Origin of the sequence: Pseudoalteromonas distincta (assembly GCF_000814675.1) — a bacterium.
Classification (GTDB): Bacteria; Pseudomonadota; Gammaproteobacteria; order Enterobacterales; family Alteromonadaceae; genus Pseudoalteromonas; species Pseudoalteromonas distincta.
The window spans coordinates 1-57,671 of the sequence record NZ_JWIG01000029.1 but is presented as its reverse complement, the minus strand read 5'-3'; the positions used below and the strand labels follow the sequence as shown (position 1 = coordinate 57,671).

General features: G+C 39.4%; 51 protein-coding genes and 6 pseudogenes (1 of these 57 running past the window's edge). 37 read left to right on the top strand and 20 right to left on the bottom strand.

All coding sequences use genetic code 11. The annotated features are described in order from the left end of the window. From gyrA to QT16_RS17735, 10 genes are all read left to right on the top strand, one after another. Positions 1 to 1,959: the 3' portion of a DNA topoisomerase (ATP-hydrolyzing) subunit A gene (gene gyrA / locus QT16_RS17780; RefSeq protein WP_002961163.1), read on the top strand. It extends 741 nt beyond the left edge of the window; only the last 1,959 of its 2,700 coding nucleotides appear in the window; the start codon falls outside the window, past its left edge; its stop codon occupies positions 1,957 to 1,959. A 158-nt stretch (positions 1,960 to 2,117) separates the two neighbouring features. Beyond that, positions 2,118 to 3,200, top strand: a complete 1,083-nt coding sequence (gene serC, locus QT16_RS17775) for a 3-phosphoserine/phosphohydroxythreonine transaminase (RefSeq protein ID WP_033021486.1) — start codon at positions 2,118 to 2,120, stop codon at positions 3,198 to 3,200. Next, positions 3,200 to 4,477, top strand: coding sequence for a 3-phosphoshikimate 1-carboxyvinyltransferase (gene aroA, locus QT16_RS17770; RefSeq protein WP_039489784.1), 1,278 nt, complete (start codon positions 3,200 to 3,202; stop codon positions 4,475 to 4,477). Before serC ends, aroA begins: the two co-directional genes overlap by 1 nt. A 106-nt stretch (positions 4,478 to 4,583) precedes the next feature. Then, positions 4,584 to 5,294 carry a (d)CMP kinase gene (gene cmk / locus QT16_RS17765; RefSeq protein WP_039489782.1) on the top strand — a complete coding sequence of 237 codons (711 nt, stop codon included), beginning with the start codon at positions 4,584 to 4,586 and terminating at the stop codon, positions 5,292 to 5,294. A 95-nt stretch (positions 5,295 to 5,389) separates the two neighbouring features. After that, on the top strand, positions 5,390 to 7,057 hold the full coding sequence (rpsA, locus tag QT16_RS17760; RefSeq protein WP_002961176.1) for a 30S ribosomal protein S1: 1,668 nt from the start codon (positions 5,390 to 5,392) through the stop codon (positions 7,055 to 7,057). Positions 7,058 to 7,124: 67 nt separating this feature from the next. Beyond that, entirely contained in the window at positions 7,125 to 7,412 is a 288-nt protein-coding gene (gene ihfB / locus QT16_RS17755) for an integration host factor subunit beta (protein WP_002961178.1), read from the top strand. 21 nt (positions 7,413 to 7,433) lie between these two features. Continuing rightward, complete coding sequence (locus tag QT16_RS17750) at positions 7,434 to 7,715, top strand: lipopolysaccharide assembly protein LapA domain-containing protein (RefSeq protein WP_039489780.1); 282 nt, start codon at positions 7,434 to 7,436, stop codon at positions 7,713 to 7,715. Positions 7,716 to 7,717: 2 nt separating this feature from the next. After that, positions 7,718 to 8,854, top strand: coding sequence for a lipopolysaccharide assembly protein LapB (gene lapB / locus QT16_RS17745; RefSeq protein ID WP_039489778.1), 1,137 nt, complete (start codon positions 7,718 to 7,720; stop codon positions 8,852 to 8,854). A gap of 44 nt (positions 8,855 to 8,898) precedes the next feature. After that, positions 8,899 to 9,603, top strand: a complete 705-nt coding sequence (gene pyrF / locus QT16_RS17740) for an orotidine-5'-phosphate decarboxylase (protein WP_002961184.1) — start codon at positions 8,899 to 8,901, stop codon at positions 9,601 to 9,603. A 93-nt stretch (positions 9,604 to 9,696) separates the two neighbouring features. Beyond that, complete coding sequence (locus QT16_RS17735) at positions 9,697 to 10,071, top strand: hypothetical protein (RefSeq protein WP_039489775.1); 375 nt, start codon at positions 9,697 to 9,699, stop codon at positions 10,069 to 10,071. Positions 10,072 to 10,110: 39 nt separating this feature from the next. Here the strand turns inward: QT16_RS17735 and QT16_RS17730 are convergent, their stop codons facing one another. Both QT16_RS17730 and QT16_RS17725 read right to left on the bottom strand, forming a co-directional pair. Continuing rightward, entirely contained in the window at positions 10,111 to 10,944 is an 834-nt protein-coding gene (locus QT16_RS17730; RefSeq protein ID WP_002961188.1) for a CvfB family protein, read from the bottom strand. Positions 10,945 to 10,946: 2 nt separating this feature from the next. Beyond that, positions 10,947 to 12,275, bottom strand: a complete 1,329-nt coding sequence (locus QT16_RS17725; protein ID WP_039489773.1) for a DEAD/DEAH box helicase — start codon at positions 12,273 to 12,275, stop codon at positions 10,947 to 10,949. A 208-nt stretch (positions 12,276 to 12,483) separates the two neighbouring features. On the opposite strand from QT16_RS17725, the gene trhO reads away from it, so the two are divergent. The 3 genes from trhO (at position 12,484) to QT16_RS17710 (ending at position 16,249) form a co-directional block, all read left to right on the top strand. Then, entirely contained in the window at positions 12,484 to 13,491 is a 1,008-nt protein-coding gene (gene trhO, locus QT16_RS17720) for an oxygen-dependent tRNA uridine(34) hydroxylase TrhO (RefSeq protein ID WP_002961191.1), read from the top strand. A gap of 148 nt (positions 13,492 to 13,639) precedes the next feature. Continuing rightward, positions 13,640 to 15,535: a DUF294 nucleotidyltransferase-like domain-containing protein gene (locus QT16_RS17715; RefSeq protein ID WP_039489770.1), complete on the top strand. Its 1,896-nt coding sequence runs from the start codon at positions 13,640 to 13,642 to the stop codon at positions 15,533 to 15,535. Positions 15,536 to 15,538: 3 nt separating this feature from the next. After that, positions 15,539 to 16,249: a 3'-5' exonuclease gene (locus tag QT16_RS17710; protein WP_024595068.1), complete on the top strand. Its 711-nt coding sequence runs from the start codon at positions 15,539 to 15,541 to the stop codon at positions 16,247 to 16,249. Positions 16,250 to 16,329: 80 nt separating this feature from the next. Here the strand turns inward: QT16_RS17710 and QT16_RS17705 are convergent, their stop codons facing one another. Continuing rightward, on the bottom strand, positions 16,330 to 17,910 hold the full coding sequence (locus QT16_RS17705; protein WP_007376589.1) for a BCCT family transporter: 1,581 nt from the start codon (positions 17,908 to 17,910) through the stop codon (positions 16,330 to 16,332). A gap of 628 nt (positions 17,911 to 18,538) precedes the next feature. Here QT16_RS17705 and egtB point away from each other — a divergent pair. Continuing rightward, on the top strand, positions 18,539 to 19,810 hold the full coding sequence (gene egtB / locus QT16_RS17700; protein WP_039489769.1) for an ergothioneine biosynthesis protein EgtB: 1,272 nt from the start codon (positions 18,539 to 18,541) through the stop codon (positions 19,808 to 19,810). Beyond that, positions 19,807 to 20,781, top strand: a complete 975-nt coding sequence (gene egtD / locus QT16_RS17695) for an L-histidine N(alpha)-methyltransferase (RefSeq protein ID WP_039489766.1) — start codon at positions 19,807 to 19,809, stop codon at positions 20,779 to 20,781. The genes egtB and egtD overlap by 4 nt, the downstream gene beginning before the upstream one ends. Positions 20,782 to 21,064: 283 nt before the next feature. Here the strand turns inward: egtD and QT16_RS17690 are convergent, their stop codons facing one another. From QT16_RS17690 to pxpB, 6 genes and pseudogenes are all read right to left on the bottom strand, one after another. After that, a complete protein-coding gene (locus QT16_RS17690; RefSeq protein WP_039489764.1) occupies positions 21,065 to 21,952 on the bottom strand; it encodes a PhzF family phenazine biosynthesis protein in 888 nt (295 codons plus the stop codon). Beyond that, on the bottom strand, positions 21,936 to 23,609 hold the full coding sequence (gene asnB / locus QT16_RS17685) for an asparagine synthase B (protein WP_039489762.1): 1,674 nt from the start codon (positions 23,607 to 23,609) through the stop codon (positions 21,936 to 21,938). Before asnB ends, QT16_RS17690 begins: the two co-directional genes overlap by 17 nt. A 153-nt stretch (positions 23,610 to 23,762) precedes the next feature. Continuing rightward, complete coding sequence (gene pcp, locus QT16_RS17680) at positions 23,763 to 24,431, bottom strand: pyroglutamyl-peptidase I (RefSeq protein ID WP_082007364.1); 669 nt, start codon at positions 24,429 to 24,431, stop codon at positions 23,763 to 23,765. Beyond that, positions 24,424 to 24,708: pseudogene (locus QT16_RS21105) on the bottom strand (5-oxoproline transporter, DUF979 family subunit); the annotation flags it as partial. The gene pcp and the pseudogene QT16_RS21105, both read right to left, overlap by 8 nt. A gap of 44 nt (positions 24,709 to 24,752) precedes the next feature. After that, positions 24,753 to 25,679, bottom strand: coding sequence for a 5-oxoprolinase subunit C family protein (locus QT16_RS17675; RefSeq protein WP_039489760.1), 927 nt, complete (start codon positions 25,677 to 25,679; stop codon positions 24,753 to 24,755). Continuing rightward, positions 25,672 to 26,337, bottom strand: a complete 666-nt coding sequence (pxpB, locus tag QT16_RS17670) for a 5-oxoprolinase subunit PxpB (protein ID WP_039489757.1) — start codon at positions 26,335 to 26,337, stop codon at positions 25,672 to 25,674. The genes QT16_RS17675 and pxpB overlap by 8 nt, the downstream gene beginning before the upstream one ends. 248 nt (positions 26,338 to 26,585) lie before the next feature. Here pxpB and msrA point away from each other — a divergent pair, with 248 nt between their 5' ends. Both msrA and QT16_RS17660 read left to right on the top strand, forming a co-directional pair. Further along, complete coding sequence (gene msrA / locus QT16_RS17665; protein WP_039489755.1) at positions 26,586 to 27,875, top strand: peptide-methionine (S)-S-oxide reductase MsrA; 1,290 nt, start codon at positions 26,586 to 26,588, stop codon at positions 27,873 to 27,875. Between the two features lie 133 nt (positions 27,876 to 28,008). After that, positions 28,009 to 28,785: a transporter substrate-binding domain-containing protein gene (locus QT16_RS17660; protein ID WP_039489753.1), complete on the top strand. Its 777-nt coding sequence runs from the start codon at positions 28,009 to 28,011 to the stop codon at positions 28,783 to 28,785. Between the two features lie 952 nt (positions 28,786 to 29,737). On the opposite strand, the gene QT16_RS17655 is transcribed toward QT16_RS17660, so the two are convergent. From QT16_RS17655 to QT16_RS17615, 9 genes are all read right to left on the bottom strand, one after another. Next, positions 29,738 to 30,619, bottom strand: coding sequence for a LysR family transcriptional regulator (locus QT16_RS17655; protein WP_039489751.1), 882 nt, complete (start codon positions 30,617 to 30,619; stop codon positions 29,738 to 29,740). 333 nt (positions 30,620 to 30,952) lie between these two features. Then, a complete protein-coding gene (locus QT16_RS17650) occupies positions 30,953 to 31,609 on the bottom strand; it encodes a CoA transferase subunit B (RefSeq protein ID WP_039489749.1) in 657 nt (218 codons plus the stop codon). A gap of 14 nt (positions 31,610 to 31,623) precedes the next feature. Further along, positions 31,624 to 32,322, bottom strand: coding sequence for a CoA transferase subunit A (locus QT16_RS17645; RefSeq protein WP_008135270.1), 699 nt, complete (start codon positions 32,320 to 32,322; stop codon positions 31,624 to 31,626). Positions 32,323 to 32,583: 261 nt separating this feature from the next. Then, positions 32,584 to 33,480, bottom strand: a complete 897-nt coding sequence (locus QT16_RS17640; protein WP_039489747.1) for a hydroxymethylglutaryl-CoA lyase — start codon at positions 33,478 to 33,480, stop codon at positions 32,584 to 32,586. Beyond that, the gene (locus QT16_RS17635; RefSeq protein WP_039489745.1) at positions 33,480 to 35,498 is read right to left on the bottom strand and encodes an acetyl/propionyl/methylcrotonyl-CoA carboxylase subunit alpha; all 2,019 of its coding nucleotides are present in this window, start codon (positions 35,496 to 35,498) and stop codon (positions 33,480 to 33,482) included. The genes QT16_RS17640 and QT16_RS17635 overlap by 1 nt, the downstream gene beginning before the upstream one ends. Before the next feature lie 8 nt (positions 35,499 to 35,506). Continuing rightward, a complete protein-coding gene (locus tag QT16_RS17630; RefSeq protein WP_039489743.1) occupies positions 35,507 to 36,277 on the bottom strand; it encodes an enoyl-CoA hydratase/isomerase family protein in 771 nt (256 codons plus the stop codon). Positions 36,278 to 36,289: 12 nt separating this feature from the next. Further along, a complete protein-coding gene (locus QT16_RS17625) occupies positions 36,290 to 37,897 on the bottom strand; it encodes a carboxyl transferase domain-containing protein (RefSeq protein ID WP_039489741.1) in 1,608 nt (535 codons plus the stop codon). Positions 37,898 to 37,907: 10 nt separating this feature from the next. Further along, positions 37,908 to 39,083: an isovaleryl-CoA dehydrogenase gene (locus tag QT16_RS17620; RefSeq protein WP_002961873.1), complete on the bottom strand. Its 1,176-nt coding sequence runs from the start codon at positions 39,081 to 39,083 to the stop codon at positions 37,908 to 37,910. 56 nt (positions 39,084 to 39,139) lie between these two features. Continuing rightward, a complete protein-coding gene (locus QT16_RS17615) occupies positions 39,140 to 39,574 on the bottom strand; it encodes a MerR family transcriptional regulator (RefSeq protein ID WP_008135264.1) in 435 nt (144 codons plus the stop codon). A gap of 330 nt (positions 39,575 to 39,904) precedes the next feature. On the opposite strand from QT16_RS17615, the gene QT16_RS17610 reads away from it, so the two are divergent. The 7 genes from QT16_RS17610 (at position 39,905) to QT16_RS17580 (ending at position 47,669) form a co-directional block, all read left to right on the top strand. Further along, a complete protein-coding gene (locus QT16_RS17610) occupies positions 39,905 to 41,086 on the top strand; it encodes a thiolase family protein (protein WP_039489738.1) in 1,182 nt (393 codons plus the stop codon). A 129-nt stretch (positions 41,087 to 41,215) separates the two neighbouring features. Further along, positions 41,216 to 42,706, top strand: coding sequence for a CoA-acylating methylmalonate-semialdehyde dehydrogenase (locus QT16_RS17605; RefSeq protein WP_039489736.1), 1,491 nt, complete (start codon positions 41,216 to 41,218; stop codon positions 42,704 to 42,706). Between the two features lie 162 nt (positions 42,707 to 42,868). Beyond that, positions 42,869 to 44,026: an acyl-CoA dehydrogenase family protein gene (locus tag QT16_RS17600; protein ID WP_010552837.1), complete on the top strand. Its 1,158-nt coding sequence runs from the start codon at positions 42,869 to 42,871 to the stop codon at positions 44,024 to 44,026. A gap of 10 nt (positions 44,027 to 44,036) precedes the next feature. Then, on the top strand, positions 44,037 to 44,828 hold the full coding sequence (locus tag QT16_RS17595) for an enoyl-CoA hydratase (protein WP_039489733.1): 792 nt from the start codon (positions 44,037 to 44,039) through the stop codon (positions 44,826 to 44,828). Next, positions 44,828 to 45,979: an enoyl-CoA hydratase/isomerase family protein gene (locus QT16_RS17590; RefSeq protein WP_039489731.1), complete on the top strand. Its 1,152-nt coding sequence runs from the start codon at positions 44,828 to 44,830 to the stop codon at positions 45,977 to 45,979. Before QT16_RS17595 ends, QT16_RS17590 begins: the two co-directional genes overlap by 1 nt. Positions 45,980 to 45,989: 10 nt before the next feature. After that, entirely contained in the window at positions 45,990 to 46,889 is a 900-nt protein-coding gene (mmsB, locus tag QT16_RS17585) for a 3-hydroxyisobutyrate dehydrogenase (RefSeq protein WP_039489728.1), read from the top strand. A gap of 9 nt (positions 46,890 to 46,898) precedes the next feature. Beyond that, entirely contained in the window at positions 46,899 to 47,669 is a 771-nt protein-coding gene (locus QT16_RS17580; RefSeq protein WP_039489725.1) for an SDR family oxidoreductase, read from the top strand. A gap of 90 nt (positions 47,670 to 47,759) precedes the next feature. Here the strand turns inward: QT16_RS17580 and QT16_RS20690 are convergent. Continuing rightward, a pseudogene (locus tag QT16_RS20690) lies at positions 47,760 to 48,083 on the bottom strand (phage integrase N-terminal SAM-like domain-containing protein). Positions 48,084 to 48,349: 266 nt separating this feature from the next. Here QT16_RS20690 and QT16_RS17575 point away from each other — a divergent pair. The 11 genes and pseudogenes from QT16_RS17575 to QT16_RS17540 all read left to right on the top strand — a co-directional run bounded on the left by QT16_RS17575 (position 48,350) and on the right by QT16_RS17540 (position 54,810). Further along, positions 48,350 to 48,571, top strand: a complete 222-nt coding sequence (locus QT16_RS17575) for a hypothetical protein (protein WP_002961860.1) — start codon at positions 48,350 to 48,352, stop codon at positions 48,569 to 48,571. Positions 48,572 to 48,719: 148 nt separating this feature from the next. Further along, positions 48,720 to 49,000, top strand: a pseudogene (locus QT16_RS21150) (transposase); the annotation flags it as partial. A gap of 225 nt (positions 49,001 to 49,225) precedes the next feature. Then, positions 49,226 to 49,573, top strand: a complete 348-nt coding sequence (locus QT16_RS20825; RefSeq protein WP_152609349.1) for a hypothetical protein — start codon at positions 49,226 to 49,228, stop codon at positions 49,571 to 49,573. 219 nt (positions 49,574 to 49,792) lie between these two features. After that, entirely contained in the window at positions 49,793 to 50,956 is a 1,164-nt protein-coding gene (locus QT16_RS17570; protein WP_152609348.1) for a hypothetical protein, read from the top strand. Positions 50,957 to 51,040: 84 nt separating this feature from the next. Then, positions 51,041 to 51,292, top strand: a complete 252-nt coding sequence (locus QT16_RS17565) for a hypothetical protein (protein ID WP_039489720.1) — start codon at positions 51,041 to 51,043, stop codon at positions 51,290 to 51,292. A gap of 44 nt (positions 51,293 to 51,336) precedes the next feature. After that, positions 51,337 to 51,564, top strand: a complete 228-nt coding sequence (locus tag QT16_RS17560) for a hypothetical protein (RefSeq protein ID WP_039489718.1) — start codon at positions 51,337 to 51,339, stop codon at positions 51,562 to 51,564. A 35-nt stretch (positions 51,565 to 51,599) separates the two neighbouring features. After that, a pseudogene (locus QT16_RS21145) lies at positions 51,600 to 51,879 on the top strand (hypothetical protein); the annotation flags it as partial. 227 nt (positions 51,880 to 52,106) lie between these two features. Next, complete coding sequence (locus QT16_RS17555; RefSeq protein WP_039489715.1) at positions 52,107 to 52,343, top strand: hypothetical protein; 237 nt, start codon at positions 52,107 to 52,109, stop codon at positions 52,341 to 52,343. Positions 52,344 to 52,499: 156 nt separating this feature from the next. Further along, positions 52,500 to 52,814 (top strand): annotated as a pseudogene (locus QT16_RS17550) (aspartyl protease family protein); the annotation flags it as partial. A gap of 157 nt (positions 52,815 to 52,971) precedes the next feature. After that, positions 52,972 to 53,946 (top strand): hypothetical protein, encoded by a 975-nt coding sequence (locus QT16_RS17545; protein WP_039489713.1) that lies wholly within the window; start codon positions 52,972 to 52,974, stop codon positions 53,944 to 53,946. Positions 53,947 to 54,525: 579 nt separating this feature from the next. Then, on the top strand, positions 54,526 to 54,810 hold the full coding sequence (locus QT16_RS17540; protein ID WP_238719456.1) for a hypothetical protein: 285 nt from the start codon (positions 54,526 to 54,528) through the stop codon (positions 54,808 to 54,810). A gap of 15 nt (positions 54,811 to 54,825) precedes the next feature. On the opposite strand, the pseudogene QT16_RS17535 reads toward QT16_RS17540, so the two are convergent. Then, positions 54,826 to 55,458, bottom strand: a pseudogene (locus QT16_RS17535) (IS110 family transposase); the annotation flags it as partial. A 93-nt stretch (positions 55,459 to 55,551) separates the two neighbouring features. Here QT16_RS17535 and QT16_RS17530 point away from each other — a divergent pair. Together QT16_RS17530 and QT16_RS17525 are read left to right on the top strand one after the other, a co-directional pair. After that, positions 55,552 to 56,526 (top strand): transposase, encoded by a 975-nt coding sequence (locus QT16_RS17530; protein WP_039489709.1) that lies wholly within the window; start codon positions 55,552 to 55,554, stop codon positions 56,524 to 56,526. A gap of 217 nt (positions 56,527 to 56,743) precedes the next feature. Further along, on the top strand, positions 56,744 to 57,671 hold a 928-nt coding region (locus tag QT16_RS17525; protein ID WP_039489707.1), incomplete at its 3' end, for an IS30 family transposase.

Sequence of the window (57,671 nt, the reverse complement as noted above, 5' to 3'; positions counted from 1 at the left end):
ATCGAAACCGATGAAAAAACGGGCCGTGAAACAATCATCGTTCACGAAATTCCTTATCAAGTTAATAAAGCTCGTTTAATTGAAAAAATTGCTGAGCTGGTTAAAGATAAGAAAATTGAAGGTATTAGTGCGCTACGTGATGAATCAGATAAAGACGGTATGCGTATCGTTATTGAAATTAAACGTGGTGACGTAGGCGAAGTTATTTTAAACAACTTGTATTCACAAACTCAGTTACAAACTGTGTTTGGTATGAATATGGTTGCGCTAATTAATAACCAACCTAAATGTTTCAATTTAAAAGAAATGTTAGAAGAGTTTATTATTCACCGTCGTGAAGTAGTAACTCGTCGTACAGTATTTGATTTACGTAAAGCCCGTGACCGTGCACACACGCTTGAAGGCTTAGCGATTGCGCTTGCGAACATTGACCCAATTATCGAACTTATTCGTAAATCCCCTACACCTGCTGAAGCTAAAATTGCTTTAACAGCGCGTCCGTGGGAATTAGGTAATGTACAAGGTATGCTTGAAAAAGCAGGTGAAGACAATGTTGCTCGTCCAGATTGGTTAGCAAGCGAACTTGGTATTCGCGATGGTCAATATTATATCTCTGAGCAACAAGCTCAAGCAATTCTTGATTTGCGTTTACATAAGCTAACAGGTCTTGAACACGAAAAAATCTTAACCGAATACCAAGCGTTATTAGAACTAATTGCTGAACTACTTTATATTTTGGCAACTCCTGAGCGTTTAATGGAAGTTATACGTGACGAGCTAGTTGAAATTAAAGAGCAATATGGTGATGAGCGTCGCACTGAAATTAATGCCGCTGCTCACGATATCAGCCTTGAAGACTTAATTACTGAAGAAAACGTAGTAGTAACGCTTTCTCACGAAGGGTATGTGAAGTATCAAGCATTGTCTGATTACGAAGCACAGCGTCGTGGTGGTAAAGGTAAGTCAGCAACGAAGATGAAAGACGAAGATTTCATTGAGCGTCTATTAGTTGCAAATACACACGATACTATATTGTGTTTCTCTACGGCCGGTCGTTTATATTGGCTTAAAGTGTATCAGTTACCACTAGCGAGTCGTGCAGCGCGCGGTAAGCCAATTGTTAACTTGTTACCACTTGAAGCTGATGAACGTATTACTGCTATATTGCCAGTACGCGAGTACGCAGAAGATAAATACATCTTTATGGCAACAGCGTTTGGTACAGTTAAGAAAACACCATTAACGGCTTACAGCCGTCAACGTGCAAGCGGTATTATTGCTGTTAACTTGAATGATGGCGATAGCCTGATTGGGGTTGATATTACCGATGGTAGCAACGAAATTATGTTGTTCACTGATGCAGGTAAAGTTGTACGCTTTAAAGAAGCTGAAGAAACAACAGTTGTTGATGAAAACGGTAACCCAGTATTAGACGAAGAAGGTAACCCTGAGATTCGTTTCAAAGGTGTTCGCCCAATGGGTCGTACTGCTACAGGTGTTCGTGGTATTAAAATGGCCGATGATCAACGCGTAGTATCGTTAATTGTACCAAAAACTGACGGTGCTATTTTAACGGTAACTGAAAATGGTTACGGTAAGCGTACACAACTAGAAGATTACCCATCTAAGAGCCGTGCAACACAGGGTGTTGTATCTATCAAGGTGAGTGAGCGTAACGGTGCTGTTGTTGGTGCTGTACAAGTTGATGATAACGACGAAATCATGATTATTTCAAATCGTGGTACCTTAGTACGTACTCGCGTTAATGAAGTTTCTACGGTTGGACGTAACACCCAAGGTGTTATTTTGATCAGAACTATTGACGAAGAGCAAGTAGTTGGTTTACAACGTATAGAAGAGATTGAAGTTACAGAAAGTGACTTGATTGATATTGAAGACGTTGAAACTGTAGATACGGTTATTGATGAAGTAGCGGATGATAATCCTCCTTCAGAATAATTGATATTGAAAAAGCGGCCTTGGCCGCTTTTTTTAATGTTGTTGAAAAAAATTAATAGGGTGTGAAGTTATATTCACTCACTAAAACTCAAAGGTTTAGTGGGTGGGTATTGAGCGTTCATGCTTAGTAGTTAAATTACTGGAATGAGGCAAAGGTAATGAGTAAATATAATTTTTGTGCGGGGCCAGCTATGCTTCCGCAAGCGGTTATGAAAAAAGCACAAAAAGAGTTTCTAGATTGGCAAGATTTAGGTGTGTCTGTGATGGAAATAAGCCATCGTAGCAAAGAGTTTTTAGCCCTTACAGCTAAATGTGAAGCCAGCCTTCGTCGTCTAATGAATATCAGTGATGAATTTGAAGTGCTGTTTATGCATGGCGGTGGTCGTGGTCAGTTTAGTGCTGTGCCATTAAATTTACACCAAGAAGGCAAAGTTGCGGTTTATTGCGAAAACGGCGTGTGGTCAAAAAGTGCAACAGACGAGGCCAACAAGTTTACTCAAGCAACCTCTATTGATGTGCGTAATGATGACAATGGCGAGTTTTCTATTAAACAGGTTGCTGATTGGGTGTTACCAGAAGATGCATCTTACATTCACTATTGCCCTAACGAAACGGTTGACGGCTTAGAAATTTTTGATGTACCAAGCCACCCAACTGCACCGATCGTTGCTGATATGTCGTCAACTATTTTATCACGCGAAATAGACGTTAATAAATTTGATTTAATTTACGCTGGTGCGCAAAAAAATATCGGCCCGTCGGGCATATCAATCGTTATTGTTCGTAAAACATTACTTGAGCGTGAAGGCTTACCTAAGCCAGGCATTTTAGATTACGCATTAGAAGCAAAACAAGGCAGCATGTTTAACACGCCTCCTACATTTGCTTGGTATTTAGCTGCTGAAGTATTTCAATGGCTTGAAAGTAATGGTGGCGTAAAAGCGATGGAAGTTCAAAATATTGCTAAAGCGCAGCTACTTTATGACTTTATTGATGAATCGAGCTTTTATACCAATAAAGTAGCTAAACATTGCCGTTCACGTATGAATGTTCCGTTTTGGCTTAATGATGAAAGCTTAAATGATAAGTTTGTTGCTCAGTCTAAAGATGCAGGGTTACTTGCTCTTGAAGGCCACAGAATTGTGGGCGGTATGCGCGCAAGTATTTATAACGCAATGCCTATTGAAGGTGTTCAAGCACTTGTAGACTTTATGGCTGCTTTTGCAAAGGAGCACAGCTAATGGAGCAGCTTCGTTTAGAACCTATTTCTAGAGTAAATGGCACAGTAACCCTACCAGGTTCAAAGAGTCTATCGAACAGAATTTTATTATTAGCTGCACTTGCAAGCGGTACTACCGTTGTAGAAAACTTACTTGATAGTGACGATATACGCCATATGCTGGGCGCCTTAAAGTTATTAGGTGTAAATGTAACTTTAAATGATGAACGCACTGTAGCCACCGTAGAGGGGGTTAGTGGTGTGTTTAATACACCGACTGAGCCATTGTTTTTAGGTAATGCGGGTACTGCTTATAGACCTTTAACGGCAGTACTTGCTGCCGTTGCTGGTGAGTACGAGCTAATAGGCGAGCCACGTATGGAAGAGCGCCCGATAGGGCACTTGGTTGACGCGCTGCAAGCATTGGGTGGTGATGTTACTTATACAAAGCACAAAGACTACCCACCACTTAAAATTGTCGGTGGCCAAATAAAAGGCGGTGAGGTTGAAATTGACGGCAGTATTTCAAGTCAATTTTTAACCGCTCTATTAATGGCAGCGCCATTATTTAACGGTGATACAACAATAACTATTAAAGGTACTTTAGTCTCTAAACCTTATATTGATATTACACTTGATGTAATGGCACGTTTTGGGGTTAATGTTGAGCACAGTGATTATGCAACTTTTAAAGTTAAAGGTGGTCAACAGTATCAATCATTAGATCGCATAATGGTTGAAGGCGATGCATCTTCTGCTTCTTACTTTGTTGCTGCGGCTGCAATTGCAGGCGGTGAGATTGAAATTAAGGGCGTGGGTGCCAAATCAGTTCAAGGCGATATAGGCTTTGCCAAAGTAATGGAGCAAGTAGGCGCAAAAATTGATTGGTATGATGAACGTTTAGTTGTTCGCAAAGGCGAATTAAAAGGCGTGGATATTGACGCCAATGCAATTCCTGATGCAGCCATGACTCTTGCAACTGTTGCTCTTTTTGCCAAAGGCCCAACAGCCATTCGTAACATTTATAACTGGCGAGTAAAAGAGACAGACCGTTTATATGCAATGGCAACTGAGCTTCGTAAAGTAGGCGCACAGGTTGTAGAAGGTGAAGATTTTATAGAGATCACCCCACCTGAAACATTTAATGATGTTGCTGTTGATACTTACGACGATCACCGTATAGCCATGTGTTTTGCAATGGTTGCCGTTGGTGGAAAGCCAATAACAATTAATGATCCAAAGTGTACCTATAAAACATTTCCTACATTTTTCAATGTTTTAGCGTCAGTCAGTGAATAAGCTAATTAGAAGTAATTACAAAAGTTACACACTAATAGCAGATATATTTTAATAACTGACGTATAATGTCGCGGTTTATTTAGGTGTGCATTGCAGGAGGTTTTAAATGCAGGCGTTATTAATGCCCGTGATCACCGTTGATGGCCCAAGTGGTTCAGGTAAAGGAACTGTTTGTCGCTTGTTAGCCGACAAGTTAGGGTGGGATGTATTAGATAGCGGTGCGATTTATCGTGTTTTATCTTTAGCTGCACTTCATCACCAAATTGCATTAGACAATGAAGAAGGGCTTGTCCCGCTTGCTGCAAATTTAGATGTGCAGTTTTTGGTAGATAGCCAAACTAATGCAGGAAAAGTTATTTTAGAAGGCGAAGATGTCACCACTACTATTCGTAATGAAGAAGTAGGCGCTGCGGCATCAAAAGTTGCAGCATTACCTCGCGTTCGTGAAGCGTTATTACGTCGCCAGCGTGCATTTCGCACTGAAAATGGCTTAATTGCCGACGGCCGTGATATGGGCACTGTGGTTTTTCAAGATGCGCCGTTAAAAATATATTTAACAGCAAGTGCACAAGAGCGTGCTCGTAGACGCTTTGTTGAGTTGAATACGCGCGGCCTTGATGTTACACTAAGTGGTCTATTACAGGACATTCAAGCTCGTGACGAGCGCGATATGAATCGTGCCGTTGCTCCGCTTGTACCTGCAGAGGATGCTATTGAGATCGATACTAGCGATCTTAATGCACAGCAAGTGTTTGATAAGGTAATAACTTTATTGGATATTGCTATCTCTGAAGGTAAGCTTCCTAAACGAAGCTAAACACATTTTATGCGCCAGCAGGATGCCAGTGCTATTTTAACAACCCCATGCAGCATGGTTGCTTATTGGTATTAATATATGAGACGTATATTCGTATGTCAGAAAATTTTGCGCAGTTATTTGAAGAAAGCTTAAAGGGTTTTGAAGCAGAGCAAGGCTCTATCGTTAAAGGTACAGTAATCTCTATCGAGAATAACATTGTACTTGTAGATGCTGGTCTTAAATCAGAAAGTGCTATCCCTGCAGAGCAGTTCAAAAATGCTGCTGGTGAACTAGAAGTTGCTGTAGGCGACGAAGTAGATGTTGCACTAGATGCAATTGAAGACGGTTTCGGTGAAACTATCCTTTCTCGTGAGAAAGCTAAGCGTCACGAAGCATGGATCCGTCTTGAGAAAGCATGTGAAGAGCAAGAGACTGTTACTGGTGTTATCAACGGTAAAGTTAAAGGCGGTTTCACAGTTGAAGTTGATTCAATCCGTGCTTTCCTACCTGGTTCACTTGTTGATGTTCGTCCAGTACGTGACACAACTCACCTTGAAGGCAAAGAGCTTGAATTTAAAGTAATCAAGCTTGACCAAAAACGTAACAACGTTGTTGTTTCACGTCGTGCAGTTATCGAATCTGAAAACTCACAAGAACGTGAAGAGCTTCTTGCTAACCTTGTTGAAGGCCAAGAAGTTAAAGGTATCGTTAAGAACCTTACTGACTACGGTGCATTCGTTGACCTTGGTGGTGTTGATGGTCTACTACACATTACTGATATGGCTTGGAAGCGTGTTAAGCACCCTTCAGAAATCGTTAATGTTGGCGACGAAATCGCAGTTAAAGTTCTAAAATTCGACAAAGATAAAACTCGTGTTTCTCTAGGCCTTAAACAGCTTGGTGAAGATCCATGGGCAGCTATCGCTGGTCGTTACCCAGAAGGTTCTAAACTTTCTGGTCGTGTTACTAACCTTACAGATTACGGCTGTTTCGTGGAAATCGAAGAAGGCGTTGAAGGTTTAGTACACGTTTCTGAAATGGATTGGACTAACAAGAACATCCATCCTTCAAAAGTTGTAAGCCTTGGCGACACTGTTGAAGTTATGGTTTTAGAAATTGACGAAGAACGTCGTCGTATTTCTCTTGGTCTTAAGCAATGTATTGCTAATCCTTGGCAGGAATTTGCTCGTCTACAAAACAAAGGCGATCAAGTTACTGGTAAGATCAAATCAATCACTGACTTCGGTATCTTTATCGGTCTTGACGGTGGTATTGACGGTCTTGTACACCTTTCAGACATTTCTTGGAATACACCTGGCGAAGAAGCTGTACGTGAATTCAAGAAAGGCGACGAAATCACTGCTATCGTATTGCAAGTTGACCCAGAGCGTGAACGTATCTCTCTAGGTGTTAAGCAAATCGAAGCTGACCCATTCAATAACTACCTTGATGCAAACAAAAAAGGTGCTATTGTTAAAGGTAAAGTGACTGAAGTTGATGCGAAAGGCGCAACTGTTGAACTTATCGAAGGCGTTGAAGGTTACATCCGTGTAGCTGATATCGCTCAAGAGCGCGTTGAAGATGCAACTACTGTTGTTTCTGTAGGCGACGAGATTGAAGTTAAATACGTTGGTGTTGATCGTAAGAACCGCACTTTAAGCTTATCTGTAAAAGCTCTTTTCGAAGCAGAAGAGAAAGAAGTACTAGAGAAGCTTAAGAAAGAAGAGCCAGTGTTTGAAAACGCAATGGCAGCTGCTTTCGCAAATGCACAAAAAGACTAATATATAATTAGTTTTTAGTTGGAAGGGCATTTTTTGCCCTTCCTATATCTCTTTTTAAGGAAACGCTATGACTAAGTCAGAATTGATAGAAATACTTGCGGAACAACACGCACACGTTCCAGTGAAAGATGTTGAGAATGCTGTAAAAGAAATTCTTGAACAAATGGCCGGCTCATTATCTACTTCAGATCGTATTGAGATCAGAGGTTTTGGTAGTTTCTCTTTGCATTTCCGCGCTCCTCGCACAGGTCGTAATCCTAAGACTGGCGATACAGTTGAGCTTGAAGGAAAGCATGTACCTCATTTTAAACCAGGCAAAGAATTACGCGACCGCGTGAATGAAAGCATTGCCTAGTTAACTTAGTGGAGTAGTTACTTGTTCAAGGTATTAAAAATTATTCTGGTTGCACTATGCCTTATCAGTGCATTTGTATTAGGGTCACAAAACCCACAGTTAGTACAAGTAAATTACATTATAGCCAGTAATACACTACCTTTAGCTGTAATAATAAGTATCTGCTTTTTATTAGGTGTTTTGATTGGTTGTTTTATTAGCTTTAAATTGTTTTCGCAATTAAAGTGGCAAAACTACCGCTTAAAAAAGCAATTAGCGCCTGAAAAAGATAAAAAAAAGCTTGCCGCGAATAAAGACACCTAATTATGATTGAGCTTTTGTTTTTACTATTACCTGTTGCCGCTGGTTACGGTTGGATTATGGGTAAAAACAGTGCTAAAAACCAAGCTCATCAACTTAATCGTCAGATCACTTCTGAATATAGTAAAGGCTTAAAATTTCTACTCGATAGAGAAGAAGATCAAGGCTTAGAGCATTTAATCAACTTACTTGAAGTTTCAGCCGACTCGGTTGAACACTATTCTACACTTGCCACCATGTTTCGCCGTAGAGGTGAATTAGACCGCGCAATAAAAATTCATGAACTTCTATTAAAACACCCAAGCTTAAATGAACAACAAGCTGCAACTAGCCGTTTAGAACTAGCCGAAGATTATATAATGGCTGGACTACTAGATAGTGCGGAAGAGCACTTAGTTTGGTTAGTTAAAGCAGGACATGTAGAAGCGCTGGACCCTATTATCACTTTATATTCGCAAACCCGTGAGTGGGAAAAAGGCATCAACATGTTTGAAGCCCATAGCGAACTATTTTCAAAAGAACAGCAATTTAAAGCAATTGCTAATTTTTATTGTGAGTCAGCTTTAAGTGACAATACACCCCAACTAATGAGAAAAGCGATTAGCTTAAATTATAAAGCCGTGCGTCCGCTTTACGAGTTAGGGTTAGTTGCTTACGCAAAAGAAGATTACGTTAAAGCTATTTATTACTGGCGTGAACTTGTCTCTCAATTTACCTTGTTTGCTCCGTTATTTATTGATGAGCTTGCACACAGTTATAAACAATTGAATTTGACGCATCAATTTCACGAGTTAGTCAGTGACTTGTTAGAGAAGGGCGGAGTGTTAATTAAAATAAAGCATTGCCAAGCATTACTTGAGCAAGGTCACACCAAGCAAGCCTTTGAATTTTTAACTGATAGCTTAAAACGTCAACCTACTATTCGTGGTTTTAGTTTTTTACTGCAATTAATGGGTGACCAAAATAAAAATACTAAAGAAGTACTTGATGAAATTGATAAGCTTGTAACCTCTTATATTGCTACAAAACCAGATTTTCAATGCCAGCATTGTGGTTTTACAAGCTACACCATATATTGGAACTGCCCTTCTTGTAAGCATTGGGAAACCATTGTTCCAAGTCGAGGCTTAGACGGATTTTAATAACCCCATAATTAATAACTTTACTGCCATTCACTAGGATAGTTATGTCTTTCGAACACTCAAAAAAAATTCTTATTGCATTAGATTACGATGATCAAGAAGTTGCTTTAAACTTTGTTAAACAACTTTCTCCTGATACTTGCCGTCTCAAGGTCGGCAAAGAAATGTTTACCTATTTTGGACCTGCATTTGTTAAAGAGTTAATTGATTTAGGTTTTGATGTTTTCTTAGATTTAAAGTTTCATGATATTCCTAATACAGTAGCTAAAGCGGTTACTGCAGCTGCTAAAATGGGGGTGTGGATGGTAAACGTTCATGCTTCTGGTGGCTTTGAAATGATGAGCAAAGCTAAATCGGCTCTAGAGCAATTTGGTGACAAAGCGCCATTACTTATCGCTGTTACTGTATTAACAAGTATGGATGAAACAGAGCTTAAGCGTTTAGGTGTTGATAAATCAGCTCAAGAGCAAGTTATCTATTTAGCTAAGCTTGCAAAGGAAGCTGGGCTTGATGGTGTTGTGTGTTCTGCACAAGAAGCAAAAGCTTTAAAAACAGAGTTAGGTGATAGCTTTAAGCTTGTTACGCCTGGTATACGCCCTGAAGGGAGTGATGCGGGTGATCAAAAGCGTATAATGACTCCTAAGCAAGCTATAGATTCAGGAAGTGACTATTTAGTTATAGGCAGACCGATTACTCAAGCAGATAATCCTGTAAAAGTGCTTAGTGATGTTAATAACTCTATAGCTTAATTTAACAATAAGCAGTCATATAGTGCTAAAACCCCTTACCTTATGTGAGTTTTATGTTACATTAATAAAATCAAAATGTAGTAGGGGTTTGTTTTGAAGTTATTTTTTGGTTCTATAATAATTGTTATTGCGGGTTTTTCAGTAAATAAGTACGTTTTTTCTAATAAAGCATACGATGGTGTAACAACCGTTACAGATATAATTCCAACGTACCCAGTCGATATGTTTGATTTTAAAAAAACAATGCAAGATTATGCTCATCATCTGTGTTACAAAAATGAAGATACACTTATATCTCAGCATGTAAGCGTTAGTGAATGTATATCAAAGCTTGATGATAAAAAAACAGAATGTGAAAAAAAGGTTTTTCGTTTGGCACCGCTCAATCTTGAGTCGGAAGTTGAAGTGCTTGATTATTCAAGGCAATATACGCAATGTACATTGCCTTATAAATATATTTTAGGTTAATTACTAACAGGTATTATTAGTAATTACAGCCAATTATAATTAAGATCTTAAGCGAATGGATTTCGCTTCAATATCTATTAACTCTTGTTTAAATAAGCCACCAATTGCTTTTTTATAATTAGCCTTACTTGTAGAAAACATCTTTTTTATTGCTTCAGGATCAGACTTATCACCAAGTGGAATAACACCGCCTTCGTTTTTAAGCTTTTGCATAATAGTTTCACCAAGGTCACTTACTTTTCCCATACCTGGCTTTTCTAGTACAACATCAATTTTTCCGTCGTCACGCACTTTTTGAATATAGCCTTTAAGCTTTTGACCCACAAATAAGCTTTTAAATACCATATTGTAAAAAACAACACCGAAGTGCGACTCTTCAATTAATACTTTGTAGCCAATATCTGTTTTGCCAGCAACAATTAAATCCACTTCTTGTAAGTGAGTATATTGTGGCTCATCTTTTGATAGGAAACGATTAAAGTTGTTTGAGGCACAAATACGTTGGCTTGCATTATCAAGATACAGGCGTACTAAATAAGAATGGCCTTCTTGCATGCGTGGCTTTTGTTCATTAAAAGGTGCAAGCACATCTTTCTCAAGCCCCCAATCTAAAAATGCCCCAATACTATTTATTTCTTTAACGCGTAGTAGGGCATACTCGCCTACTTGAGCATGTGGTTTCTTTATTGTTGCTGTGGCTAAATTAGCATTGTCTAAAAAGATAAATACACTAATACTATCGCCCGCTTCAAGCTCATGTTTTATTTCTTGTTTTGGTAAAAATACTTCACCTAAATCATGGCCGTCTAAGTAAGCACCTTCGTTACTCACTTCTTTTACAAATAATGTTTGTGTGGTTCCTAGGTAACTCATAATTATTCCTGCTCAGGCTTTTTTTTACGGCGCATTGGTGTATCGCCATCAATGTTCATCGGTGCTTTAATTGGTGCTGTAGGCTTTTTAGGTTTAGCTTTGCGCTTAAATGCAGGCTTTTTAACAGCGGCGGCTTTTTCTTTAGATTTGTCCCACGCTGCCTCAGGTTTTTTATCTTTTAAACCTTTAAACTTAGCTTTTAAGCTCTCTACGCTCGCAAATTTTAATTCGTCATTTAAAAATGCTTTAATAGCTAAATAACTTGCCCAATCTTTTGGGCCAACTAATGAAATTGCATTTCCTTTAAAGCCAGCACGTCCTGTACGACCTATGCGGTGTACATACTCTTCAGCGTGTTTTGGTAAATCAAAGTTAATAACGTGCGTTACGCTTAACAAATCTAAACCACGAGATGCAACGTCGGTGGTAATCAATATTTTAAAGTTTTCGCGACTAAATGAATCCATGATATCTAAACGTTTGTTTTGCGTTAAATCACCAGCAAGTGCTACAGATTTGAAGCCTTTAGCATTAAGCGCTTCACTCAAGCGACTCGTGTCAGAACGTGTTGCTGTGAAGATAATACATTGACCAACATCATCTTGGTTTAAAAAGTGCTCTAATAACGCTTCTTTATGATCAAGGTGATCGGCAAGGTATAACGTTTGTTTAATATCACTATGTTGCTCGTTTGCTGCACTTAGCGTAATTTGTTTTGGTTTTTTTAATAGGTTACGTGATAGTGCATCTACTTGTGCATGGTCAAGTGTTGCAGAAAACAATAACGTTTGGCGTAGACGGTGATTAGCTTGCTCGTTAATCATTTTTAACTGCTCGGTAAAGCCTAAATCTAAAATACGATCGGCTTCATCAAAAATAAGCAGTTCTAGTCCACTCAATTGCAATGAGCGTTTTGTAATGTGATCAGCTAAACGCCCAGGTGTAGCAACTACGAATTGTGGGTCGTTTCTAAGAGCTTTTATTTGGTCATTAAAGTTTTCGCCGCCAAGTATTTTAACTGCCTTAATAGCTGTGCCTGCAATTAATAAACGCAGCTGAGTAAATACTTGCGTAGCAAGCTCACGCGTAGGAGCAACAATAAGTACACGAGGATCGCGTTTGCTGAGTGCTTTTTGTTTCATAACCCTTTGTACAGCAGGTAATAAAAACGCCAAGGTTTTGCCCGACCCAGTTTTAGACTGAGCGAAAATGTCATGCCCTGCAAGTGCGGTAGGCACTGCATGCGCTTGAATATCGGTGGGCTGGGTGATCCCTTGATGTGCTAATTGTGTTTCAAGGCGTGTATCAATCCCAAGATCAGTAAACTGCAAAGTGTGTTTCTCCAAAATGAGCAAATTAACTCTATAAATTTATTAGCGCATTATAGCTTACACAGCTAGGTCGCTAACAGTAAAAACCAATCTATAGCGCTATTTTTTGCAATTAAACTAAAAAAGCGTAAAATACGCGCCCCATATGCGCCGGATTTACGATTCGGTAAACGCCAATACTGGCTAACAAGGCAAAATAGGAAATATAATGACTGTTGTTCATAAAGATAATGTAACGGGCGATCACTTTGTAGTATGTGCGCTGTATAAGTTTGTAGGTTTACCTGAATTTGAAGCTATCCGTAAGCCATTACTAGAAGTGATGGAAGCAAATGAAGTACGCGGTACTTTATTGCTCGCTGCCGAAGGTATAAACGGCACTGTTTCTGCAAAACGTGAAGGGATAGACAACTTATTAGCATGGCTAGATGAGCAACCAAATTTAAAAAACATCGTTACAAAAGAATCTTACGACGATGAATGTCCGTTTTACCGCACTAAAGTAAAACTAAAAAAAGAAATTGTAACAATGGGCGTTGAAGGCGTAGATCCGCTTAAAGTTGTGGGTAGCTATGTTAAGCCAAATGAGTGGAACGCACTTATATCTGACCCTGAAGTAATTTTAATTGATACACGTAATGATTACGAAATTGAAATTGGTACATTTCAAAATGCGGTCGATCCAAATACCAAAACGTTCCGCGAATTTCCACAGTGGGCAAAAGAAAACTTAGACCCTGAAAAACACAAAAAAGTGGCGATGTTTTGTACCGGCGGTATCCGCTGCGAAAAATCGACAGCCTACATGAAAGAGCAAGGTTTTGATGAAGTTTATCACCTTGAAGGCGGTATCTTAAAATACCTAGAAGAAGTGCCAAAAGAAGAAACCATGTGGGAAGGCGAGTGTTTTGTATTTGATAATCGCGTTGCGGTTGATCATGACCTACAAAAAGGCTCTTATGATCAATGCCACGCGTGTCGTATGCCAATTACAGAAGACGAAAAGTTAAAGCCTGAATACATGGAGGGCGTCTCTTGTCATCATTGTATTGAAGAAGTTACGGATGAACAACGCGCACGTTTTGCAGAGCGCCAAAAGCAAATAGAATTAGCGCAAGCGCGTGGTGAAGGCCATATTGGTAATGAAGCACAAGCTGTTTTACAGCAACGTAAAGAAGCTAAAAAAGCCCAAAAAGACGCTCAGCGCGGTAAATAAATTTATACAATAAGTATTACATTTAAAGAGTCTATTTAGGCTCTTTTTTTGTGCCTAAATTTGTACAGTAATTGTTTTCACACCCCGATGATAGTGTTAATCTGCAAAATAGATTTAGTCATTTTAATGCGCATACAGGAAGGGATTTATGCAAGCCGAACAAGTTGAAATCGCACAATTTTTAGCACAACATCCTCCTTTTGATGACTTACCTCAAAAAGCGCTTAATGAGCTAGCTCAACAAGTAGAAGTTGCTTATTTTAGAGCAAAAACAGATATATTGAGTTTTGGACAAGACATTTCTGATTTGTATGTAATTAGAAGTGGCTCTGTAGAAATGTACCGCCGAAATGGCGAGCTGTATAATCGTTTGGCTACCGCAGGTATATTTGGTCAAATGGGTTTATTGATGAACCGTAAGGTACGTTTTCCTGCAACTGCTCTTGAAGATACGTTAGTATATTGCATAAATGTCGAGCTATTTAATCGTTACTGTGATGAGTTTGATGCGTTTGCTGATTACTTCGAAACAGACGGTAACGTGCGTTTGCATCAAGCTATTGTCGAACAAGCCGATGGCAATGACCTGACAACCGCGAAGGTAAAATCATTAATTCACAGAGATGTAGTTACCGTAGATGCAACCTCTACGATACAAGATATCGCTAAATTAATGACCGAAGAGGCGGTATCATCAGTGTTGGTAACCGATGTAAATAAACCCATAAATGATGACCCAGAAGAAGATGATGGACAAGTAGTTGGTATAATAACCGATAGGGATTTACGCACTAAAGTAGTGGCTAAAGGGCTTGCCTTTAACACGCAAGCAAAAGACATTATGTCCACTAACTTAGTACTATTAGATGCTAATGACTATATTTTCGAAGCTGTATTGGCCATGCTTAGAGATAACTTACATCATTTGCCAGTAGTACAAAAAAGACGCCCAATAGGCGTTATCTCCCTCTCTGATATTTTGCGTTATGAATCCCAAAGCAGCTTATTACTTGTACGTGGCATACTGGCTCAACAAACAATAGAGGATTTGGCGCATTATGCACGCCAATTGCCCAATGTGTTTGTTCGTATGGTGAATGAAGATGCAAACTCACACATGGTTGGTACAGCCATGGCTGTTATAGGGCGTACATTTAAACAAAGACTACTTGTATTAGCAGAAGAAAAGTTTGGGCCACCTCCTGTGCCTTACTGTTTTATTGCTCTGGGCTCAATGGCTCGAGACGAGCAACTTATTGTAACCGATCAAGACAACGCGCTTATTTTAGATGACAGTTATGACGACGAAAAACATAACGCGTATTTTCAAAATATTGCCGATTTTGTGTGTGATGGTTTAGCGCAGTGTGGTTACACCTACTGTGATGGAGAAATTATGGCGTCGTTTAAAAAATGGCGTAAAACTCGCTCACAGTGGTTCGATCAATTTGCAGATTGGATAGCGCAGCCAAAACCACAAGCATTGCTTAATAGTTCTATATTTTTTGACTTAGACGGTGTGTGGGGTAAAACCAAGTGGGCCGACGAGCTTAAAATATTTATAGCAAAACAAAGTAAAGTAAATCGCGTATTTTTAGCTAATATGGCAGCAAATGCTAGAAATAGAACACCTCCACTTGGTTTCTTTAAAGGCTTTGTTATGGAGCATAATGGCCAACATAAGCGTTCAATGAACTTAAAGCGAAGAGGGACTGCACCTCTTTCTGATGTTATTCGCGTGCACGCATTAGCTATTGGTTCGCGTAAACAAAATTCGTTTGAGCGGCTAGAAGACATTATTGAAGCGAAACTTTTACCACAGGGTAAAGCGCAAGATTTACGTGATGCACTTGAGTATATTGCCATGATGCGAATTCGCCATCAAGCGTGGCAAATAGAGAAGGGCGAAGAGCCCGATAACGACTTAGATCCACATTTACTTTCTCCGTTCGAGCAACGAAACTTAAAAGAGGCGTTCGCCATTTTAGAAAAAGCACAAAGCTATTTAAAATTTAGCTACACAGCAAACTCTGGTGTGAAGTAGCCTATGAATCCGCGTAATCATAAAGCAATTGATTGGCAAGCTAGGTATAACGAGCTTGCCAATAGCACCAAAAATAAACTCCTAAAACACTTTTATGCGGGTGCTTATAATCAAGACAAAGCTGCAATAAAAGACGTGCCTTTTGTAGCAATGGATTTTGAAACAACAGGCTTAAATAGCCAAAACGACGATATAGTGAGTGTTGGTTTAGTGCCGTTCAATTTAGAGCGCATTTATTGTAAGCACAGTCGGCATTGGGTTGTGCAGCCTAGGCGAAACCTTCATGAAGAGTCTATTTTAATACATGGAATAACGCACTCTGAGGTGGACGACGCCCCCGACTTTAATCAAATTATAGAGCCTTTACTTGAAGCGCTCAGTGGTAAAGTTGTCGTGGTGCATTATGCCGCAATAGAACGTCACTTTTTAAATAATGCGTTATTGTTAAGGCTTAAAGAAGGTATTGAGTTTGCACTTGTTGATACAATGGAAATAGAAAAAAGAGCACTAAAAGCAAGGCAGGGGTTATTAGGGCGATTGTTTAACACAAAATTAGGTTCTCTTAGGCTAACAGATTGCCGTGCGCGTTATTCCCTACCAGCATATCAAAATCACAATGCGTTAACGGATGCACTTGCTACAGCAGAACTTTTACAAGCGCAGCTGAGTTATCATTATCGTGTAGATACTCCAATCTCAGAGCTGTGGCTCTAGCTTTTAATGACTAAACAAAAAAACGCCGCAAAAATTGCGGCGTTTTCGTTACTAATTAAAAGTATTACTTACTAGAAATATTATTTAACTGGGCGAGGCTCAGTTCGTAAACCTAAAACTAAGCTTAAACACATAAATAATAATACAATAGTAAATGGCAACCCTGTAGAGACAGCGCCTGCTTGTAGTGCTTCAATTGCTTGTGTGCCACCAATCCAAAGTAAAGCAGCTGCAATTGCGCCCTCAACCGATGCCCAAAATATACGTTGTGGTACCGGTGCATCAATTTTACCGCCAGCTGTAATTGAATCAATTACTAATGAACCAGAGTCAGATGACGTAATGAAAAATACCAACACTAATAAAATTGCAATAAACGATAAAATATTAGATAGAGGTAATTCATCAAGCATTTGGAACATAGCTAAAGGTACTTCAGTTAAACCATTAGTGCCTAACGCACCAACACCATTAACTACTTGATCAATAGCAATACCGCCGTAAATAGACATCCATAAAACAGTAACTAGAGTAGGGATAAGTAAAACCGCAATTAAGAATTCACGAATTGTACGACCACGTGATACACGCGCGATAAACATACCTACAAACGGTGACCAGGAAATCCACCAAGCCCAGTAAAACACAGTCCAACCATGCATCCATGTTTCGTCTTCACGACCGTGAGGATTACTCAATGGAATAATATTTTCTACATAGCCCATCACGGTAGTTGGTACATTACCCATTGCTACGGCAAAGCCTACTAAACATACAAACAATAATAATGAAAACGCAATTAGCATATTTACATTACTTAGTAGCTTCACACCACCGTCAATACCACGAACCACAGAGACTATGGCTAAAAGTGTTACACCCGCAATAACTAAAATTTGAGAGCCAATGCCACCTTCTGTACCAAATACATGGTTAATACCTGCAGAAGCTTGCTGCGCACCTAAACCTAAAGATGTTGCAAGGCCAAATAACGTAGCAAGTACAGCTAAGATATCAATGATATGACCAGGCCACCCCCACGCTCTATCACCTAATATAGGGTAAAAAATAGAACGAATTGAAAGCGGTAAACCTTTGTTATAGGTAAAAAACGCAAGAGATAAACCAACAACTGCGTAAATAGCCCAAGGGTGAAGACCCCAATGAAACATAGTTGCGCCCATTGCTAATTTTGCAGCTTCTGGTGTATTAGCGGCTACATTAAGCGGTGTTTCGTACCAACCAGTAAAGTAAGCAACTGGTTCAGCAACGCCCCAAAACATAAGGCCGATACCCATACCCGCAGCAAATAACATAGCAAGCCATGAAACGCGAGAGTGAGAAGGTTTAGCGTCATCACCACCAAGGCGAATATTACCGTAAGGAGAAACAATAAGTGCTAAACAAAAGAGTACAAAGAAGTTAGCAGCCCACATGAATAGGGCATCAAAATTATTAATAATATCGGTCTTGATACTATCAAGCGCTGTTTTTGCAGTTTGTGGGTCGGTAACAAGTATGGCGATTAAAAAGATGACAATCAGGCCCGCACTAGTTCCAAAAACAGGGTTGTGAATATCAAATCCCCACTTTTGTACGTTGTCCTGACCTACGGTGTAATCCGTGTTGTCAATACTATATTTGTCATGATTTTCCTTCATGCAATACCTCTTTAGTTGTCCTAACAAGCCAAAATAAATTCGGCGTCATATCGAATTACATTAGTCTTTAAATATTAGGTAAAAAGTAATACCGTAATTATTTGAAGACTAACTAATTTGAAGCGTGATCATACAGCTAGTAGTGTATGAGTTAAATATTAAATGTAAATGAATTTGTATTTAAAACGCTGTTTATATGGCCAAATTCATGATTATTTCATTTAAAAGCCCTAAATTTAAAAATTCAGTGAACGTTAAAATTTAGTTTGCTATTAAAAGTATTAATTTACTTGGTTAAGTAAAAAAAGATCATTTTTAAGTAGCTTAATTAATGCTTAAATATTAGGGCTTGTTAGTCTTTTAGGATTGAAATTTGTTAAGTCTAGTCGCGATTTAATCGCTCCTAGATTTATAGCTTAGCGGTTCGGTAACAGCTTATGCGTTATTTTTCATGCTTGCATGCAAATAAAAATAATCAAAAGCCGGCTAGCAAAGAGCGAATTTCTCTTCAAGGCTATTATAAATTTATAAGCCGATAAGCATCTTTAATCAAGTTGTAATATGAATATGATTTAACACAACACTAAGCTATATTTTATAAATAGATAGGCAAAGGATTAATACTATTATGCGTGAAAGCGTTACAAACGATACCAATCAAAAAGAACTTGTTAAACGCTTTTGCAGCGTTAGAGACGAAAGCCTAGCTATTATTGAACCACTCACTGTAGAAGATTGCCAATTACAAGCTATGGCTGATGCTAGTCCCACTAAATGGCATTTAGCGCATACCACGTGGTTTTTTGAAACGTTTTTACTTAGTGTTCATTGTAAACATTACGCAGTGTTTAACCCTCACTATAAAATGCTTTTTAATTCTTACTACAATGGGATTGGAGAGCAATTTAAACGGGCAAACAGAGGAAGCTTATCTAGGCCAGGTTTAGACGAAGTGCTAGCTTACAGAGAATATGTAGATAGCCGTGTGATTGAATTACTTAAGACTGACGTTGACCCGCACATTAAAGATATTATTGAACTTGGGTTAAACCACGAGCAACAGCATCAAGAACTAATGCTTATGGACATCAAATATAACTTTTCAGTAAATCCATTATTTCCTCAATATAAAACATCGCTTTTAAATAGCCAAAAAAAATCAGCTGATATTAAACCCCTTAATTTTATCAATTTTGAACAAGCTATTATTAATATTGGCACAAATGCCGACGATGAATTTGCATATGATAACGAGTGCCCCAAACACCAAGTACTAATTCATCCATTCAGTTTTGCTAATAGATTGGTCACTAATGGTGAATATTTAGACTTTATAAATGCCGGTGGATATAGCAATCCACAATATTGGTTAAGCGACGGTTGGGCGCATATTCAAAACTCTCGTTTAACGCACCCATTATATATGCATTGCATAAATAACGAATGGTTTGAGTTTACACACTATGGATTGCAGCCATTAAATTTAAGTGCCCCCATCAGCCATGTTAGTTATTTTGAGGCCAGCGCCTACGCTAATTTTGTAAAGGCTCGCTTGCCTACAGAGTTCGAGTGGGAATATGCAGCTAAAAATACACCTTTAACAGACACTAATAATAACTACCTAACACCACAACAAGCAAAAGATGATACTGAAATAAACCAGTTAACGGATTCATGTTGGCAATGGACAAACAGTGCATATTTGCCATACCCCGGTTTTAAGCCTATTGAAGGAGTAGCAGGGGAATACAATGGTAAATTTATGAATAACCAAATGGTGTTACGGGGCGGGTGTGTGTTTACCCCTCAAAACCATTTACGACAAACATACCGAAATTTTTATTACCCACATCAAGCGTGGATGTGCAGCGGGATAAGACTAGCTAAGGATATAGTATGAGCCAAGTAACAGCGATTAAACAAAGTAACATAACCGACACTGAATTTTTAAACGACGTGATAAGCGGATTAACTCAACAACAAAAAACGCTTCCGTGTAAGTATTTTTACGATGATAAAGGTGCTGCATTATTCGAGCAAATAACATCCTTACAAGAGTATTATGTTACACGTACGGAGTTGTCTATTTTAGAGCAATACTCGCAGTCAATTGCTCAAATGCTACCTGAAAACCTTTCTATTATTGAGCCCGGGTGTGGTTCGGGTAAAAAGGTCGCGTATTTATTAGCGCACATGGCAAACGTAAAAACCTTCGTACCATTTGAAATTTCTGAGGAGATGCTCAGTTATTCACTTGCACATTTGTCGCCATTATTTCCAGATTTGGCAATTTCGCCATTACTAGGAGACTTTACACATAGCCAAATGGTTAAACAGCTAACCAAAGACACCGCTTTAGACAGTCAAACCAATTTGGTGTATTTTCCAGGCTCTACTCTTGGTAATTTTGCCCCAGTTAAAGCCATAGAAATTATGAATAATTTCCATCGCTTATGTGGTGTAAACGGTTATGTATTAATTGGGGTTGATTTAGTAAAAGAGCACCAAGTGTTACTTGATGCATATAACGATAAAGCGGGAATCACCGCTGCATTTAATAAAAATTTACTACAACGTATTAATAACGAGCTAAGTGGCACATTTAATTTAGATAACTTTAGCCACGAGTCACGCTTTAACGAGCAACATAGCCGCATTGAAATGCATTTAGTAAGTAACTGTAATCAAAGCGTGATTATAAATGATCAGCAAATAGACTTTATTGAAGGCGAAAGTATCCATACAGAAAACTCTCACAAGTACACGCTCGAATCGTTTAAGCAGCTTGCAGCGCAAGCTAATTTAAAGTTAGAGCAAACATGGCAAGACGATAGTAACTATTTTGCATTGTGCTTATTAAGGCCGCTTTAAACGTTTACTTAATATGTTTAGGGCGTGTTGATCTTTGATAGTTGAATTTGCAGCAATATGTTTGGTTTTTAGGCAAGGCAGAGCCTATGAAGTGTGGTTATTCCACATAAATAGGCGATAACGCAACATAAATGCCAAACATGTGCTGCCCTTCGGGTTCTGCCTAGGGGCGATAAACTCTTTGTTGTTCGATTTTTACTTAGCCCACTAGGTTACAAACCTCGCGCCGCGATTTAATCGCCCCTAGATTGAACAAATTTCAATTCGCAAAGGTCAACACGCCCTAGTAAATGACAACTTTAGCATTGTTAAGCTCATAGCTTAGCAATGCGCCATTATTTGATTGCTGTATAAGCTTGGCTTTATTTAAACCATGCAGTCTAAATAGAAGGGGGGCAATAACAGATATCGCAGAGCCCGTTGCACTGTCCTCATTTACTCCAAACTGGGGGGCAAAATATCTAAAATGCGCTATGGCATTTTTCTTGTCTTTATTTTTTATACTAAGCGCTATAACTGCATTTTTGTGGAGTTTACTCAAAGCCTTAAAATCAACATGTAAGCTTTTTAAATCGTCTTTTTCAACGTCTTTACTAAACTCTTTACTAAATTCTTTATTAAATTCTTCATTAAATAACACAACCGTATAACCGTTATTTTCGCCGGCACTGTAGGCTGCTTTTATTGCTAATGAAAACACACTTTGTAACTCACCTTTAGCTAATTCGCTTTTTTTAGGCTCTATACTTTTTAGTAACAACTGGGCGCGTTGTTTTTTTACTCTTATAGTAAAGCGCTCATGGCTCATTGATGTAAATACTTCAGGGCAATAACCAAAATATTTTATTAAAAAATTAGCGGCCGCTAAAGTACCATGCCCACAGCGTTTAATTTCACTTGTTTGGTTAAACCAGCGAATATTACAATGGCGTTTAGTTATCTCATTTTGATTTAAAAATACGGTAGCAGGGTGGTTTGATTGTGATGCAATATATTGCATTGTTTTTGATGTTAACCCAATTTTATAAATAACAATTAAAGCACTAGAGCCTTTTAAGTTATTTGCAGGGCTATAAAAAACAGATTCGGTGGAAGTGAGTTTTATAAAGCGAAGCGTAAGCCATTTGGGCTTACGCTTCGTTAAACAAAGAGTGTTATCCTTTGCTTGCATACGCGTCGTTATGAACGCCCGCAGCACGACCTGATGGATCTGCATTGTTTTGGAACGATGCGTCCCATGCAAGTGCTTCAGGAGTCGAACACGCTACCGATTTACCATGCGGTACACATTTAGCTGATGCATCACCCGGAAAGTGCGATTCAAAAATAGTACGGTAGTAGTAAGCTTCTTTTGAATCTGGCGTATTAATAGGGTATTTAAATTTAGCATTTGCAAGCTCTTGATCGCTCACTTGCTCATTTACAAACTCTTTTAACGTATCAATCCAACTGTAACCAACACCGTCTGAAAATTGCTCTTTTTGGCGCCATAAAACTTCATCAGGCAAGTAGCCATCAAAACCTTCACGTAAAATGTGTTTTTCAATTTTGCCATCTTTACACATTTTGGCTTCAGGGTTGATACGCATAGCAACATCAACAAATTCTTTATCAAGGAACGGTACACGTGCTTCAACGCCCCATGCTGCCATTGATTTATTAGCACGTAAACAGTCAAACATATGCAGTTTTGATACTTTACGGTTTAGCTCTTCATGAAACTCTTGTGCGTTAGGGGCTTTATGGAAGTATAAGTAACCACCAAATAGCTCATCAGCACCTTCGCCAGATAACACCATTTTAATGCCCATCGCTTTAATTTGGCGAGCCATTAAGTACATAGGTGTAGAGGCACGAATTGTTGTTACATCATACGTTTCAATGTGGTAAATCACTTCACGCAAAGCATCAATACCTTCTTGAATGGTAAAAATGATAGGGTGGTGAATAGTGCCAATCATGTCAGCTACTTTTTGGGCAGCGGCTAAATCAGGTGAACCCTCAAGGCCTACTGAAAAAGAATGCAGCTTAGGCCACCATGCATCGCTTTCGTCGTTATCTTCAATACGTTTGGCAGCAAAGCGCTGGGTAATAGCAGAGATAACCGATGAGTCTAAACCACCAGAAAGTAATACACCGTAAGGCACGTCACACATTAGCTGGCGTTTAACGGCCGCTTCTAATGCATCTTTAACGTCTTGCGCTTGTGCGCTGTTATCTTTAACTGCATCAAATGTTTCCCAATCACGCTTGTAATAAGGCGTGATTTTGCCATCTTTGCTGTACAGGTAATGCCCTGGTGGAAATTCTTCAATATGCTTACAAATTGGAGAAAGTGCTTTTAACTCAGAAGCAACGTAAAAGTTACCGTGCTCGTCGTGACCAGTGTAAAGCGGGATAATACCAATATGGTCACGGCCAATTAAGTAAGCGTCATTTTCTTCATCGTATAAACAAAATGCAAAAATGCCATTTAGATCATCTAAAAAGTCAGGCCCTTTTTGTTTATAAAGCGCTAAAATAACTTCACAGTCTGATTGAGTTTGAAAAGTAAAATCAACATCTAGCTCTGCTGCAAGTTCTTTATGATTATAAATCTCGCCATTAACCGCTAAAATATTTGTTTTTTCAGGATTGTATAAAGGCTGTGCACCGCTTGATACACCAACAATAGCTAAACGCTCATGTACTAAAATAGCTTTTTCAGATGCATATACACCAGACCAATCGGGGCCACGGTGTCTAAGCAGCTTTGACATTTCAATTGCTTGGGTACGCAATTGAGCGGGATCAGATTTAATATCTAATACCCCAAAAATTGAACACATAGTAACTCCTCATTCCTATTATGTGTGCAGCAAAGCCAATTTGCTGTGCTGCGAAACCTTGTTTTATCAGAAAAAATTACTCAAGTCACATAGCTTTTACAATTAATTAAGAATAATTTATGCACCAAGTTATATGTAACTGCACCAAAGTGGTCAATGCGTGGTGCCTGCTGTTATTTTTACGTCGTTATTATTGTTCAAAGCTTGTGCAATCATCACTTTTAGCGCGCTAATAACAGTGTCTTCACACATGCTTGGTGCGCCATTGTGGTGCACAGCTTGGCTTGGTAAATAAGGAATATGCACAAAGCCACCTTTCATTACAGCGTAGTGATCATTTATGTAATGCATAAGGCCATACATAACGTGATTGCATACATACGTACCTGCCGTATTGGAAATGGCAGCAGGTATATTGCTGTTGTGCAGTGCTTGTAACATACGCTTTATTGGCAAGTTAGTGAAATAGGCATCAGGGCCATTTTTTTCTATTGGTGTATCGACAGGCTGCTTACCTGCATTGTCTTTAATACGTGCATCGTCAACGTTTATTGCAATACGCTCAATTGATATTTCGCTGCGCCCACCGGCTTGGCCTATACATAAAACAACCGCCGGATTATGTGACTCAATGGCGTTTATAAGCTGACTAATAGACGTATTAAACTCACAGGCAAGTTCTAGTGTACATATTTTGTGTTTCATGATGATAGTTTCATCAAGTTTTTGCACTGCTTGCCAAGAAGGATTGATAGTTTCGCTACCAAAAGGCGCAAAGCCGGTTATTAATACACACGCCATAGAAGAAGTTGATTTAGTCATTACACACCAAGCTATACATTAAAATAATATTAACGGCGAGTAAGGTAACTGCCGTCTGAATTTGAACCTTTATTACATAGCACTTATCTTTTAAGTCTAAAAGAGCTGTAGGAATAATATTTAATTTGCTGCCATAGGCGTCATTAACATACTGCAATAGCCGCTATACATGCCGAGCGCAACTAATGGAGCTGGGCTTGCGCCCATGACCTCCAATTAAAAATGCCATACCTACACAATACAAAACAACCAGCATAAAACGATTATCAGGGCCAACAATTTAAGTCGAACATAGTTTTCCTATTTATTTTTAGAATATTTTTATAATGTATTTTTAAGTGCAAGGCTCAATTGATGTAGGTGTCCGTCAAGTTTCTGCTTCGCCTTCGCTGCTTCTTCAAACGTTACATATTTAAACTCAACAGTATCTAAAGGTCTAAACTGTGCAAATTGACGTAAGTCGGCTTCAATAACAGTCCCTAGCAGAGGGTAGCCCCCTGTAGTTTGGCCATCATTTAGTAACACAATTGGCTCTCCACTTGGTGGCAGTTGAATACTCCCAGGGCTCACCCCTAATGATGGCAAAGAGTGCGAATGCCCCAAATTATTTTTATGCTCAAGCCTTACACCCATTCGGTTACTATTATTGCTGACTTTAAAAGCGGTAGACACAAAGTTGCTAAGTAAAGTCTCGCCTAATAAGTCGGCATGAGGACTTGGATGCAGGCGTATAAGTTTGCGCTGGGCGGGAGCAATTGCGCCTACCTTTATAAACTCTCCATAATAAGGAGTAATAGGTATTTCATCACCAGTGGTGAGAGATCTACCTTCAAAACCACCAAAACATGCGTTTAAATCTGTAGATTTAGAACCCATAACCTCAGCATTTTGTATACCGCCTTTCACTGCTAAATAAGCTCTTAAGCCTGCTCTACCAGTAGCAAAACTTAGGACTTGTTTGTTTTTTAGTGCGTATGTCCAACCAGGATAAATTGCATGTCCATCAAGGGTTGCTTGCAAATCTGCACCATGAAGCGCTATTACTGTGTCGCAGGTAAATTCCAGTTCGCACAAACCTACAGTTATTTCTAAAACGGCATCATTGTCGTTATTGTTAAGTAATCTATTAGCAATTATTTGTGCATAAGGGTCTAGGCTGCCCGCTTTGCTTACACCTAAATGGCGGTAGCCCTCACGGCCAAAATCTTGAATTGTAAGTAATACACCACTTTTAAGTACTTTAATCATGATTTGCTCCTTTATTTACGAGCGGAACAAATTCAAGCGTATCGCCTGGTTGAATTAAACAAGGTTGCTCAGAGGTCGAATCAAACAAAACAGTATCTGTATGACCTATTATATGCCAACCACCTGGGGTATCTGCGGGGTAAATGCCGGTTTGTGCAGCTCCTATCGCAACAGAGCCTTTAGGAACCCTAGTACGTGGCTCATCACGTCTTGGTGTATGTAATTGCTCATTTAAGCCATGTAGGTAAGCAAAACCGGGCTGAAAGCCTAAAAATAAAACGTAGTACTTGGTTTTACTATGAATATTAATAACTTCATCGGCACTTAAATTATGATAGCGAGCCACGTAATTAATGTCCTCACCCTTGTATGAGGTTTTGATTAAGTGATGCTGCCCCTTAAAAGTACTCGTTTTAATATCATTCCACAGCGAAGGTAGCACTTGTAACCACTTATTTAAGTGTTTATCTGATTTTAAATAAAGAGTGAGCGAGTTCATGGCGGGCACCAAATCGCTAAATTCATCAGTGCTTTTACAGTGGCTAGCTAAAGCCCAAATTTTCTTTTGAATAGAGAGTCTATCTGTAGCGTCTAAATGCGATGCATCAAACAGTAAACTACTGTTTGTTAATGCATAAATATGAGGAGCTGGCTTCATTAAATAAACCTATTTGTACAACATTATTTAAACGTAACACAGTTTTATTAATTTATTTACACCATTGCGACTAAGTGGTTATGTTTATTGCCCAACTTACTTTAAGAGTAGTTTTATATTCAAATAATCGTATTTAACTTATTGAGGACCAAAACTTAATACGCTTCGTACTAAATAAGTAATTAGGTTGAAATGAAAATTAGGATAAGGAGGTCTTAGTTAGCACGCACTTGTTTAAGAGGTACTTTATGAAACACCAGCATTTATTATATTTATCAGGCGCTGCTATTATATTTAGCGCAGGCAGCTTTGCTTTATCTATGGAAAAGGTTGAGCACAGTAATGTAGAAGCCACCATGCATGTAGAAACCATTGTACTTGGATCGGGTTGTTTTTGGGGAGCCGAAAAACGCTACGAAGCGCTTAATGGCGTTATTGATGCTGAATCGGGGTACGCTGACGGCAATGGCTTTAAAGCTACCTACAGAAATATTACTGATCAGTCTCGTCGTTTTGACGAGAACAATTATGCTGAAGTTGTACAAGTTATGTATAACAGCAATATAATTTCAGCAGAAGATCTCTTAAAAAACTATTTTGAAAGTCACGACCCTACACAAAAAAATCGCCAAGGTAACGACATTGGTACTCAATATCGCTCAATTGTATTAACGACTACTGATGCACAAGCTAAAGTAGCTGAGCAAGTTAAATCGCAATATCAGCAGCTTTTAACTGATGCAAGCTATGGCAAAATTGAAACAGTTATTAAACCGCTTCAAGGTTTTGTATCGGCAGAAGAGTATCATCAAAATTATTTAGAAAAGAACCCTAATGGCTATTGTCCCGATCATTCTACCGGTGTTGTTTTTAATAAAACACCTGTAGAAAAAGTAGATAACACGGCTTTATTATCAGGGAAACAAATCGTAGTCTTAGATTCACGTGAATACTGCCCATACTGTGAAAAGTTTAAAAAAGCAGTCGCAAATGATTACAAAGGGACAATACCAATGTCGTTTCGCCATGCTGACCAACTTGATGATTTAACTATTAAGTCAGCCACGTGGGCAACACCGACCATTTTGTTTTTAGAAAATGGTATTGAGGTATATGGCCGTCAAGGTTATGCAACGCCTGAAGAGTTTTATAAAGCATTAGGCGCTTTTAAATTAGGTAACAGTGATGCTTATAAAGTTGCATTTGATGCACGAACAGATAGACCTTACTGTAAAGAGTACAAAGAGTTTAAAAATACACCAGACGGCACTTTTGTTGATAAATTAAGTGGCGAGCCACTATTTGATACAAGCGATAGGTTTAACTCAGGTACTGGTTGGTTGTCGTTTACTCATCCTGTAAAAAACAACGTAACACAGCACGACGATAGCAGCTGGGGGATGACACGCATTGAGCTTCGCTCTAAAAGTACAGGCATACACTTAGGACATTTATTTCCAGGTGAAGGTCCAAGAGGTCGCGATCGTTACTGTATTAATGCAACAGTCCTTGATTTTGTACCGAGAGATAAAAGCTAAACCCTTTCTTTGCGAAGCCTGATTTTAATCAGGCTTTTTTTTGCATAAAACAAAATAGGCTTATCATAATCTTTGCAAATTTGTTAAAATTCAAGCGTGCAGCTAATCGTCAATAATATTACTTAGGTTATTAATGAATCAATTAAAAAAAATAGCAACGCAGTTAATATATTTGCCATTCGCTTTACTGCTTTTAATAAACAACGCTAAATCAGCGACTCATTACGTAGTAGGCGTAGAGAATATAGAATACCTTCCATACTACGATGGTAGTGGGGCTGATAACCGCGACTATTATGGTTTCAGTCAAAAGTTACTTACCTTGTTTGCCCAGCAGCATGACTTTAAGTTTGAGTTTTACACACTACCTATTAATCGACTTTACAAAGAATTTGTGGAACATCGCCATGTCGACTTTAAGTATCCAGATAACCCTAGCTGGAAACCAAGCTACAAAGCTTCATTTATTGATGTAAATAAAATTATTTATTCGCAGCCAACCGTTGTGACTAAAACGGGCATTGCGAGTTTAAATAAAAATATCACTATTGATGAATGCATTAGTTTTGCAACGGTAAGAGGGTTTACGCCTCAAAGCTTTAAACCGTTAATGAATAATGAAAACGTTGAGTTAATAGAAACAGCTAACGTAATTGAATTAATAGAGTTGCTTTTAAAAGAGCGGGTGGAGTGTATTTACATTTCTAACGATGTATTAAATTATAACCTCCTAAAATACTTTAAATTAACCCGACCTGTTTATTTTCAAAACGAATTGCCGACAGATTTACAAGCCTTTTTATTATCGTCGATTGACTACCCTGACATAATCAAGAAATTTAATACCTTCTTGATTTCACATAAAGTGCAAATAAGTAAATTAAAAAAAGAATATCAAATTAAAAATTAACTAAAAAAGCCCCGTAAGTTATAACTTACGGGGCTTTTAAAAGTATTAAACTTATATTGCATATCATGTGGTTTGCGCCAAAAATAAAAACAGTTCAAGCCAAGTCACCACCTAACTTGAACCGCTTTTTCACACTGACAACATCTTCACACACAATATAAAGATTCTGTTTACTACGCTTTGGTAGCTTTGTATTGCATACCATGTGGTTTGCGCCAAAAATAAAAACAGTTCAAGCTAAGTCACCACCTAACTTGAACCGCTTTTTCACACTGACAACATCTTCACACACAATATAAAGATTCTGTTTACTACGCTTTGGTAGCTTTGTATTGCATACCATGTGGTTTGCGCCAAAAATAAAAACAGTTCAAGCCAAGTCACCACCTAACTTGAACCGCTTTTTCACACTGACAACATCTTACACACACAATATAAGATTCTTTTCACTGCTACGTTTGAGTTACTAGAACTCTAAAGGTTGCATTTATTGCTCTTAAGAAACAATTTAACTAAGTTGTTTTGAGCTGATAAAGCAACTTTAATATTTAACTTGATTTTCGACAAACGATAAAAACGAAACCAATGAGTGAAAAAAATTAAACTATAGACTTTAGTCTAATGTGTGGCGCTAAGTTTATGTATTTAATTAAAAAAATATTATTCAAATTTGCAGGGAGTTATACCAATCTGCTTATATATGGGGTCTATTTAACGTTAAGAAAATTACGCTAGAACTAGGCAAAAATTTTTTTATCTAGTTGTTCTCGGCAATTGCTCCCTGCATTGCTCTACCTCCTACATCCATGCAGTCGTAAATAAAAAACTTTTAACGACGTAATAGTGCAATTTAATTCGTTAAATTGATCAAAGATTTATGCAGGTTGGTATTAGACGAGTTCAGTAATACAACACAGAGTTGGTTGTATTACTGGACTCACTTAATAGGGGATTATTCTTGGATTTTTCTAAACGTATTTACAACCCACTTCGCAAATAAATCAAGCGGGTGATTAGGCGTGCTTGATTCGTGCTGCACTAAATAGTATTTATCTTTAGTTGTTAAAGGCTGTTCGAATAACTTGTAAAGCCATTGCTCATCTAGCCAGCTTTGGCTAATAGGCAGAGGGATAAGTGCAATGCCCATGCCTTGCTGCGCTGCACGCGCTACACCAAACATGCTATCTATTTGAATAATCTGCGAAGGAGAAAAATCATCAATCCCTGCTTTTTCAGCCCACTGATGCCATGCCCAAGGGCGAGCTTTGTGCAGTATTAGCGGAACTTGGTTAAGCGCTTGACGATGATCGTCCTTCCACTGGTCGAGCAATTTTTTATTACATGCAGGAATATATTCAAGGTTAAACAACTCAGTCGCTAACCCTTCAGTAGGTTTACCAGAGGACAATACAATAGATAAATCGCTATGACGCGTTAATTCTTTGCGTGTTTTAAGCGTGTCCATTTGCAGGTTTATATTAGGGTGTTCTGACGTCCACTCACTTAATTTAGGCATGAGTAGTTCGCTGGCAAAAAATTCAGGCAGGGTAATCGTCAAATTTGTATTTTGCTGCATCTGACTAAATTCATTAATGGTGCTCTCTAACATTGTGATGATAGGAGACACAGCATCAAAAAAGTTTTTACCCGCTGTGGTTAAGCTAATTGAACGCGTTTTACGTTGAAAAAGCTCAATACCAAGTTGTTCTTCAAGTTGTTTTATTTGATGGCTTACCGCAGACGGAGTTAAGTACAGCTCATTAGCTGCATGCTTAAAACTTAGGCTTCTTGCGGCAAAGCAAAAAGAGCGAAGGCCACGAATAGGAGTTTGCATGTTTTCCAGAATTATTTAATTTATTGAGACGCCTTACTTAGGCAAAATTTGAACCAACTATTTAATGTTTAAATATCAGTAGGTTAAAAATAAAATTAACGCTAGTTCACAAAAAGGGTGCAGGCTATCCACAAAATAGTGCAAAGAATCTAAGCGCTTACATTTAATTTATATTTGTATTATAGATAAAATTTACTACAGATGTATGAATGACGGTAAAAATAATGACAAAAGATAAAAAAAATCCCTCGTAAGAGGGATTTTGGGTAACTCAGCGCCATTGGCACTGGGAATGAGGTCGGTACAGGGTAAAGCGTTATTTTAAGCTAAAGCCTAAAAAACCATTTCTGGAACTTCACCGTCAACAAGTAATTTACCTGCTGTTTTACTAATGATTTCATCAACAGATACGCCCGGAGCACGTTCTAATAGATGAAATGCGCCGTCTTTAACTTCTAATACGGCTAAATCTGTTACTATTTTTTTTACGCAATTAACGCCAGTAAGCGGTAAAGAGCAGGCCTCTAATAGTTTAGAGTCACCATGCTTACTTGCATGGGTCATAGTAACAATAATATTTTTCGCGCCAGCGACTAAATCCATCGCGCCACCCATGCCTTTGATCAGCTTTTTAGGGATCATCCACGATGCGATGTTGCCGTTCTGGTCAACTTCAAATGCACCCAGAACGGTTAAGTCTACATGACCACCCCGTATCATGGCAAAACTATCTGCACTATTAAATATGGCTGCACCTGTGGCTGCTGTCACGGTTTCTTTACCCGCGTTAATCATATCGGCGTCTAGCTCTGCTTTAGTTGGGTACGGGCCCATGCCTAAAAGGCCATTTTCGGACTGTAACATAACTTCAATATCATCTGGTACATAGTTTGCGACGAGTGTCGGAATTCCTATGCCCAAATTTACGTAGTAACCGTCTTGAAGTTCTTGTGCAACGCGCATTGCAACTTGTTCACGTGATAATGCCATAATTATGCTCCTGCTTAATCTCGTGTTGTTACACGTTCAATGCGTTTTTCAAAGCTGCCTTTAATAACGCGATTTACAAAAATACCTGGGGTATGAATTTGGCTTGGCTCAAGCTCACCCGGTTCTACAATTTCTTCTACTTCGGCAACGGTAATTTTGCCCGCTGTTGCCGCCATTGGATTAAAGTTCATGGCGGTGTGTCTAAACACTAAATTACCAAAGCGGTCGGCTTTCCACGCTTTAACAATAGCAAATTCACCCGTTATAGATTCTTCTAAAATATACGGGCGACCATTAAACTCTTTTACGTCTTTGCCTTCAGCAACTGGAGTACCGTAACCGGTTGCGGTGTAAAACGCAGGTATACCCGCGCCACCAGCACGCATTTTTTCAGCTAGTGTACCTTGAGGCGTAAGCTCTACATCAATTTCGCCACTTAATAACTGCTGCTCGAATAGGGCATTTTCGCCAACGTACGAGGCAACTACTTTTTTAATTTGTTTGTCTTGTAATAAAATACCTAAACCAAAGTCATCAACACCACAGTTATTAGATACTACGGTTAAGTTTTTTGTTTGCATGTGCTTAATTTGTTTAATTAAGCCCTCAGGAATACCACATAAACCAAAACCACCGGCAATAATGGTATCGCCGTCTTTTAATCCTTCCATTGCAGCTTCGTAACTAGAAACTACCTTATCAAAACCGGCCATGAGTCTCTCCTCATTGTGTGCTATTTATTGTTAACTATCGTGAATCATCATTTCATAAGATAGCTATTTAACCTGAACTCTGGTTAATAGATTTACTAACATATGAATCAGGGTGATATTTAAATTTATTTTCTCTAGCCAGAGATTTTCAGTGAAAACAAGGCGAATTTACGCGTCAATAGCTGGCCTATTGCAAGTAAATTCAACGCAGTTAGTGCTGAAAATAGCTGCTCGAGATAGATTTATTATCCAGAGCTCAGGTTATTTTGTGTGTAGTGCCACAGATACTTTGCTCACAGGTTGCTTACCAAGTGCTTTGGTTATCTCCCAGCCAGCCTCACTTAACCTTTGTAAATCAATTGAGTGTTCAATGCCAAGCCCTTGCAGTAAGTAAACTACATCTTCGGTGGCAACATTTCCTGACGCACCCTTAGCATAAGGACAGCCACCAAGGCCCGCAACTGCCGCGTCAACCGTTGCAATACCTAGGCTTAAAGCTGCGTAAATATTTGTGAGCGCTTGGCCGTATGTATCATGAAAATGCACGGCCAACTTGGCTTTATCAATGTGCGTTAAAAGTAACTCGATTAATTGCGTTACTTTTTTTGCGGTGCCAACACCTATGGTATCGCCAAGGCTTACTTCGTAACAGCCTAAATCTAATAGCTTTTGCGATACACTCAGTACTGCTTGTGGGTCAATTTCACCCTCATAAGGGCAACCTAGCACACAGCTTACATAACCACGTACGCGAATATTATTCGCTTTAGCAAACGCCATTACTTCGCTAAAACGTTCAATACTTTCGTCTATTGAGCAGTTGATATTTTTTTGACAAAACGACTCACTCGCAGCTGTAAATATAGCAAACTCTTTAATGCCAACAGCATGCGCTGCTTGTGCACCTTTTAAGTTAGGTGTAAGGGCACTTAAATTTACGTCAGGTAAATCTAGCGCTGATATTACATCCGCTGAGTCTGCCATTTGCGGCACCCACTTAGGAGAGACAAACGCACCAGCTTCAATATCTTTTAAACCTGCAGCACTTAGGGCGTTAATAAGCGCTACTTTATCGGCTGTGCTTACTGTTTTTTCGTTTTGTAGGCCGTCTCGCGCACCAACTTCAACAATACGTACTTTAGTTGGAAAGGCACTCATTATGCACCTTCCTCAGTTGTATCTTCTACTATAGCAAGCAGAGCACCATGCGTTACTAATTCGCCTTCACCAAAACAATAGCTTTTTAAAATGCCGTCGTGTGGTGCGTTAAGCGTGTATTCCATTTTCATGGCTTCGATAATAACAACCGCATCGCCTTTGGTAATTGTGCTACCAATGTCGATTAAGTGCTTAACTACTGTGCCATTAAGGGGCGCGGCAAGAGGCAGTGCTTCGCTTTCGTGCGAACTAATATAATGTTTATCAACTAGCTCAAGCTTAGTTTGCAGTGCTTTATTCATAACAGTGACAATATTGCCACCAGTACTATTGCCAACAGTATTATTACCTACCGTAGTTACGTGCGCGGTATGTTTTTCGCCATTAATAAATACACTGCACAGATTATTATTTAATGTGCCTTGTAGGTTAAATACGTGCTCGCTATGCGTAATACTATAGCCCGCTGCCGTTTTTATAGCGCTTAGCTGTAAATCGGCAAAAGGGACTGTAATTACTTGTGGTGCATTGAGTGTAAAACCACTCAGTTGTTGCCACGGGCTTGCACTGTTTTGCGCATTTTGGGTATTAGTTAGCGATTCTAAATATGCAAAAGCAGCAATAAGCTGGCTCGTTTGTAATAACGATTCGTCAACCGCAACTAACGAGTCGCCTTGCTCTGCAATAAAGTGTGTGCTTGGCGCACCTTGTTTAAAGGTAGGGTGGCTTGCTAAATTATGTAAAAAGCCAATGTTAGTGCTAAAACCCGCTAAATGAAATTGCTCAAGGGCTTGTTGTAAGCGGCTCAGTGCTTGTTCGCGATTGTCGTCGTGCACAATAAGTTTTGCAATCATTGGATCGTAAAACGGGCTGATTTCGTCGCCTTGTGCAATGCCTGTATCAATGCGTACAAATTCACTGTTAAGCGGTGTGTGTAGTGCTTCAATAGTGCCTGAGCACGGAATAAAGTCGTTGGCTGGATCTTCTGCGTATATACGTGCTTCAAAGCTATGACCCTGCAATTGAATATCACTTTGTGTCAGTGGCAAAGTTTGCCCACCCGCAATATTAATTTGCCAATTGACTAAATCTACACCCGTTACCATTTCGGTCACAGGGTGTTCTACTTGAAGGCGCGTATTCATTTCCATAAAGAAAAATTCATCGCCACACAGTAAAAACTCAACCGTACCTGCGCCTCTATAATTTATAGCCAGTGCACAACGTACAGCCGCTTCGCCCATTTCTTTGCGTAGTTCGTCAGATAAACCCGGAGCAGGGGCTTCTTCAATTACTTTTTGATGACGACGTTGCAAAGAACAATCACGATCGCCTAAATAAACACAGTTGCCATGGTTATCTGCAAATACTTGCACTTCAACATGGCGAGGCTGGTTTACATAGCGCTCTAATAACACTAAGTCGTTACCAAAACCGGCAATCGCTTCACGTTGCGCACCTTGTAGTGCGCTCATAAAGTCTTTTGCTTTTTGCACAACGCGCATGCCTTTACCACCACCACCAAAGGCGGCTTTAATTAGTACAGGGTAGCCAATTTTTTCAGCTTCACTTTGTAAAAAAGTAGGGTCTTGTTTATCGCCATAATAACCAGGTACTAATGGCACATTAGCAGCTGCCATTATTTCTTTAGCGCGGGTTTTAGACCCCATTGCTTCAATACTGCTTGCTGGTGGCCCTATAAAAGCAATGTTATTAGCTTCGCAGGCTTTAGCAAATTCGCTGTTCTCAGATAAAAAACCATAGCCTGGATGAATAGAATCAGCGCCGCAGTCTTTGGCAACTTGTAAAATTTTGTCTGCTACTAAATACGAATCTTTACTTGGCGCGGCACCAATATGGTAAGCCTCGTCAGCCATTTTTACGTGCTGGGCATGTTTGTCTGCATCAGAATAAACCGCGACCGTGGTTAAGCCCATTTGTTTTGCGCTGCGCATTACACGGCACGCAATTTCTCCACGATTGGCAATCAGTATTTTTTGTAATCGTTGTGTGTTCATAATCAATCCTACAGTTGCCAAGCGGGTGGGCGTTTATCAAAAAAAGCACTTAGCCCTTCTTGACCTTCTTCAGATACGCGAATTTTTGCAATACGCTCTGCGGTAAGCTCAATGAGTTCATCGGTTATTGGTTTATTTGCTACATCGTTAATTAATGCTTTTGCGGCTTTTACTGCAACAGGTCCGTTATCAATCAGTGTTTGCAGCATATTATCGAGTGCACAGTCTAAATTACCGGTTACTTGATGAATTAAACCAAGTTGCTTAGCAGTATGTGCATCAAACACTTCAGCCGTTAAAAAGTACCTGCGAGCAGCGCGCTCACCAATGGCTTTAATGACATACGGGCTAATAACCGCCGGAATAAGACCCAGCTTTACTTCACTTAAACAAAATTGCGCATCGTCTTTACTAAGGGCTATGTCGCAACAGGCAATTAAGCCTAGTGCACCACCAAAAGCAGCACCTTGCACAGCACAAATTGTAGGATGCGGCGAGCTTGCCAATACCTGCATCAACTTAGCTAATTGCATTGAATCAGCTAGGTTATCGGCATAGTTGTTATCAGCCATTGATTTCATCCAAGCTAAATCGGCGCCAGCTGAAAAGTGTTTACCCTCAGTTTTTAAAACCAAAGCACGAATATCAAGCGTATTTGCATGTTCAATACACTGAATCAGTTCGTGTATTACTTCACTGTTAAATGCGTTTCTTTTTTCTGGGCGACTTAACACAAGTACAGCCACATTAGATTTTGTTATTTGTAGTGTTACTGACATTTTGCGCTCCGGTTACATTCTAAATACGCCAAATTTCGAATCACGTTTTGGTGCGTTATTCGCAGCCGTTAACGCAAGCCCTAATACATTACGCGTATCGGCAGGGTCTATAATGCCGTCATCCCACAAGCGTGCACTTGCGTAATACGGATGACCTTGCTCTTCGTATTGTTCAATAATTGGCTTTTTAAAATCACTGATTTCTTGCTCGCTCATGGTTTGGCCTTTGCGTGCTAAACCATCTTGTTTAACTTGCGCCATTACACCCGCTGCTTGCTCGCCGCCCATTACCGAAATACGGGCATTAGGCCACATCCACATCATGGTTGGTTCAAATGCGCGGCCACACATACCGTAGTTACCTGCGCCGTATGAGCCGCCAATAAGTACTGTGAATTTAGGCACATCAGCACACGAAACCGCCATCACCATTTTAGCGCCGTGCTTAGCAATACCTTCGGCTTCGTATTTTTTACCCACCATAAAGCCGGTAATATTTTGTAAAAATACTAAAGGAATATTGCGCTGAGCACACAGCTGAATAAAGTGCGCGCCTTTTTGCGCCGACTCACTAAATAAAATGCCGTTATTAGCCACTATGCCAACAGGATTGCCGTAAATACTGGCAAAACCGGTGACCAGCGTTTCACCAAAGTAACGTTTAAATTCATCAAATGATGAGTCGTCCACTGTGCGCGCTATTACTTCGCGTACATCAAACGGCTTTTTAAGGTCGGTGCCTACAATGCCGTAAAGCTCGTTAATATCATAACGCGGTGGCTTTACATCCTCTAGAAGAGGGGCTGTAGGGCGTGTGTAGTTAATGCGCTCAATACATTGGCGCGCAATAGACAGCGCATGAGCATCGTTTTCAGCGTAGTGATCGGCAACACCCGACACTTTACAGTGCACATCGGCGCCGCCTAGTTCTTCGGCGGTTACTTCTTCGCCTGTTGCTGCTTTTACAAGGGGCGGACCGGCTAAAAATATAGTGCCTTGATCTTTTACAATAATGCTTTCATCGGCCATTGCAGGTACGTACGCACCACCTGCGGTACATAATCCCATTACCACGGCTATTTGTGGAATACCTTTACCCGACATACGGGCTTGATTGTAAAAAATACGACCAAAATGCAACTTATCTGGAAATACATCATCTTGCTCTGGCAGGTTAGCACCGCCCGAATCCACCAAATAAATACACGGTAAGTGGCAGCGCTCTGCGATGTCTTGTGCGCGTAAATGCTTTTTAACGGTAAGCGGAAAATACGTACCGCCTTTAACCGTGGCATCGTTTGCAATAATCATGCATTCAATGCCTTTAACACGGCCAATACCGGCTACAACGCCTGCACAAGGTATTGCTTGTTCGTACACACCAAAGGCTGCAAATTGCGAAATTTCTAAAAACGGTGAGCCTTCGTCAATTAATGTATTTATGCGGTCGCGTACAAATAATTTACCACGGCCTTCGTGGCGCTCTTTTAATGCAGCACCTCCGCCTTGGCTAATTGTTGCTACTTTACTGCGTAAATCATCCACCAGCGCTGACATATTTTTATGGTTTTGCACAAACGTTGGGTCGTGAGGATTAACGCTCGATTTTAAAATAGTCATGGTTTAATCCTTAACGGCTTTCTGTGAAAAGTTCGCGGCCAATAAGCATGCGGCGAATTTCGGATGTACCAGCACCAATTTCGTATAATTTAGCGTCGCGAAGAAGACGGCCCGTTGCGTATTCGTTTATGTAGCCATTGCCACCTAAAATTTGAATCGCATCAAGTGCCATTTTAGTTGCAAGCTCTGCTGCGTATAAAATTGCACCGGCTGCATCTTTACGGGTTGTTTCGCCTCGGTCACACGCTTTAGCTACCGTATATACGTATGAGCGCGCAGCATTCATTTGTGTATACATGTCGGCTACTTTGCCTTGAATTAACTGAAATTGACCAATAGGGGTATCAAACTGTTTACGCTCATGAATGTACGGTACCACTATGTCCATACACGCTTGCATTATGCCAAGCGGGCCTGCTGCAAGTACTACGCGTTCGTAATCAAGGCCACTCATAAGTACTTTAACGCCTTCGTTTAAGTTACCTAAAATATTCTCTTCTGGCACTTCGCAGTTTTCAAATACTAGCTCACAGGTATTTGAGCCGCGCATGCCCAGTTTGTCGAGCTTTTGCGCTGTTGAAAAACCAGGAAAGTTGCTTTCAACAATAAACGCGGTAATGCCTTTAGCGCCGGCGTTTAAATCTGTTTTAGCGTAAATTACTAACGTGTGTGCGTCGGGACCATTGGTGATCCACATTTTATTGCCGTTTAAAATGTACTTATCGCCTTTTTTCTCGGCTTTGAGTTTCATCGATACAACGTCAGAGCCCGCATTAGGCTCGCTCATTGCAAGAGCACCAATGTGCTCACCACTAATAAGCTTTGGTAAGTATTTTTCTTTTTGAGCTTGTGTGCCGTTACGGTTAATTTGATTAACGCACAGGTTTGAATGTGCTCCATAGCTTAACCCTATAGAGGCACTGGCACGGCTAATTTCTTCCATAGCAATAACATGTTCTAAGTAACCTAAACCGGCGCCGCCAAGTTCTTCAGATACGGTCATACCTAGTACGCCCATTTCGCCCATTTGAGTCCAAAGTTGATTTGGAAAAGCGTTATCTAAGTCCGTTTTTTCAGCAAGCGGGGCAATCTCCTGACTCGCAAAACTATTTACGTGGTCGCGGATCATATCGGCGGTTTCGCCAAGGCCAAAGTTCATTTCTTTATATAGTGAAATAGTGCTCATGATTCATTCCTGTGTGACGTGTGTGTTGTCAGTGTGTTTTTATTTTAAAAATAAACTTACTCGTCTATTTTATTAAGCGTGTCTCTACAGCGGCGCTCGGCCGTCACCAACTCCATAAGAACAACTTTAATGTCGTCCATTTGTTGAGATAGGTCTGCTTTTTTTTCTGAAATAAGGTCAAGCATAGTAACCAACTGCTTAGCGCTTGATTTATCTGCGTCGTACAGTTCAAACAAACGACCGGTTTCGGCCAATGTAAAGCCCAATCGTTTACCACGTAATATTAGTTTTAAACGCACTTTATCGCGTTTTGAATAAATACGGGTTTGACCATTACGCTCTGGGGTTATTAACCCTTGGTCTTCGTAAAAGCGAATAGAGCGGGTTGTAATGTCAAATTCTTTAGCGAGTTCGCTAATGCTAAATGTTTGTTCATTACTGGCCGGCATTTTGGCTGAGCTTGCAAAGTTTGTTTGATTATCTGGTTTCATAATTGTATTTACCTCATTCGAATAACTCCAATATAAGTGAAGTTTACGTAAAGGTAAAGCTTGGTGTGATTTGAAACTATTTATAAAGGGATGTTTAAGCGAAGTATTGGTTTATATTATTAATATTCAATGGGTTAATTTTATTTTATCAGTGTATTCTAATCGATGGAAAATAATCCTTACACTTATAAAACTAAAAATTAAGCTGTTTTTAGTTGACGTTGGCGTAAACGTTAGTATTGTGTAAGGGTATTAAATAATAAATGAATACTAAATTAATAGAGCAAATATACTAACAACTATTTGCATATAGATACAATGGAGTTAGTTATGACTTTAGAATCAGTGGTAATTGTAGCAGCAAAACGCACCCCAATGGGTGGTTTTATGGGAGCGTTAAGTGATGCGCAGTCTACCGAGCTTGGCGCAACCGCCATTGCAAGTGCACTTGCACAAACTGGTTTAGCTAATGATGCAATAGACGAAGTAATTATGGGCTGTGTATTACCAGCAGGCCTTGGACAAGCACCCGCACGCCAAGCAATGTTAAAAGCAGGCCTTGCACTTAGCACTGGCGCTACAACAATTAACAAAGTATGTGGCTCTGGTTTAAAAGCGGCCATGCTTGCAAACGATTTAATTAAAGCAGGCTCTATTCAATCTGCTATTGCCGGTGGTATGGAAAGCATGACAAACGCACCGTACTTTATGCCAAAAGCGCGTGGCGGAATGCGCATGGGGCATGGCGAAATAAAAGATCACATGATGAGCGACGGCCTTGAAGATGCTTACGACAACAAAGCAATGGGGTGTTTTGCACAAGACACCGCCGACGAATACGGCATTGGTCGTGAGCAAATGGATGCATTTGCATTAGGCTCATTAAGTAAAGCTAAAGCCGCGATACAAAATGGCAGTTTTGATGACGAAGTTGCACCTCACACGATGCAAACACGCAAAGGCGATGTAACAGTATCGATTGATGAGCAACCAGGTAACGCCCGCCCAGAAAAAATTCCTACCTTACGTGCAGCTTTTAAAAAAGACGGCACTATTACAGCGGCTAATTCATCGTCAATTTCAGACGGTGGCGCAGCGCTTATATTAATGAGCGAATCAAAAGCAAAAGAGCAAGGCTTAACACCGCTTTGTAAAATTGTGGCGCACAGTACTCACTCTCAAAAACCAAGTGAATTTACAGTAGCGCCAGTCGGGGCTATGAACAGCGTGCTTGAAAAAGCAGGCTGGGCTGTAAACGATGTTGATCTTTGGGAAATTAACGAAGCATTTGCCATGGTAACCATGCTGGCTATTAATGAGTTAAAACTTGATGAAAGCAAAGTAAACGTTAACGGCGGTGCATGTGCACTTGGCCACCCAATTGGTGCAAGCGGCGCGCGTATTTTAGTAACGCTTATTCATGCCCTTAAAAACCGAGGCCTCAAAAAAGGCATTGCGTCTTTATGTATTGGTGGCGGTGAAGCGGTTGCTATGGCCGTAGAAGCTTACTAATTAGGGTTACATGAATAGCTAGACGAATACTTTAACGAATAACTATAAAGGCGCTGCACTCATAATACTAACAAAGCGGCGCTACCAATTTTAAAAGAGAACACACAACTCACACACTAGGATTTAATCATGCACCAAGTACCACTACTTATTAATGGCGAATTTATTCAATCAGCATCAAAAGAGCTTATCGATGTTATAAACCCAGCAACTCAAGAAGTACTTGCACAAGTGCCATGTACCACAGAATCAGAAATGGACGCGGCAATTGCCTCAGCCTCTGAGACGTTTAAAACATGGAAAGACGTACCAATTACTGAACGTGCTCGCATTATGATGAAGTACGCTGCGCTATTAAAAGAACATCACGATGAGCTTGCTACCATTATTTGTCACGAGTTGGGTAAAACATTTGAAGATGCAAAAGGCGATGTTTGGCGCGGTATTGAAGTAGTAGAACAAGCAGCAAACGCACCATCATTAATGATGGGTGAAACAATGGAGAACGTAGCGCGCAAAATCGATACGTATTCTTACATGCAGCCACTTGGCGTATGTGCGGGCGTAACACCATTTAACTTCCCTGCAATGATCCCCCTTTGGATGTTCCCGCTGGCTATTGTGTGTGGTAACACCTTTATTTTAAAACCGTCAGAGCAAGATCCACTTACACCAATGCGCTTAGCAGAGCTATTTATTGAAGCCGGCGCACCAAAAGGCGTATTACAAGTTGTTCACGGTACAAAACCACAAGTAGACCGCTTACTAGAAGATAAAGCAGTGCGTGCTATTTCGTTTGTTGGCTCGTGTGGTGTAGGTGCTTATATTTATTCTAAAGGCACACAAAACCTTAAGCGCGTGCAAGCGTGTGTTGGCGCTAAAAACCACATGGTTATTATGCCAGATGCAAGTAAATCGCACGTTGTAAATAACCTAGTAGGCGCATCGGTCGGTGCTGCTGGCCAGCGTTGTATGGGTATTTCGGTTGCTGTATTTGTAGGTCAAGCAAGTCAGTGGGTAGATGAAATTAAAGCAGGCTTTGAAAATGTACACCCAGGTGTGTGGGATGATGCAAACGCGGCATACGGTCCACAAACATCAAAAGCAGCAAAAGCACGTATTTTATCACTCATTGCTGGTGGTAAAGAGCAAGGCGCTACTTGTTTAATTGATGGTTCTGACTTTACGGTTGAAGGGTATGAGCAAGGTAACTGGGTTGGCCCAACGTTATTTACCGATGTAACCAAAGAGATGGATTTATACAAAGAAGAAATATTTGGTCCAGTACTCGCGTGTATGTTTGTAGATACGCTTGATGAAGCAATCGCCCTTATTAACGATAGCCCTTACGGTAACGGTACCTCGTTATTTACCTCAAGCGGCGCAGTGGCTCGTAAATTCCAACACGAAATTGAAGTAGGCCAAGTCGGTATTAATGTGCCAATTCCGGTGCCACTTCCGTTCTTTTCGTTCACTGGTTGGAAAGGCTCGTTTTACGGCGATACACACACGTACGGTAAACAAGGCATTCGTTTTTACACAGAAACTAAAACGATTACCTCACGTTGGTTTGAAGACGACATTGCTTCGGGTCCAAACATGAGCATTAACTTAAAATAATCGTAATTAAAAAATGAGTAAATAAAAGAATAATTAATAAAAAAGATGGGCGCGAAGGCTACTTCACACACAACACACACATAAGCCTTCGCCGCTCGTCACAAACTCCCCCTGTGACGGGAAACACTAACAACACAACTAACACAATTAAAGAGGTCTACCATGGACTTTAACTTATCTGAAGATCAACAAGCCTTTGCGCAAACTGCACGCCAATTTGCCGAGTCAGAACTTGCCCCCTATGCCGCAAAATGGGATCGCGAACATATTTTTCCTAAAGACACGATTAAAGCAGCAGGTGAGCTTGGTTTTTGTGGTTTATACACGCCAGAGGAAGCAGGCGGCCTTGGTTTATCTCGTTTAGATTCGAGCATTATTTTTGAACAGCTTGCTATGGGCTGTACCGCAACAACGGCCATGTTAACCATTCATAATATGGCTACCTGGATGGTAGCAAGCTTTGGCACCGATGCCGTAAAAGACAAATACGTAGAGCAATTAGTAATGGGTGAGTTACTTGCCTCTTACTGTTTAACAGAGCCAGGCTCGGGCTCAGACGCCGCATCACTTAAAACAAAAGCCGTGCTTGAGGGCGATGAGTACGTTATTAACGGCTCAAAAATGTTTATATCGGGCGCGGGCGAAACCGAAGTATTAGTGGTAATGGCACGTACAGGCGGCGAAGGCGCTGCGGGTATTTCGGCATTTGTAGTGCCTGCCGACGCAAAAGGCGTGGAATACGGTAAAGCTGAGGAAAAAATGGGTTGGAACGCACAACCTACACGCCTAATTAGCTTTGAAGATGTACGCATTCCTGCGCATAACTTATTAGGCGCAGAGGGCGAAGGCTTTAAATTTGCGATGCAAGGCCTTGATGGCGGTCGAATTAACATTGCCACATGTTCAATTGGTACAGCGCAAGCGGCGCTTAATACAGCCCGTGAATATTTAAAAGAACGTACACAATTTGGTAAACCATTAGCTGCGTTTCAAGCATTGCAATTTAAAATTGCCGATATGAACACCGAGCTTGTAGCTGCGCGCCAAATGGTTAGGCTTGCTGCATTTAAACTTGATAATAACGACGTTGAAAAAACCACTTACTGCGCCATGGCTAAACGCTTTGCTACCGATGTTGGCTTTACTGTGTGTAACGACGCACTGCAAATTCATGGTGGTTACGGTTACATAAAAGAATACCCGCTTGAGCGCCATGTACGTGATGTACGCGTTCATCAAATTTTAGAAGGCACTAACGAAATTATGCGTGTAATTATTGCGCGCCGAATTTTAGCTGAGTCTGCAAGCGACGTTTTATAAGGAGCAATGTATGTCAGAATCTAAATCTAATCCGAGTATTGAACTTACAACCGAAGGTCATGTTGCTATTTTAACTATGTCTAACCCGCCAGCAAACACCTGGACAAAAGACACCCTAGTTGATTTAAAAAACAAAGTTAATGAGCTTAATAATAATAAAAATATTTATGCATTAGTACTGACTGGTGAAGGCGAGAAGTTTTTTAGCGCTGGTGCCGACCTAAACGTATTTGCTGGTGGCGATAAAGGCGTAGCCGCCGATATGTCGCGTGTATTTGGTGAAGCATTTGAAGCGCTTACTAATTTTAGAGGAGTGTCGGTTGCAGCCATTAATGGTTATGCAATGGGCGGCGGGCTAGAGGTGGCGCTTGCGTGCGATATACGTATAGCTGAAGAGCAAGCACAAATGGCCCTGCCTGAAGCTAAAGTTGGCTTATTACCCTGTGCGGGTGGCACACAAAATTTAGCATGGCTTGTAGGCGAAGGCTGGGCAAAACGGATGATTTTATGCGGCGAGCGCTTAAAAGCTGATAAAGCCCTGCAAATTGGCTTAGTAGAAGAAGTAGTACCACAAGGTGAAAGCTTTGCGGCGGCACTAAAACTTGCCAACCAAGTGGCCGATCAAAGCCCCACCTCAGTTGCAGCATGTAAAACATTGATTCAAAAAGGGCGCCATCAACCAATGGCAAGTGTATTACCTCTTGAGCGCGAGTTATTTGTTGGCTTATTTGATACCGAAGATCAACAAGAAGGCGTAAATGCCTTTTTAGAAAAACGCCGCGCTAACTGGGTAAACGGCTAATGAGTGCTTTAACATTATTAAATAGCGCCGATGAGCCCGTGGTATTTGAAACCGCAACAGCAGAAAACGGCAATTTAATTGGGCTTATTACACTCAACGCACCAAAAGCATTAAATGCGCTTAATTTTGAGATGATCAAGTTACTTGAACCGCAATTGCGAGCTTGGCAAGACGATGATGCAATCGCAATGGTGTTGTTAAAAGGGGCAGGCGATAAAGCATTTTGTGCAGGCGGCGATGTTGTAAGCCTTCATCATGCAATGGCGCAAGGTAAACCAACAAGCTTAGTTGAAGAATTTTTTACGCTTGAGTACAAGCTTGATTACCTTATTCATACCTTTGATAAACCTATCCTCGTTTGGGGTAACGGCATAGTAATGGGCGGCGGTTTAGGGCTAATGGCCGGTGCTAGCCACCGCGTTGTAACTGAAACATCACGCATTGCCATGCCAGAGCAAACCATAGGTTTATACCCTGATGTAGGCGGCAGTTACTTTTTACATAAAATGCCACAAAGTGTGGGGCTATTTTTAGGGTTAACGTCGGCATCAATTAACTGCGACGACGCGCGTTTTGTATCACTTGCCGATCACTTTATCGACAGCACTAAATATGATTCCATGCTTGCGCAAATTTTAGCAGCTAAATGGGGCAAAACCGCAAGCTTAAATCATGAGCGTTTAACTAAGTTATTAACCGATTTAGACAACCAATCTGCGCGTATGCCAAAAGGCAATATAAAAGCTAACCTAAAAACAATTCAAAAGCTGGGTGAGTTTAAAACCTTACAGGAGCAAGTTGATTATATTTTAGGGCTAGCTACTGACGATAAATGGCTACAGCGCGCTCAAAAGTCACTTAAACACGGATGCCCACTAAGCTGCGCGCTCGTTAGTGAACAATTAAAAACAAGCAAAGGCAAAAGCTTATTAGCGTGTTTTAAAATGGAGCTGGGTATGTCGGTTCGCGCTGGCGAAGTAGGTGAATTTCAAGAAGGCGTAAGAGCGCTATTAATAGATAAAGACGGCGCACCTAATTGGCAATACAAAACACTTAGTGATGTACCACAAACAATAATAGACAGCTTTTTTGTTAACCGCATTGGCGAAAACCACCCACTCAATGGCTTAGACACACCAACACACAAATAAAGGAAAGACGATGACTAAACTCAATATCGGTTTTATCGGCTTAGGCAATATGGGCGGCCCAATGGCGGCTAACTTAATTAAAGCTGGACATACTGTGAGTGTGTTCGATTTAAACCAGTCGGTCGTAAATGAACTTGCAAGCAAAGGCGCAAAAGCCGCAGTTGATGCAAAGCAGTGCGCAACCAATGCTGACGTACTTATTAGTATGCTACCTGCAGGCAAACATGTTAAATCGCTGTATTTAGGTAATAACGACGACAGCGGTTTAATTAATGTGCTAAGCAAAAATACATTAGTAATTGATTGCTCAACAATAGATGCAGAATCAGCACGCACAGTAGGCAGCGCACTTGGCAAACAAGGCATAAGCTTTGTAGATGCACCGGTATCGGGCGGCGTTGCAGGCGCAACTGCAGGTACACTTACTTTTATTGTAGGCGGCGAAAAAGCCGCGTTTGATAAAGCAAATACAGTGCTGAGTGATATGGGTAAAAACATATTTCATGCAGGCGATATTGGTGCAGGGCAAGTAGCAAAAATATGTAATAACATGCTACTCAGTATTTTAATGGCAGGCACCAGCGAAGCACTGCAAATGGGTATTAATAACGGTCTCGATCCTAAAGTACTTAGCAACATCATGACCGCAAGTTCTGGCCGAAACTGGACGCTTGAACTTTACAACCCTTGCCCAGGTGTAATGGATACAGCCCCAGCAAGTAACGATTACAAACCTGGCTTTATGGTCGATTTAATGGCTAAAGATTTAGGCCTTGCCATGGAAGCCGCGCAGCAAAGTAATTCAACAACCCCAATGGGTTCAATGGCTAAAAATTTATACACTATGCTACAGCACCAAGGTGCGGGTAGTGATGACTTTAGTGCCATTTTTAAACTGTTTTCTAAGTAGGAGCAACGCGTGAAAATTAAAAATAACACGGTAGTAATAACCGGTGGCGCACAAGGTTTAGGCTTTGCAATGGCGCAAAAGTTTGCACTTATGGGTGCCAACATTGCTTTAATAGATATGGCGCAAGACTTATTAAACAACGCATGCGAGCAATTGACACAGCTTGAAGGTGTAACCAGCAATATTAAAGGTTATGCCGCAAACGTAACAAATGAGAGCGAAGTAGAAAACGTATTTAATACCATCAACAGCGATTTTGGCCACATTGGTGTGCTTATAAACAACGCCGGTATTTTACGCGACGGCATGTTTATAAAGGCTAAAGATGGCAAAGTCGTAAAAAAAATGTCTCTTGAGCAATTTCAATCAGTGATTGATGTAAACCTGACTGGTGTGTTTTTAGCAGGGCGGGAAGCCGCAAGCCACATGATTGAATCAGGCAAAGGCGGCGTTATAGTCAATATGTCGAGCGTAGCGCGTGCAGGTAACATAGGCCAAACAAACTACGCGGCATCAAAAGCAGGCGTAGTGGCACTTACCACCACATGGGCTAAAGAACTTGGTCGATTTGGTATACGCGTAGGCGCTATTGCACCAGGTGTAATAAGCACCGCCATGACCGACGCCATGAAGCCTGAAGCCAAACAACGTATGCTCGCAGTAACGCCAGTAGGGCGCTTAGGTGAAAGCGACGAAATTGCCCATACTGCACAATACATAATCGAAAACGACTTTTTTACCGGCCGTGTGGTTGAAATAGACGGCGGCATTCGTTTGTAAACCGAACTGGATTAAGGTTGATTTAAAAAGCATGGCGCTTGTAGGCTTGTAGGCTGTGCTTTTTTGTTTTAAATCGGGGAGTTTATAATCTTAAAAGGACTGATAACGGCGTTGGAAATTTGTTGTGAAATTAGTTGCTCGTTTGCTCTTAATAAAACCTAATGAGAATGGCTTTTTAATCACTTCTTTAAATAAAAAGCTCAACGCATTTAAGGCTTGTGTTTGAGTGTTAGGAGCAACATTTTGTTTGTTGACTAAACGAGTTTAAAAAAGCTAAAAAAGTTCGACCTCATTATCTCCCATCGTTGTTGGGTGCCTCATAGAGTTAAATCGAATAAACGAAGCTATCCAGTATAAATACGCTTTAATAGTACTTTTAGAATAACGCTTTAGATACATTTGTTCGGCTATCATAGTTAAAAAAGATGATTTCATGATATGAATCTCTAGTAAAAATTGACTGTATATATGGACAGTGATTGTTGTTTTATCCAATATTACTGATCTTCACCATTTCGGTGTATTTGTGCATTGATTAAAAATAATTTCCAGTTAACTAATTGTTTACAGGGGGTTATTTGATGATTAAGATAAATGCACTGTAATATATGGACATTTGTCGGTTTATAAAACGACAAATGTCGTAGACAAAATTGTTATAACCAAAGGAGTTGTAGTGGATGGAATCAAAAGTAAAGTTAACTGGTGGCACGTTATTCGTAATAGCGTTAATTGTTCTCTTTTTGGGGAATGCACGTTCCATAGAAATTGTAGAAAAACTAGATGAGATACAGTCTGATGTTTCTAGCTTAAAAAGTGAAGTTGCATCTTACAAGCAGCAAGTTGAAATATTGAAAAATGAAAACCTTAACTTAAAAGAACAGCTTAGAAGTGGTAATTAGTTATAACAAGCTGTTAAACAAGGACAATGCTCCTGACCCGTTTTAGTGGACACCTCCTCATCACTTTGAGGAAAATAATGATTAGGATGACACCTATCCTAATCATTAGGAAAAAAGCCAACAAAAACAGTATGAAGAGTGCATTATTATAAATAACGAATCACGCAAAAAGCTGAGCTATGTAGACAAAATGAAAGTAAAAATAGACATCCCAATCGGGCTACGATAGCTGTTTATTAAAGAATGGCAAACGACTCGGCTGTATAGAGCCTGCTTTCCTTTAAATAAAAAGCGGAATATTACAGTGAATAAAGGCACGAATAAATTGACATTACGGGGTCAAAAAAAAGTGAATGCCTTTACTTTACACTGCGGCAACTGTATTGCCTTGTTCATAATATAGAAAAGCTGCAAAACACGATGCATTAAAAAGGGTAAGCCCTCTTACTCTAAATAAAAGCCACTCAAACACCCGTAATCCCTTCCAAAACGCCAATTAAAACAATATCAAACACTTCTATATTCTGCGTAAAAATACAGTAATCGATTGAACCAAAATAGGAACTCAGCTATGGTTTGTTTATAAATAAAAACAAACAAAAAACGAGTTAATCTACAGGCTCGTTAGTTTTAAAGTGAGTTAGGAGTGATAGATTGACTTTAAAAGAGATCGTCTTAGAGAAATTAAATAGGATTCTTAATCCTAACTTTGAGAAAAAATTTATAGGAACTTTATTAGTTTCAGGAATAGCATTAATTAGCTATCAACGAGTTATTCAATTTGCATCAAGTATTGAAATAATCTCAAGAAATATTTATGTAAAACTTTCATTAAGTTCAGGTGTCGATATTTTATTCGTTATTATTGGCTGCTTGATGGTTTTTGCTTCTTGCTATTTGTTTTATATAAGAAGTAATGAAAGAAATGAAAGAAGAACTAACTATAGGTCTTTGAAAAAAGCCGCACCATCATTAATTAAGTGCCTAGGAATAACAAGCTAGACATCCATCCTAATTTTTTAGCTCGCTATGTTTTATAAAGAACTTACTTAAAAGGCGTATTAAAGCTTTGTGTCTTACGGCTGTGTATTTGAATTTTCCAAAGAAGATGGATGGGTAATCATTGTTGCGTCTAGTTAATTGGTTTTTTGAAAACCTTAAGTATTTATATGTTTTGAGTGTTTGCAATTATGCATGCTCTTTTTATTTAAAGAGGGAATTTTGGCTAATTCAATTATATTAAAATCACTATTAGAAACGATTAAATGGCTACTCATTTGGCTAACTGTAGCAGGGCTTGTGCTAGGTGTTTTAAGTCAAGGCTTGATTTTTGATACAAGTGATGGGCTTGATATTTTATTAATTCTTGCGCTTTTGATGTTTCAACATCGATTAAAATTTGATGAACATAATAATCAAATTGATGTAAATTGTGCTGCTTATTTTTTTAAGAAAAAAATCTTCACGTTTAATCACCGTACCATTGACACTAACACGATTAAAACAATTTCATGCCAAGATAATAAAGCCATTAGTGTGATTGATATTAATTACACCTCAGCAGATGGCAAGCTTAGAACCTACACGTTTAGGTGTTTTAAGCAATCTAAACAAGCGCAGCTAGTAGTGAATAAGCTTTCAACCGTTGAGCGTGTTTATACTGCTAAACGTGAAGAGGCCGAGGCTGAAAAAACAAACTCAGCAACAGTAAACAAATTTTCAAAAATATTCCCACAAAATACTATTTTAGGTAACGCTGAGGCTAAAAATAATATTCCTATACTTAGATGTGCGCTACCGCTCCCTAATAGTAAGAAAAATTTAGTTCATTTCATCGTGTTTTGTTTTGCTTTGCTTACGCTATTTATTGCGTTTTCATCACAAAATTGGAAACCCTCTTTTGCATTTTTAATAATAACTTATGCAAGTTATTATTTTGCTAGAATTATTATTTGTAATAAATACTATTTTATAAAAACAGCGCCCTTAAGCTCCATAATAATAGATGATGATGAACTTTATTTACCCGCGTTATTATTCACTGATAAAACACCGCGCACACTAACTAAGCAGGATATTATTAGCATTGAGGCTAAATGGAATTACGATCACGACTCAGTTGAAGGCTCGATTGGCAGAACTTCAAAAAGGTCGCATTTAATCTCACTTGTATTTAATACAACAAAGGGGCAGAGTATCCCACTGTCTCATTGGAGTGTTGATAGTAAAACACTTGTGTTTTCATTATTAAAATATAAATATCCAGTATCGTTAGACAGAACAAGTCAAATGGTTTACCCATTTAAACTTCACGTGGGGCTATTCGTTTTTTTGTTTATACTCATTATACTTGTTATGAGCCTACCAAAAATTATATCTACTTAATGTAAAGGTATTTTAGGCGCTGATAACAGTTCAATACAGCGTGGTTACGTCGCTTTTTAACAGCTAAATTTTAAGGATGAAATTTTGAAAAATATAGTTAAATTAATAATTATTCTCACTGCAAATTTATGTGGTTATGCACACGCACAAAATAACCTAACACTTAATTATCAAGTCACTAAAGAATTAAATCATTTCGCAGACATTAAAATAAAAGTCACCGATAACTACCTTCGTACAGACTATATTTTGCCAAATAAAACATTTACAGAAATGACTATTAAAGATGATGGACAATATATTTTAGATCATCAAAAAATATCGCATACAGATTAGATTATACCGTAAATAAAGAAAATAGTGATAAAGCTTTAACGGGTATGCTGCAACAAGCCCCAGGATTTACCAAAGAGCAAATTTATGAAATGAGCTTAGATCCTAAAAACGACCCTAATAACTATATTGCTTATGAAAAGGAAGGAGAAAACTTATTTAAAGGGTATTTTGATGGTGAAAAAGTCCAGACAGTTAAAACACTTACATTCCCAAATCAGTTTTTATCATCTACAAAATTAATTAGGATGACACCCATCCTAATCATCAGGTAAAAAGCCAACAAAAACAGTATGAAGAGTGCATTATTATAAATAATGAATCACGCAAAAAGCTGAGCTATGTAAACAAAATGAAAGTAAAAATAGACAGCCCAATCGGGCTACGATAGCTGTTTATTAAAGAATGGCAAACGACTTGGCTGTATCAAACCGGCTCTCCTTTAAATATAAAGCGGAATATTACGGTGAATAAAGGCATGAATAAACTGACCTTACGGGGTCAAGCGAAAGTAAATGCCTTTACTTTATTGTGTAGCAACTGTATGCCTTATTCATAATATTGAAAAACTGCAAAAGACGATGCATTAAGAAGGCTAAGCCCTCATACTCTAAATAAAAGCCACTCAAACACCCGTAATCTCTTCCAAAAGGCCAATTAAAACAACACCAAATTCCCACTTTATATTCTGCGTAAAATTACAGTAATCAATTGAACCAAAATAGGAACTCCGCTATGGTTTGTTTATCAATAAAAACAAATTTAAAAACGAGTTAATCTACAGGCTCGTTAGGTGTTTCTCAAGTTTGGAGTTCAAATGGGATTTAAGTTTTGGATTGTTAGAGCATTAAAAGTATTTCTTGGAGTAGCAGCCTTACTTTTTATAGTTGAGTTGCTTAAACAGCATTCAGTTCAAGAAGCATTAATTTTTGCTTGTACTTGGTCTTCAATAACAACAGCAGTATTCATATGTTCAAGACTATATCAATCACGTAAAGGTGTAGAGTGTGCTTTGTGTAATGATATTCCAGACAAAAGTGATAAAAACACCTAACAACACGCCCTGAGGTGGACGACTAGTAAAATTTAGCTATTAACTGCAAATTTTAAAAGTGGTGAGCCTCTGCGTTTTAAGGCCGCTAAATACGTCGATTCATCGTAGGGTGTATTCGTTTTCCAACACTTAAATAAAATCTAACAAGGAACGTATATGAATTTATCTGAAGGCAAAACTGTAATTGAGTTTGAAATATCAGAAACAGGCCACCAAATTGTTGAAGCTAAAATTAACGGTAAATTGTTACGTTTTATTTTAGATACTGGCGCTGGGACATCTGTTTTAGACAGGGCATGCCTAAGTGAGTTAGGCATTGAAGAAATACTCAATGTTGAGAATGCAGCAGGCTTGGGCACTTCGGATCACGCTATGGGGGATATAGAAGTTCATTCAATTGAGTTTGGAAATGCCTTGTTTGAAAGTCCAGACTTTGTGTCACTTAATCTTGACCATGTTCAGGTCGCGGGTTAAATAAACTTAAATAAACTAGAACTTAAATAAACTAGACACCCATCCTAAATTTTGCTCTTTTAACTTAAATAAACTAGACACCCATCCTAAATTTTGCTCTTTTTAAAATTAAAGACTACGTTTTAATTAGTGCAAAAAACAGGCAGGGTGTCTTATGGCAATCGCAAGAAATCGTCAAGTAAGTTTGGTTGATACAAAATACTATCACTGTATTTCACGCTGTGTTCGTCGTGCATTTTTATGTGGCGAAGACCGTTTTACTGGTCAATCCTACGAGCATCGACAAGGTTGGGTTGAAGATAAGTTACTTATGCTCGCAGAGGTATTTTGTATTGATGTGTGTGCCTATGCGGTTATGAGTAATCACGCGCACTTGGTACTTTATGTGGATGATAATCAAGCAAACAGACTGAATGACAAAGCGATTGTTATTCGCTGGCATAAGCTGTGTAAAGGCACATTGTTAACGCAGAAATATGTACTAGGTGAAAAGTTAAGTAAAGTTGAGCTTATCTTTTTCAATCAAACGGTTAAACAATACCGCGAACGCCTATCAAGTATCAGCTGGTTTATGCGGCTATTAAATGAAGGCATTGCGCGCAGAGCAAATAAAGAAGATAACTGTACAGGTAGGTTCTGGGAGGGCAGATTCAAATCGCAAGCATTATTAGATGAAGCAGCACTTGCAGCTTGTATGGCCTATGTTGACTTAAACCCCATTAGAGCCAAAATAGCTAACACCCCAGAACAGTCAGACCATACCAGTGTACAAAAGCGTTTAAAATGCGTGGCAGAAGGTAAACAACCAAAACAGTTACTACGTTTTGCTGGTATGCATCGTCAGATTATGCCCAAAGGGCTGCCGTTTGAGCTTAAATCGTACCTTGAACTTGTTGAGTTAACAGGGCGAATAATACGAGAGGATAAACGCGGGTATATTGATTACATGAACCTACCTTTGTTAGAAAGGCTTAATATCTCTCCAGAGAACTGGTTAAAACTGACTACGCAATTTACTCGCGTGTTTCATGGTGCAGTAGGCAGGCCCAATTCACAAGCAAGTTACTGTGAAAACTTAAAGCGGAAACGGCGATCAAATATTAGCAACTGCGAAAAGCTACTCGCATAAATTAAAACAGTTCAGTAAAAGTTAAAAATGCCATTACGGAGTTATTTTCATGCGTGTAATTTGGGTTTAAAAATGTAATGACTTATTTAATAGATGAAATGAAAGCGACCCAGTAATAAAAGGTTAATTATGAACCTGAAGAGCTAATTTTGTGGCACAGTTTTGTTTGTTCAATTAAAGTGGCTGTCTGGTTTGGTCGTAATATAGAAAAGCTGCAAAACACGATGCATTAAGAAGGGTAAGCCCTTTTACCCTAAATAAAAGTCACTCAACCACCCTTAATCCCTTCCAAAACGCCAATTAAAACAATACCAAATTCCCACTTTACGTTCTGCATAAAATACAGTAATCGATTGAACCAAAATAGGAACTCAGCTATGGTTTGTTTATCAATAAAAATAAATAAAAAAACGAGTTAATCTACAGGCTCGTTAGGGCTCAAGGAGAGTATATTTGAATCGTCTGCTTCTTTTTCTCATTTTAAGTATTATTTGTTTCGATTCTTTTGCTTGTAGCTGCAGGGAATTATCAACAAGCGAATACTTTAATAGTGCAAACAAAGTCCTGTTCGGGAAAATTATGAAACTTGAGATAGTGTTTGACGAAAAAGATAAACCATTTCAAAAAATCACACTCGATCATAGTTCAATGTTAAAAGGTTCTTTTTCGAAGGTTATATACTCGTCACTTGACGGCAATGCCTGTCACGGAATGACTTTCATGCTTGGCAAGGACTATGTCGCATTCACCGACGAATCAAATTGGATTACTGGTTATTGTGGTGGCACACAGGCGATTTGGCCAAACATGGAATTTAGTCAAGAATTCCTCAACACAGTGAAGCAATTGAGCCCTAACAAGTGACTATGGTGTCAATTCCTAATTACAAACCATTTTAGGATCCCACATGACACCATCCCTCACCATAGAATTTATGATTACTATAAGCTTTCTTATACAGGCAATAATAGCCACTTTTTTAGGTTTCCCTGCCGCGACTAGCCGATGATAAATAGCTTTAAATTTAGGGTTACATTGGATAGCTGACATCATTGCCATATACATTGCGGTTCTAATTTTTGGCCGTCCACCTCGTATCATCCGTTTACCCTGATAAGCACCACTTTCTCGATTAAATGGTGCAACACCAACCAGTGATGCAGCCTCTTTATTGTTTACACACCCAAGCTCAGGCATGTCACTAAGTAAGTTAAATGCGACAACATTACCAACGCCAGGCACACTTTGAATAATGTCATTCTTGACCTTATATTCGTCACATTCTTTGATGAGCTTTTGTAGTTTCAAATCGACTTTGTCAATCTGATTTTTTAATGCCGTCAGGATAGGCTTTATTAGCGATGATATTGTTTTTGGCATTATCTGTGAACGATTTTTCTCCATCGTTTGCATATCCATTAACTGCCTTCTTCTAGAAAGTAAATCACTCATCAAGCGCATCTGCTCTGGCTTTAAAGATGAGAGTGGTGGCTTTATTGCTTCACCAAAATGAGTGTAATTAACAGTGACACCCATCCTAAATTTTGCACTTTATGGAGTTAGAGGCTAGCCTTTATTTAGTGCAAAAAACAGGCAGGGTGTCTTATGGCAATCGCAAGAAAGCGTCAAGTAAGTTTGGTTGATACAAAATACTACCATTGTATTTCACGGTGTGTTCGTCGTGCATTTTTGTGTGGTGAAGACCACTTTACTGGGAAGTCTTACGAGCATCGACGAGGGTGGGTTGAAGATAAGCTGCTTGAATTAGCAAAGGTATTTTGTATTGATGTATGTGCTTATGCCGTAATGAGTAATCACACCCATTTGGTACTATATGTAGATGATAAGAAAGCAAACAGGCTGAATGATAAAGCGATTGTTATTCGCTGGCATAAACTCTGTAAAGGCACATTGTTAACGCAAAAATATGTACAAGGTGAAAAGCTAAGTAAAGTTGAACTCATCTTTTTCAACCAAACGGTTAAACAATACCGCGAACGCCTAGCAAGTATTAGCTGGTTTATGCGGTTGTTAAATGAAGACATTGCGCGCAGAGCAAATAAAGAAGATAACTGCACAGGACGATTCTGGGAGGGTAGATTCAAATCGCAAGCATTACTAGATGAAGCAGCACTTGCAGCGTGTATGGCCTATGTCGATTTAAATCCCATTAGGGCTAAAATGGCTAACACACCAGAAGAGTCAGACCATACCAGTGTACAAAAGCGCTTAACATGCGCGACAGAAGGTAAACAGCCTAAACAGTTACTACGTTTTGCAGGTATGCCACGTCAGATTATGCCTAAAGGGCTGCCGTTTGAGCTTAAATCGTACCTTGAACTTGTTGAGCTAACAGGGCGAATAATACGAGAGGATAAACGCGGGTATATTGATAACATGAACCTACCTTTGTTAGAAAGGCTTAATATCTCCCCAGAGAACTGGTTAAAACTGACTACGCAATTTACGCGCGTATTTCATGGTGCAGTAGGCAGGCCCACTTCACAAGCAAGTTACTGTGAAAACTTAAAGCGGAAACGGCGATCAAATATTAGCAACTGCGAAAAGCTACTCGCATAAATTAAAACAGTTCAGTAAAAGTTAAAAATGCCATTACGGAGTTATTTTCATGCGTGTAATTTGGGTTTAAAAATGTAATGACTTATTTAATAGATGAAATGAAAGCGACCCAGTAATAAAAGGTTAATTATGAACCTGAAGAGCTAATTTTGTGGCACGGCAGATTCAAGGTCGAAGTGCACCACCTTTACTAAACTATAAGTTCAGGAGGTGTGCCATGGGTACCCAATATTCACATTTATCTAACTTTGAACGTTGTCGTTTATTTGAGTGGTATCATTACCAAAAAAAATCAATACGTGAGGTGAGCCGATTACTAAATCGTTCACATAGCACTATTAGCCGAGAGTTAAAGCGTAATAAATATGATTATTACGTACCAACTTATTACCCTCATCCAGCTCAAATGTATTACGAAGTAAGGGTAAGGGAGAGAGCTAAGCGAGTTAAGCTTAAGTCTGTTGAAGCTCAACGATATGTGACTGATAAGCTCAAGCTTGGGTGGAGTCCAGAGATCATAGCTGGGCGAATAAAATTTGATAAAACCTTACCCAACGTATCTCACGAGGCCATTTATCAATATATATACAAGAATGAACCATCACTTATTGTATATTTAGCTAGGCAACATAAAAAACGTAAGAAAAAATATCCAACCCGTAAAACGAAAACAGTTTGGGGTCAAAGATGTAGTATTTTAGACAGGCCAGATGACATTAATCTCAGAAAAAACTTTGGGCATTGGGAAAGTGACTCTGTTGAATCTAGCGACAGAAAATGTGCGCTGAATGTGTTACTTGAACGAGTTTCTAGAGTGTGTCATATCACCAAATTACCATCTAAAAAAGCTCTAGCGACATCGAATGCAATATGTAAAAAACTATCTATTTACCCACCGAGTTCTTGTTTATCGATAACTTATGACAATGGCTCTGAAAATACAGAGTTTAAAAAAGTAGAAGCCATTTTGAAAAATAAATCTTATTTTTGTGAGCCTTACCACAGCTGGGAAAAAGGTGCTGTAGAACAAATAAATGGTTTAATTAGAAGGTATTACCCGAAGAAAACAAACTTTAGCAAAGTAAGCCATCAGCAATTAAAAAAAGTAGAGGAACAACTAAATAATCGCCCTAGAAAATGTTTAG

Bases quoted from the DNA above. Each gene is read 5' to 3' on its own strand.
- asnB (WP_039489762.1), bottom strand. From the start codon at position 23,609: ATGTGTTCAATTTTTGGGGTATTAGATATTAAATCTGATCCCGCTCAA.
- trhO (WP_002961191.1), top strand. From the start codon at position 12,484: ATGACTGTTGTTCATAAAGATAATGTAACGGGCGATCACTTTGTAGTA.
- cmk (WP_039489782.1), top strand. From the start codon at position 4,584: ATGCAGGCGTTATTAATGCCCGTGATCACCGTTGATGGCCCAAGTGGT.
- QT16_RS17560 (WP_039489718.1), top strand. From the start codon at position 51,337: ATGCTGCAACAAGCCCCAGGATTTACCAAAGAGCAAATTTATGAAATG.
- QT16_RS17530 (WP_039489709.1), top strand. From the start codon at position 55,552: ATGGCAATCGCAAGAAAGCGTCAAGTAAGTTTGGTTGATACAAAATAC.
- pxpB (WP_039489757.1), bottom strand. From the start codon at position 26,337: ATGAAGCCAGCTCCTCATATTTATGCATTAACAAACAGTAGTTTACTG.
- mmsB (WP_039489728.1), top strand. From the start codon at position 45,990: ATGACTAAACTCAATATCGGTTTTATCGGCTTAGGCAATATGGGCGGC.
- QT16_RS17705 (WP_007376589.1), bottom strand. From the start codon at position 17,910: ATGAAGGAAAATCATGACAAATATAGTATTGACAACACGGATTACACC.
- ihfB (WP_002961178.1), top strand. From the start codon at position 7,125: ATGACTAAGTCAGAATTGATAGAAATACTTGCGGAACAACACGCACAC.
- lapB (WP_039489778.1), top strand. From the start codon at position 7,718: ATGATTGAGCTTTTGTTTTTACTATTACCTGTTGCCGCTGGTTACGGT.
- egtB (WP_039489769.1), top strand. From the start codon at position 18,539: ATGCGTGAAAGCGTTACAAACGATACCAATCAAAAAGAACTTGTTAAA.
- QT16_RS17635 (WP_039489745.1), bottom strand. From the start codon at position 35,498: ATGAACACACAACGATTACAAAAAATACTGATTGCCAATCGTGGAGAA.
- QT16_RS17690 (WP_039489764.1), bottom strand. From the start codon at position 21,952: ATGCAAGCAAAGGATAACACTCTTTGTTTAACGAAGCGTAAGCCCAAA.
- QT16_RS17605 (WP_039489736.1), top strand. From the start codon at position 41,216: ATGCACCAAGTACCACTACTTATTAATGGCGAATTTATTCAATCAGCA.
- QT16_RS17610 (WP_039489738.1), top strand. From the start codon at position 39,905: ATGACTTTAGAATCAGTGGTAATTGTAGCAGCAAAACGCACCCCAATG.
- QT16_RS17615 (WP_008135264.1), bottom strand. From the start codon at position 39,574: ATGAAACCAGATAATCAAACAAACTTTGCAAGCTCAGCCAAAATGCCG.
- QT16_RS17660 (WP_039489753.1), top strand. From the start codon at position 28,009: ATGAATCAATTAAAAAAAATAGCAACGCAGTTAATATATTTGCCATTC.
- QT16_RS17675 (WP_039489760.1), bottom strand. From the start codon at position 25,679: ATGATTAAAGTACTTAAAAGTGGTGTATTACTTACAATTCAAGATTTT.
- QT16_RS17630 (WP_039489743.1), bottom strand. From the start codon at position 36,277: ATGTCAGTAACACTACAAATAACAAAATCTAATGTGGCTGTACTTGTG.
- serC (WP_033021486.1), top strand. From the start codon at position 2,118: ATGAGTAAATATAATTTTTGTGCGGGGCCAGCTATGCTTCCGCAAGCG.
- QT16_RS17730 (WP_002961188.1), bottom strand. From the start codon at position 10,944: ATGAGTTACCTAGGAACCACACAAACATTATTTGTAAAAGAAGTGAGT.
- QT16_RS17540 (WP_238719456.1), top strand. From the start codon at position 54,526: ATGAAACTTGAGATAGTGTTTGACGAAAAAGATAAACCATTTCAAAAA.
- QT16_RS17655 (WP_039489751.1), bottom strand. From the start codon at position 30,619: ATGCAAACTCCTATTCGTGGCCTTCGCTCTTTTTGCTTTGCCGCAAGA.
- QT16_RS17645 (WP_008135270.1), bottom strand. From the start codon at position 32,322: ATGGCCGGTTTTGATAAGGTAGTTTCTAGTTACGAAGCTGCAATGGAA.
- QT16_RS17650 (WP_039489749.1), bottom strand. From the start codon at position 31,609: ATGGCATTATCACGTGAACAAGTTGCAATGCGCGTTGCACAAGAACTT.
- QT16_RS17710 (WP_024595068.1), top strand. From the start codon at position 15,539: ATGAATCCGCGTAATCATAAAGCAATTGATTGGCAAGCTAGGTATAAC.
- QT16_RS17600 (WP_010552837.1), top strand. From the start codon at position 42,869: ATGGACTTTAACTTATCTGAAGATCAACAAGCCTTTGCGCAAACTGCA.
- QT16_RS17575 (WP_002961860.1), top strand. From the start codon at position 48,350: ATGGAATCAAAAGTAAAGTTAACTGGTGGCACGTTATTCGTAATAGCG.
- QT16_RS17555 (WP_039489715.1), top strand. From the start codon at position 52,107: ATGGGATTTAAGTTTTGGATTGTTAGAGCATTAAAAGTATTTCTTGGA.
- msrA (WP_039489755.1), top strand. From the start codon at position 26,586: ATGAAACACCAGCATTTATTATATTTATCAGGCGCTGCTATTATATTT.
- egtD (WP_039489766.1), top strand. From the start codon at position 19,807: ATGAGCCAAGTAACAGCGATTAAACAAAGTAACATAACCGACACTGAA.
- pyrF (WP_002961184.1), top strand. From the start codon at position 8,899: ATGTCTTTCGAACACTCAAAAAAAATTCTTATTGCATTAGATTACGAT.
- QT16_RS17595 (WP_039489733.1), top strand. From the start codon at position 44,037: ATGTCAGAATCTAAATCTAATCCGAGTATTGAACTTACAACCGAAGGT.
- QT16_RS17590 (WP_039489731.1), top strand. From the start codon at position 44,828: ATGAGTGCTTTAACATTATTAAATAGCGCCGATGAGCCCGTGGTATTT.
- QT16_RS17625 (WP_039489741.1), bottom strand. From the start codon at position 37,897: ATGACTATTTTAAAATCGAGCGTTAATCCTCACGACCCAACGTTTGTG.
- pcp (WP_082007364.1), bottom strand. From the start codon at position 24,431: ATGACTAAATCAACTTCTTCTATGGCGTGTGTATTAATAACCGGCTTT.
- aroA (WP_039489784.1), top strand. From the start codon at position 3,200: ATGGAGCAGCTTCGTTTAGAACCTATTTCTAGAGTAAATGGCACAGTA.
- QT16_RS17640 (WP_039489747.1), bottom strand. From the start codon at position 33,480: ATGAGTGCCTTTCCAACTAAAGTACGTATTGTTGAAGTTGGTGCGCGA.
- QT16_RS17545 (WP_039489713.1), top strand. From the start codon at position 52,972: ATGGCAATCGCAAGAAATCGTCAAGTAAGTTTGGTTGATACAAAATAC.
- rpsA (WP_002961176.1), top strand. From the start codon at position 5,390: ATGTCAGAAAATTTTGCGCAGTTATTTGAAGAAAGCTTAAAGGGTTTT.
- QT16_RS17620 (WP_002961873.1), bottom strand. From the start codon at position 39,083: ATGAGCACTATTTCACTATATAAAGAAATGAACTTTGGCCTTGGCGAA.
- QT16_RS17715 (WP_039489770.1), top strand. From the start codon at position 13,640: ATGCAAGCCGAACAAGTTGAAATCGCACAATTTTTAGCACAACATCCT.